Raw genomic sequence first — 57,443 nt, forward strand, 5'->3', positions numbered from 1 at the left:
GACGATAGCCCACTTTATGCAGGGCGGCGGTCGCTATAGTTCTGCACATGGACAGCGCAGCAACGCAGCGAAACGAACGAAGCGAAGCCAGCGCCGCCCGATAAACCTCAAACTTATTGAATCGTTTTTAATACCGGAGCCCATCATGTCGAACGCCAAACTGCAAGTCCTGACCCCGCGCAACAGCCAGCTGATCATCATCGACCACCAGCCCCAGATGGCCTTTGGCGTGCAGTCGATGGACCGCCAGACCATGAAGAACAACGTCGTGGGCCTGGCCAAGGCCGCGAAGATCTTCGACGTGCCGACCACCATCACCACCGTCGAGAGCGAATCGTTCTCCGGCTACACCTACCCCGAACTGCTCGACGTCTTCCCGGGCAAGGAAACGCTCGAACGCACCTCGATGAACTCGTGGGACGACCAGAAGGTGCGCGATTCGCTGGCCGCCAACGGCCGCAAGAAGATCGTCGTGGCGGGCCTGTGGACCGAAGTCTGCAACACCACCTTCGCCCTGAGCGCCATGCTCGAAGGGGATTACGAGATCTACATGGTGGCCGACGCCTCGGGCGGCACCACCAAGGAAGCGCACGACTACGCCATGCAGCGCATGATCCAGGCCGGCGTGGTACCGGTGACGTGGCAGCAGGTCCTGCTGGAATGGCAGCGTGACTGGAAGAACAAGGAAACGTACGACGCGGTGACGGGCCTGGCGAAGGAACACTCGGGCGCCTACGGCATGGGCATCGACTACGCCTACACGATGGTGCACAAGGCCGCCCAGCGCACGCAGAGCGCCCATCCGTCGATCGCCCCGGTGCATGCGCCGGTGATCGAGTACTGANATTACGAGATCTACATGGTGGCCGACGCCTCGGGCGGCACCACCAAGGAAGCGCACGACTACGCCATGCAGCGCATGATCCAGGCCGGCGTGGTACCGGTGACGTGGCAGCAGGTCCTGCTGGAATGGCAGCGTGACTGGAAGAACAAGGAAACGTACGACGCGGTGACGGGCCTGGCGAAGGAACACTCGGGCGCCTACGGCATGGGCATCGACTACGCCTACACGATGGTGCACAAGGCCGCCCAGCGCACGCAGAGCGCCCATCCGTCGATCGCCCCGGTGCATGCGCCGGTGATCGAGTACTGACATCCACGGTGGGTGGCGCGGCATCGGAGTCGGGCCACCCGGAACAAGCGCATAGGCAAAAGGCGCAACCACTATGACACGCCCTCAACAAATCGGTCGCAGGCTGGAAATGGCCGCCGTCGCCTTTGCGACGGGATTCTCGTCGCATGGGCACACCTCGTCGTCCCTTGGCATGTTGGCCGGGACGCTGGCGGTGTGTGCCCTGGTCGCCCGCAGCGCGCTCGGCAGGCGCGCCGCCCCTACTGGACTGGCCCGGGTAGCGCATTGATCGCATGGCCGGGAGGGGACTCCCGCTGTAGAGCTTGTGACAGACTTGAAGTGCATGTTGCGGCCATCTACGATGCCCGGCATGGACACTTTTCACTCCGCCACTTGGCGGCTCCTTGTCATCAGCCTGCCGACGTCGGCAGCCACGGCCCGCATGCGGTTCTGGCGCGCGATCAAGGCGCTGGGCGGCGCGGCGCTGCGCGATGGCGTCTATCTGGTACCCGACCGGGCTGAACTGCAGCCGCCGCTGCAGGCACTTGCCGACGATGCGGCGGATCAGGATGGCAAGGTCTGGCTGCTATCGGTCGTGGCCACGCAGGAACAGGAAGCCGACTATCGGCGGCTGTTCGATCGGTCGGCCGAATATGCCGACTGGACCACTGAACTGGCAGCCGCCCGCGAGGCCATCACGGGCCTGGGCGAAGCCGAGCTGTTGCGCGTCGCGCGCCGGTTGGGACGTGGCTATGACGCGATCCGGAAGATCGACTTCTTCCCCGGCGAGCCCGCGGCAATTGCCGAGGCAAAGTGGCGCGATTTCAATGCCGCCGTGGATGCCGCGCTGTCTCCGGGCGAGCCGCACGGCGTCTCCGGTGCCATCGCCAGGCGCGATCCCGCGCAATACCAGGGGCGCTGCTGGGCCACGCGCAAGCACCTCTGGGTAGACCGCGTCGCGTGCGCCTGGCTGATCCAGCGCTTTATCGACCCCCATGCCAGGTTCCTGTGGCTCGATGACGTGCGGCAGTGCCCGGCCGATGCGCTCGGATTCGATTTCGACGGCGCGACGTTCACGCATATCGGCGACCGCGTGTCGTTCGAGGTGCTGATGGCGAGCTTCGGGCTGGACGAGGACAAGGGGCTGGCCAAGCTGGCGCAACTGATCCATGTGCTCGATGTCGGTGGCGCGCCGGTCGCGGAGGCCAGCGGCTTCGAGGCCGTGCTGACCGGGGCACGCACCCGTATGCCGGACGACGACGCGTTGCTGCGCGATATGAGCCCGGTACTGGACTCCCTTTACACCCACTACGGCAGCGCCAGCCGCCGCAAACGGTAGCACCCTGGGGACACTGCACATGAATCCGCAAGACACGACCCCCACTGGGGACATCGGCCAGGACGGCCCCCGCTATGGCCTCTGGCAGCTGGTCTGCTACATGCTGCGCCTGGGCACGCTCGGCTTTGGCGGGCCGGTGGCGCTGGCCGGCTACATGCATCGCGATCTGGTCGAACGCAGGCAATGGATTACCGATGGGGACTACAAGGAGGGCATCGCGCTGGCGCAACTGGCGCCCGGGCCGATGGCCGCGCAGCTTGCCATCTATCTGGGCTATGTCCACTACCGCATCGTCGGCGCCACGCTGGTCGGCATGGCCTTTGTGCTGCCGTCGTTCCTGATGGTGCTGGCGCTGGGCTGGGCCTATACGAAGTTCGGCGGCCTGACGTGGATGCAGTCGGTGTTCTACGGCGTCGGCGCGGCGGTGATCGGCATCATCACGCTCAGCGCGTACAAGCTGACCAACAAGAGCGTGGGCCGGGACCCGCTGCTGTGGGGCATCTATCTGGTGCTGGGCGCGGTCACGGTGATCACCGAATCCGAAATCGCCTGGCTGTTCCTGGCCGCCGGGCTGCTGGTGTGGTTCTGGCGCGCGCCGCCGAAGTGGCTGCGCGAGCGGGGCGTCAATGCCGTTGCCGCCGCGCAGTTGCCGATGGCCGGCGGGTTCGCCAGCAGCCTGGACTGGCCGCTGCTGATACAGATCGGCGTGTTCTTCGCCAAGGCCGGGGCGTTCGTATTCGGCTCGGGGCTGGCCATCGTGCCGTTCCTGTACGGCGGCGTGGTGACCGAGCACCACTGGCTCAATGACAAGCAGTTCGTCGATGCCGTGGCCGTGGCCATGATCACGCCTGGCCCCGTGGTGATTACCGTGGGCTTCATCGGCTATCTGGTGGCTGGCCTGCCCGGCGCGGTGGTGGCCGCGCTGGCCACGTTCCTGCCTTGCTATCTGTTTACCGTCATCCCGGCGCCTTACTTCAAGAAGTACGGCAAGCGGCCGGCCATCATCGCCTTCGTGGACGGCGTGACGGCCGCGGCCGTCGGCGCCATCACGGGCGCCGTGATCGTGCTGGCCCGGCGTTCGCTGGTCGATGTCCCGACCGTGGCGCTTGCCGTGGTGACTGTGCTGTTGCTCTGGCGTTTCAAGAAACTGCCAGAGCCGGTGATCGTGCTCGGTGCGGCCGTCATCGGGCTGATCGTCTATCCGCTGCTGCGCGGCTGATGTCGGCCGGCGTCGGCGGGATGTTCAGGAGCCAATCATGAAATGGATCACGCGAGAACGCCCCAAGATCGACCGGATTGCCTGTCCCTGGCTGGTGGCCCGGTTTATCGATCCTTCGCCGGAGTTTCTATATGTACCCGCCGGCGACGTACTGGCCGAAGCGCAGCGCAGCGGGGCGATTCCCTACGACATACCCGGCGTCGAGCTGTCGCACGAAGGCGACCTGTGCAGTTTCGATGCCTTCCTGAAGAAGTACGGCCTGGCCGACCCTTCGCTCGACCAGCTTGCCGCCATCGTCCGGGGTGCCGACACGTCGCGGCTGGACCTCACCCGCGAGTCCGGCGGCCTCTATGCGATATCGCTGGGCCTGTCGCAGACCTTTGCCGACGACCATGACATGCTGCGGCAGGGCATGGTGATGTACGACGCCCTGTACGCCTGGTGCAAGCACTGCCAGGCCGAGACGCACAACTGGCCGCCGATCATGCCGGCCTGAACGATCCTCGCAAAAAGTGACTTTTAGGTATCAATCGCAACACGGATGACATCAGGCGCGGCGCCGATCACGGCCTGCCGCGCCGTGCGTCCCTGTAGAATGTCGGCCTGTTGGCTGGCCACCCGGCGCTGCCCATCGGTCAACCCGGTGGGCCAGGACGCCAGATGGCCGATGGCTCACGCGTTCAGCGACCTCTGCGGATCGCCTTGCCGGATCGCCTCGATTCCGCGCCCACTTCCCGATGTTCACACCATGCCGGCAGACCACCCGGCGCGGCGGGGCAATTGTGCGCGGCACCCGGGCATTGCCTGGCTGTGAGCGCCAGGTTGCGCCAACGGGCGCGAATGGTGCCGGTGGCGGCGATCCTGCCATCGGTGCGGCGGCACGCGTTGCCGCACCCTTAATCTCTCCTCGACATCATGAAAAAAATAGCAGCCGTTCTCCTGATCTCCGGTCTTTCGTTGCTGGCCGCCTGCGGCAAGAGCGACCCGACGCCGGCGGCAAAGCCTGCCAGCGCCGGCACCAGCATCGTCGTGGGCCTGGACGACAACTTTCCGCCGATGGGTTTCCGCGATGCCAACAACCAGCTGGTGGGCTTCGACATCGACATGGCGAAGGAAGCGGCGCAGCGGCTTGGCATGACGGTGGATTTCAAGCCGATCGACTGGAGCGCCAAGGAAGCCGAACTGAACGGCAAGCGCGTTGACGTGCTGTGGAACGGCCTGACGATCACCGAGGACCGCAAGAAGAACATCAGCTTCACCGCGCCGTACATGACGAACCACCAGATCGTCATCGTGACCGAAAAGTCGCCGATCCAGACCAAGGCCGACCTGGCCGGCCGCATCGTTGGCGCACAGGACGGCAGCAGCGCCGTGGACGCGATCAAGAAAGAGGCAGCCGTGGCGGCGAGCCTGAAGGAACTGAAGTCGTTTGGCGACAATGTGACGGCGCTGATGGACCTGTCGGCAGGCCGCCTCGACGCCGTGGTGGTCGACGAAGTGGTGGGCCGCTACCTGGCCAGCAAGCGCGCGGGCGAATACCGCATCCTGACCGAGAACTTCGGCACCGAAGACTACGGCGTGGGCGTGCGCAAGGACGACGGCGAACTGCTGGACAAGCTGAACAAGACGCTGGCCGCGATGAAGCAGGACGGCACGGCCGCACGCATCGCCACCCAGTGGTTCGGCGCGGACATCACGAAGTAAGGACAGCCACCTTGCAAGTGGCGCAGGGTTCGGGAAAGCAAGCAAATTGCACCGGCCCTGTTGCACCCGCATCGTAATGTTTCAGCATGGACTACGTTCTTTCTCTCCTGCCTCCGATGATGGAAGGGGCCAAGGTCACCTTGACCCTGTTTGCCATCACGCTCGGGCTGTCGGTGCCGCTGGGCCTGGCGCTGGCCCTGCTGCGGATTTCGGCGTGGGCGCCGGTCAGCGGCCTGGTGAATGGCTATATCTGGCTGATGCGCGGCACGCCGCTGATGCTGCAGATGCTTTTCATCTATTTCGCGCTGCCGTTCGTGCCGTATGTCGGCATCCGGCTGCCCGATTTCCCCGCTGCCGTGGTCGCGTTCGCGCTGAACTACGCGGCGTACTTCGCCGAGATCTTCCGGGCCGGCATCCAGTCGGTGGAGCGCGGCCAGTACGAGGCCAGCAAGACGCTGGGCCTGAGCTACTTCCAGACCATGCGCCGGATCGTGCTGCCCCAGATGATCGGCCGCGTGCTGCCCCCGGTGAGCAACGAGACCATCACGCTGGTCAAGGACACCTCGCTGATCTATGTGCTGGCGCTCAATGACATCCTGCGCACGGCGCGCAGCATCGTGCAGCGCGATTTCACGACAACCCCGTTCCTGGTGGCCGCACTGTTTTACCTGGTGATGACGCTGGTTCTGACGTGGCTCTTCCAACGCCTCGAAAAACGCTATGCAAGATACGATCAATGAGAACGCCGGCGTGCGCGAGCGCCCATTGATGGTGTCGGCCCGCGACATTCACAAGTCCTTCGGCGCGCTGGAGGTGCTCAAGGGCGTGTCCCTGTCGCTGCGCAAGGGCGACGTGACCGCCGTCATCGGCCCATCGGGCTCGGGCAAGAGCACGCTGCTGCGGTGCATGAACCATCTGGAACTGATCGACCGCGGCACGCTGGAAATCGAGGGCGAAGTGCTCGCGGCCACCGACGCCAGCGGTGTGCGCTACGCCAAGGGTGCCGATCTGCGTCGTATTTGCGCCAGGATGGGCATGGTGTTCCAGTCGTTCAACCTGTTCCCGCACCTGACCGTGCTGCAGAACCTGATCGAGGCCCCGATGACTGTCAAGGGCATGTCGCGCGACCGCATCGTGCCGCTGGCCGAGGATCTGCTGCGCAAGGTCGGCCTGTTCGACAAGCGCGACAGCTATCCGTCGCGTCTGTCGGGCGGCCAGAAGCAGCGCGTGGCGATTGCCCGCGCGCTGGCCATGGAGCCGGACATCATGCTGTTCGACGAGCCCACTTCGGCGCTCGACCCCGAACTGACCGGCGAAGTGCTGCGCACCATGCGCCAGCTGGCCGACGAGCACATGACGATGCTGGTGGTCACGCACGAAATGGGTTTCGCGCGCGAGGTGGCCAGCCATGTGGTCTTCATGGACGGCGGCAAGGTGGTCGAGGAGGGCCCGCCGGCGCAGCTGTTCGGGGCGCCCGTTCAGGCGCGGACGCGGGAATTCCTGACGCGCGTGTTCTGAGCGTGGGTCGCCCACCACGGACGGCACGCCGGGCGCGTGTCGTTTTGTCGCGTTTGTATCAAGACTGTTGCAGGTAGAATGCGCACCGCGGCACACGGTTCTCGTGTGCCGACCGTGACTGCAGGTGCCGGCGAGCCATTCGCCGGTTAAACGGGAAACAGGTGCGTCGCCGATCGTCCAGATTTCGACGAGAGCGGCCATGCCTGTGCTGCCCCCGCAACGGTAAGCAGGTGGGAACCGTCAGGCCGATCCATCCGGGTCGGCGGTCACTGCGCCAGCACATGGCGCGGGAAGGCGATGGCATCCCGGCGCGAGACGCGCCGCCCTGCAAGCCCGGATACCGGCCTGTTGTCATCATCGAAATCCATTGCCCGGGCGGGGTCGCCTGGCTTGACGATGACACACAATCTGTCCGCGCACTCCGCCGGCCGCTTGCGCTCGGCCCCGTTTCGCCCTGGCTCCGCGCGTGCGCGCCGGCCACATCTGCTGGCTGCCTCGCTTGGCACCGTCGCCAGTCTCCATTTCCCGGGTGCATGGGCGCAGGAGGCCGCTTCCGACCGGAAGGCAGGTACGCTGCCGGCTGTCACGGTCAGCGGGGCGGCTCAGCTTGACCCGCCGGGGCTGGCCCTGTCCACGCCCGAATACACAGGCAGCCGCCTGGGCCTGACCCCGCTGGAAACACCGGCAAGCGTCGAAGTGCTGGGCGGCGAGACGATCCGTGCGCGCGGCGACCAGTCCGTGCGCGAAGCGGTGACGCGGGCCACCGGCATCACCGGCAACCCGGCGCCCGGCAACGGTGGCACGTCGCTGACGGCCCGTGGCTTTGCCGGCCAGGGCTCGGTCATGCAGCTGCTCGACGGTACGCGCATGTACGTGGCCTCGGGCACGGTCACGTTCCCGTTCGATACCTGGTCGGTGGACCGCATCGAAGTGCTGCGCGGGCCGGCATCGGTCATGTATGGCGAAGGTGCTATCGGTGGCGTGGTCAGCGTGGTGCAGAAGAAGCCCATCCGCGGGCCCATCGAGAACGAACTCCAGATCACGGGCGGTACCGAGAAGACCGCGCGCGTGGCGTTCGACAGTGGCGGCAAGGTCAACGACAACCTGTCGTACCGCTTCGCCACCGCGTACAACCGTTCGGCCGGCTGGGTCGATCGCGGGGATTCGAACAACCTGATGGTGTCGGCGTCGGTGCGGCTGGACGTCAATCCGGACTTCAACCTGACGCTGTCCTATGACGACGGCACCCAGCATCCGCAGCAGTACTTCGGCGTGCCGCTGGTGAACGGCAGCCTGGACACGTCGCTGCGCAAGAAGAACTACAACGTGGGCGATGCCCAGATCAGCTACCGCGACCGCTGGACGCGCCTGAACGCCGAATGGACGCCCAACGACCGCGTCACCGTGCGTAACCAGTTCTATTACCTGACCAGCCATCGGCATTGGCGCGATAGCGAGACCTACGCGTTCCTGCCGGCAACCTCGCAGGTGCGCCGCACCGACTATCTGGAAATCCTGCACGACCAGGAGCAGGTGGGCAATCGCGCGGACCTGACGGTCAAGAGCTGGCTGTTCGGGCTGGAGAACGCCACGACGGTCGGCTTCGACATCAACAAGATCAACTTCACGCATTCGAACAATTCGCCGTATGGCGGATCGTCGACGGTCAATGCGTACGACTTCGATCCGGGGATGTTCTTCAGCCCGACGGGCATCGTCACCTCGCCCCGCCTGCGGACCCACACCACGCAGTACGCGCTGTTCGGCGAGCATCGTATTTCCTTTACGCCGCAGTGGTCGGTGATCGGCGGCGTGCGCTTCGACCACGCCCGGCTGTATCGCACCGATCTGGTCGCCAACACGGGCTGGGAGAAAACCTTCGCCAATACCACGTGGCGCGTGGGCACGGTGTACCAGTTCACGCCCGCGCTGTCGGTCTACGCGCAGTACGCCACGGCCACCGATCCGCTTGGTTCGCTGGTGACGACCAACGACGCGCAGCGCAATTTCGAGCTGGCTACCGGCAAACAGGTGGAAGTGGGGGTGAAGCAGGCGTTCTGGGGCCATCGCGGCGAATGGACGGTCGCGGCCTACGAGATCCGCAAGAACAACCTGCTGTCGCGCGACCCGGTCAATCCGACGATCACCCAGCAGGTGGGCGAACAGTCGTCGCGCGGGCTGGAGGCATCGGCCAGCGTGGAAGTGCTGCGCGGCCTGCGACTGGACATCAACGGCACGGTGCTGCGGGCACGCTATGACGACTTCACCGAGTCGGTAGGGGGCGTGGCGGTGTCGCGTGCCGGCAATGTGCCGACCAGCGTGCCGCAGCAGGCAGCCAACGCCTGGCTGAGCTGGAACGTCATGCCGCAGTGGACGTTCGCCACGGGCCTGCGCTACGTGGGCGGCCGTTACGCGGACACCGCCAACAACGTGCGCGTGCCGAGCTATACGACGGTCGATACCGCGCTGTCGTGGCGCGTGACCAGGCAGGCGGCGCTGACCCTGCGCGTCTACAACCTGTTCAACCGCGACTACGCCGAATCGTTCTCGAACGGCGGCCAGCAGTGGCTGCTGGGCCGTCCACGCTCGGCGGAACTGTCGGCAAACTTCTACTTCTGAGTGGCCTCGGGCGGTCGGTGGCCGCCCAGCCCGCCCCAACGGCGGGGAGGGCACGACTGTCACGGAAGTGTCATATCGCGCGCTTACATTTTCGTTCGACCATGCAAAGTGAGCGAATGAGCGTCGATGAGCCTGACCCTGCGGCAACGTGAAATCTTCGGCTGGCTGAATGATGCCGGCTACCTCAGTACCGAACAACTGGCCAGCCGCTTTGGCGTCAGCAGCCAGACCATCCGGCGCGACATCAACGAACTGAGCGTGCAGGGGCTGGCGCGACGCATGCACGGCGGGCTGAGCCTGCCGGCCAGCCAGCACAACATCAGCTACCTGCAACGCAGTACCGCGCATGTGGAGCGCAAGCGGCGCATTGCCGAGGCGGCCATTGGCATCGTCGAGGCCGATGCCACGGTGTTCCTGGGCTATGGCACCACGGTGGCCGACTTTGCCCGCGCGCTGCCGGACGACCTGCCGCTGCGCGTGATCACCAACAACCTCGGTGCCGTGCATGCGCTGGCTGACATGCCCCGCATCGAAACCTGGGTCACGGGCGGACGGCTGCGTGCCGGCGATTTCGATGTGATGGGCAGTGCCACCCTGGATTTCGTACGACGTTTTCGTGCGCATGTGGCGATCTGCGGCGCCGCCGGCATCGACGCGGACGGCACGTTCTACGAATTCCAGCCGGAGGAGGCCGAATTGAGCCAGGTGCTGCTGTCGCACAGCCATCTGCGCGTGCTGCTGGCCGACAGCAGCAAGTGCCTGCGCCACGCGCCGTGCCGCGTGGCCGGCCTCGACCAGATCGACCACCTGTTCACAGACGCCGAAGCCACCGACGCGCTGCCATCGTTGCCAGGCCTGTGCGAGCGCGCCGGCGTGGCGCTGCACCTGTGCTGAGCCACCGGCACCGCCGGCTCACCTGGCGTCTTCCTTGGTCGCCCTTCGTCCCGGATACCGGATCGCCTCGTTTGACGGGGTGATCGCCCGGCCCGCCCGCCGGGCAAGGCCGTCCGCGGGTGCCAATTGAACGGGTGTGGCATGCGCCACATTCATGCGCTTGCTTTGGCGCATGCGGGACCTATGCTGAATCACACCGCTCTCGGGCGTGTCACCAACACAAAAAGGGTCCCATGGCATCCACCGCGCCGACTCCAACGCCCGCCCACGCGCCGGCCCCCCACTGGCTGCGCTGGCTGCCCGGGCTGGCCATGCTGCGCACCTACGAGGCAGCCTGGCTGCCGCGTGACCTGGCGGCGGGGCTCGTGCTGACCACGATGCTGGTGCCGGTGGGTATCGCCTATGCCGAGGCGTCGGGCGTGCCGGGCGTGTACGGGCTCTACGCGACGATCATCCCGCTGCTGGCCTACGCGCTGTTCGGGCCAAGCCGCATCCTGGTGCTGGGGCCCGATTCCGCGCTGGCCGCGCCGATCCTGGCGGTGGTGGTTGGCATGTCCGGCGGCGACCCGATGCGCGCCGTGGCCACCGCCAGCCTGATGGCCATCGTGGCCGGCCTGTTCTGCATCGTGCTGGGCCTGCTGCGGCTGGGGTTCATTACCGAACTGCTGTCCAAGCCGATCCGCTACGGCTATATGAATGGCATCGCCCTGACGGTGCTGGTCAGCCAGTTGCCCAAGCTGTTCGCCATCAAGGTCGACGATGCCGGGCCGCTGCGCGAGCTGTGGTGGCTGGCGCAGGCCATCGCCGATGGCAAGGCCAACTGGTACAGCTTTGCCGTGGGCGCGGCCAGCCTCGTGTTGATCCTGTTCCTGAAGAGATTCGAGCGCGTGCCGGGCATCCTGATCGCCGTGGTGCTGGCCACGCTGGCGGTCAGTGTGTTCCGGCTCGATACCCAGGGCGTGAAGGTGCTGGGCGAGATCCCGCAGGGGCTGCCGACCTTCGCGCTGCCGTGGTTCAGCGGCGTGGATATCGTCCGCATCGCGCTGGGCGGCTGTGCCGTGGCGCTGATCGCCTTTGCCGATACTAGCGTGCTGTCGCGCACCTATGCCGCGCGCACCCATACGCGGGTGGACCCGAATCAGGAGATGGTGGGCCTGGGCGTGGCCAACCTGGCGGCCGGGCTGTTCCAGGGGTTTCCGATCAGCAGCAGCGCGTCGCGCACGCCGGTGGCCGAGGCAGCCGGCGCCCGCACGCAGCTGACTGGCGTGGTCGGCGCCATTGCCGTGGCGGCCCTGCTGCTGGTGGCGCCCAATCTGCTGCGCTACCTGCCCAACAGCGCGCTGGCCGCCGTGGTGATCGCGGCGGCTATCGGGCTGTTCGAGTTCAAGGATCTGCAGCGCATCTATCGCATCCAGCAGTGGGAGTTCTGGCTGTCGATGCTGTGCTTTGCCGCCGTGGCCGTATTCGGCACGATTCCCGGCATCTGCCTGGCCGTGGTCCTGGCCGTGATCGAATTCCTGTGGGACGGCTGGCGGCCGCATTTCGCGGTACTGGGCCGGGTGCCGGGCCTGCGCGGCTACCACGACCTGAAACGCTATCCCCATGCGGCACTGATCGACGGGCTGGTGCTGTTCCGCTGGGACGCACCGCTGTTCTTTGCCAATGCCGAACTGTTCCAGCAGCGCCTGACGGAGGCCGTGGAGGCGGCGCCGAAGCCGGTGCGCTGGGTGGTGGTGGCGGCCGAGCCGGTCACCAGCGTGGACGTCACGTCGGCCGACATGCTGCGCGAACTGAGCCAGAACCTGGCCCAGGACGGCGTGGCCCTGCATTTCGCGGAAATGAAGGACCCCGTCCGAGACAAGCTGCGGCGCTTCGAGCTGACCGAGACATTCCCCAATGCCTGCTTCCATCCCACCGTGGGCAGCGCCGTGGACGACTATCTGGCCAGCATCGGCGCCCGGAAACTGGACGAATGACGATGGGGCGAGGCACGGCCAGCGGCTGGCGGGTATGCCGCGTCAGCCCCCGCTGGCGCCCATCGCCCCGAACCGCCACGACAACCGCCGCGCCGCCTGCCTGACCAGTTGGGCCACCTCGCTGTCCAGCGCGCTGTCGAAGCTGCCGCTGCTGCCCATCACGGCGATGACCAGCGCCAGCGCGCCGGTGTGGTCGAACACCGGGGCGGCCAGGGTGTCGATGCCGGGCACGGGGCGGCTGACGGCGTTGTCGATGCCATCGTCGCGAATCTTGCGCCAGCGCGGGGTGGCGGCCTGCCGGATCGCCGCATCCACGGGCACACCCGCCATGCGGATCGCATCCTGCGCCAGCGCCTGTGTCAGTACGTCATCGGGCAGATGGGCGGCGAACGTGCGGCCGATGGCCGTGTTGACCATCGAGAGCACCGTGCCCACGCGCAGGCTGACGTGCTGCGGACGCAACGCTTCTTCCAGCCGGATCACCGTGGGCCCCAGCGGGCCGAACACCGCCATCGCCACCGACAGGCCGGTGGCATGCGCCAGCGCCACCACCTCGGGCTCGGCCTCGCGCGTGGGCGACAGGCGCTGCAGCGCCACCAGGCCCATTTCCAGCGCCAGCATGCCGGCCTCGAAGTCGCCGTCGGCATTGCGCGTCAGCAGGCCGATCTTCTGCAGGCTGACCAGATGCGGGAACGCCTTGGCCGGCGCCATGCCGGCGGCGCGCGCCAGTTCGCCCAGCGATAGCGGACGGCCGGCGTCGGCCAGCGCATTGAGCAACTGGCCCGTATTGTCGAGCGACTGGATGCCGCGCTGGGGTTTGCTGTCTTCCAGTTCGGTCATGTCGCCTCCATTGCCCGCGCGATGTCGTCGATGGCCCCGCGCAGTGTGCGCGCCACCGGGCCTTGCCAGTCGACGTCGATGGCGCCCGTGGAACCGATGGCGGTCAGTACCAGGCGCAGCGTGCCGTCGGCATCGACCAGCGGCATCGCCAGGCTGCTGACTGCCGGGCTGGGCGTATCGATACTGCGTTCCATGCCGCGCTGGCGCACGGCGGCCAGTTGATCCATGAAACCGGGCAGGGTGTCCGCGGAAGAAGCACCGGCCTCTTGCTGGCGCCAGATCGGCTGCCAGTGCGCTGGCGGCTGGAACGCGCAGTACGTGCGGCCGGTGGCCGTGGTGGCCAGGGCCATGACCGTACCCACGTGCAGGTTGACGTGCAGCGGCGACCCGGCGGACGCGTAGTGGACGATGGTCGGCCCCTGCGGCGTGGGCAGGCTGACGGCCACGTTCCAGCCGATGGCCGAGGCCAGCGCCTGCACGTGCGGCACGGCCGCGCGGTACGCCGGCGTGTGGTCCAGATGCAGCATGCCCAGGCGCAAGGCCAGCGGCCCCGGTTCGTAGCTGCCGTCGAGATGATCGCGCTTGATGAGCCCCAGGCGCGTCAGGCTGACCAGATAGGTATGCGCCTGCGCCGGCGCCAGTTGCGCGGCGGCGGCCAGTTCGGCCAGTGCCAGCGGCCGGCGTGCATCGGCCAGCGCCTGCAGCAGGCGGCCGCCCACCTCCACGCTCTGGATGCCGCGCTGGGTCTTGCCGGCGGATTCGCCCGGGGGTCTTGCCATGCCTGCGTGCTGCTGTCTGTCGGAAAGAGCCCAATGGTACGCGATGCATCGCCAGCGGGCGGCCTGTCAGGCGCTTGTCGCGGCGCCTCGGCATCGGGGTTTTCCCGCGTCGCCTACGCTGCGACAAGGCCTGGCGGGTAATTTAGCAAATAGCAATTGTATTTGCCATTGACTAAAAATAGCCATCTTCCTAAGATTCATTCACGCCGATCCCCCGCGTGATCGCCCGACCCATCCCCCTACACAAGACAACGAGGCAGACATGGCAAAAGCATTCGCATCCCAGGCCGACCTGGAAGCCAAGCAGATCACCTTCACCCAGCTTTCGGAAAACGCCTGGGCCTATACGGCCGAGGGCGACCCCAATTCGGGCGTGATCATTGGCGACGACGGCGTGATGATCGTGGACACCACCGCCACGCCGGCCATGGCGCAGGACCTGATTGCCCGCATCCGCGAGATCACCGACAAGCCGATCAAGTACGTGGTGCTGTCGCACTACCACGCGGTGCGTGTGCTGGGCGCTTCGGCCTACTTTGCCGAGGGCGCGCAGCAGGTCATCGCCAGCCGGGGCACCTACGAGATGATCGTGGAGCGCGGCGAGGCCGACATGAAATCCGAGATCGAACGGTTTCCGCGCCTGTTCGCCGGCGTGGAAACCGTGCCGGGCCTGACCTGGCCGACGCTGGTCTTCGAGCGCGAGATCACGCTGTTCATGGGCAAGCTCGAAGTGCGCATCGCCCACCTGGGCGCCGGCCACACCAAGGGCGACACCGTGGTGTGGCTGCCGCAGCAGAAGGTACTGTTCTCGGGCGACCTGGTGGAGTACGACGCCGCCTGCTACTGCGGCGACGCCCAGCTCGAACAATGGCCGGCCACGCTGGACGCGCTGGCCGCGCTGCAGCCCGAAAAGCTGGTGCCGGGCCGCGGCCCCGCGCTGACCACCCCGGCCGACGTGGCCAAGGGTCTGGCCTACACCAAGGATTTCGTCTCCACGCTGCTGCAGGCCGGCCGCGAAGCCGTGGCCGACAAGCTCGACCTGAAGGCCGCCATGGCGCATACGCGCAAGTTGATGGATCCGAAGTTCGGCCACGTGTTCATCTACGAGCACTGCCTGCCGTTCGACGTGTCGCGCGCGTTCGACGAGGCGTCCGGCATCACGCATCCGCGCATCTGGACGGCGCAGCGCGATCAGGAGATGTGGGCGGCGTTGCAGGCATAAGCAGGCATAAGCAGGCGCGAGCCGGAGCGATGGTTTTCTCCCCTCTCCCGCACGTCGGGAGAGGGGCGGGGGGGAGGGCAGGGCAGTTCCACTGGCCACGGGTAGCAGGCAGAACCGCCAGGCCCTCTCCCCCAACCCCTCTTCCACTGCGGGGGAGAGCGGAGCAAAAGAACGCAACCACATACAAGTGGACGGAGACACCATGAGCAGTACCGAAGTCGACATCGACTACCAGAAGCAGACGTACGCCTACATGCCCTGTGCCGAGCAGCAGCCGGGCCACCGGGCCGCGAGCCCGCATCCCGTGATCGTGGTGGGCGCGGGGCCGGTGGGGCTGGCCACCGCGATCGACCTGGCGCGCCACGACGTGCCGGTGGTGCTGGTCGATGACGACTGCACGCTGTCCACCGGCTCGCGGGCGATCTGCTTTGCCAAGCGCACGCTGGACATCTTCGACCGCCTGGGCTGCGGTGACCGCATGGTCGACAAGGGCGTGCGCTGGCATGTGGGCAAGGTGTTCCTGCAGGACCGCCAGATCTACGCGTTCGACCTGCTGCCCGAGGCCGGCCATCGGCGTCCGGCGTTCATCAACCTGCAGCAGTATTACGTCGAGGGCTATCTGCTCGATTGCGCGCGGGCGATGCCCAATATCGACATCCGCTGGAAGAGCCGCGCCGTGGCCGTGGAGCAGCACCCCGACCACGTGGCGCTGACCATCGAGACCCCCGCCGGCTGCTACACGCTGTGCGGCCGCTACGTGGTGGCGGCCGACGGCTCGCGCAGCCCGCTGCGCAGGATGCTGGGGCAGGAAAGCCATGGCCACACGTTCCGCGACCGCTTCCTGATTGCCGATGTGAAGATGGAGGCGCCGTTTCCGGCCGAACGCTGGTTCTGGTTCGACCCGCCGTTCCATCCGAACCAGTCGGTGTTGCTGCACCGCCAGCCCGACAACGTCTGGCGCATCGACTTCCAGCTGGGCTGGGATGCCGACCCCGTGGCCGAGAAGGCGCCCGAGCGCGTGATCCCCCGCGTGCAGGCGCTGCTGGGTCCCGACGCGAAGTTCGAACTGGAATGGGTCAGCGTGTACACGTTTGCCTGCGTGCGCATGGACAGCTTCCGCCATGGCCGCGTGCTGTTCGCCGGCGATGCCGCGCACGGGGTGTCCCCGTTCGGCGCGCGTGGCGCCAACAGCGGCGTGCAGGACGCCGAGAACCTGGCCTGGAAACTGGCCTATGTGCTGCAGGGCAAGGCGCCCGACAGCCTGCTGGACACCTACGCCAGCGAACGCGAATACGCGGCCGACGAGAACATCCGCAATTCCACGCGCGCCACCGATTTCATCACGCCGAAGAGCGCAGTCAGCCGGGTGTTCCGCGATGCCGTGCTGACGCTGGCGCGCGATCACGCGTTCGCGCGGCAACTGGTCAACAGCGGTCGCCTGTCGGTGCCGGCGGTGCTGCACGATTCGACGCTGAACACGGCCGATGCCGATGCATTCGGCGGCGCCATGGCGCCGGGGGCGGCATGCGTGGACGCACCCGTTGCCGATGCGGCCGCCAAGCCGTGGCTGCTGCAGCACCTGGGCAACGCGTTCGTGGTGCTGGTGTTCGGCCCGCCGGCCGGGCTCGATGCCGCGCAGGCCGAGGCGCTGCGCACGCTGCAGCAGGGCGGCATTCCGCTGCGCGTGGTGTTTGTCACCGACCCGGCCATTTCGGCATCGGCACAGGCCTGGCCCGGCGCCACGGTGCTGCGCGATGCAGAGGGCCTGGCCGCCAGCCGCTACGACGCGCGTGCCGGCACCTGCTACCTGATCCGACCGGACCAGCACGTATGTGCGCGCTGGCGCGGTGCCGATGTGGCGGCCATCGCCGCTGCACTGGCCCGTGCCACCGGCAACGCGCCGGTATCCCGGACCCTGACGCCATCCGCCCCGGTGCAGGCAGCGGCCCTGGCCTGAAGCCCTGAACCCAGCCATCCGAAGGAGACAGGCCCCATGCCGCTCAATACCGCCCCCAACCTTGCGCGCCCGGACGACTTCTACGAGGCGCTGATCGACATGCACCGCGGCCTCGACGACGCCGCCAGCCAGGCCGTCAACGCGCGGCTGATCCTGCTGCTGGCCAACCATATCGGCGACCACGACACACTGGTCGAGGCCATGCAGCTGGCCCGTGCGGCAGCCGAAGCGCCCACGCCGGCCTAGTCGCGCCTAACCACCACCGAATCCGCGATCGACCTCCGCAGGGGCGCAATCCGACGCCCCGGGGGCGACTCGCGCCTGCCACCCTGCTGAATCCGGAGACAACCATGCACACCCAGAGCCTGGGCGCCGCCCCCGCCTTGCCAGAAATCCCGACCGAACCCTTGCCACACAGCCTGCCGCTGCCGCAGGAAGACGCGCTGTACCGCAAGGTCTGGCTGCGCATCATCCCGTTCCTGTTCGTCTGCTACGTGGTGTCGTTCCTGGACCGCATCAACATCGGTTTCGCGCAGTTGCAGATGAAGCAGGACCTGGGCTTCAGCGACGCGATGTACGGCCTGGGCGCCGCCGTGTTCTACGTGGGCTACGTGCTCTGCGAGGTGCCGAGCAACATGCTGCTGGCGCGTTTCGGGGCGCGCCGGACGTTCACGCGCATCATGGTGCTGTGGGGCATGGCGTCAGTCGGCATGATGCTGGTGTCGCAGCCGTCTCACTTCTATTTGCTGCGCTTCCTGCTGGGCGTGTTCGAGGCGGGCTTCTTCCCAGGCATCGTGCTGTACCTGACCTACTGGTTCCCGGCGCGCCGCCGTGCCGCGGTGATGGCGATCTTCTTTGCCGGCGTGGCGGTGGCCGGGGTGCTGGGCGGGCTGGTATCGGGCTGGATCATGCGCGACATGGCCGGCGTGCTGGGCATGCACGGCTGGCAATGGATGTTCGCCATCGAAGGCGCACCGGCCGTGCTGCTGGGGCTGGTGGCGGCGTTCTGTCTGGTCGATGGCCCGCGCCAGGCGCGCTGGCTGACGCCTGCCGAGCAGGACTACCTGGTGGCCCAGCGCGCGGCCGGGACGCAAGGGCGGGGCGGCCACGCCCATTCGCTGCAGGCGCTGGGCAAGGCGCTGCGCAATCCGCGCCTGTACCTGTTCGCGTTCATCTACTTCGCGCTGACCTGCGGATCGCTGACGCTGTCGTTCTGGATGCCGCTGATGATCCGGGACTTCGGCATCCGCGACGTGATGGCGATCAGCCTGTACTCGGTGATCCCGAATGCGATCGGCGCGGTTGGGCTGATCCTGATCGCACGCCGCTCCGACCGGCTGGGCGAGCGCCATGGGCACTTCCTGTGCTGCACCGCCGGCGGCGCGCTGGCCCTGGCGGCGCTGACGCTGCACGTGCCGAGCCTGGGCGTGTCGCTGGCGATTCTCTCGGTGGCGGCCGTGCTGATTTTCGCCGCCTTGCCGATCTTCTGGTCGCTGCCGCCCAGCCACCTGCCGGCCCAGACCGCCGCCACCGGTATCGCGTTCATCTCCAGCATCGGCATCACCAGCGGCATCGTCAGCCCCTGGGTGATCGGCCAGATCAAGACCCACACGGGCAGCATGGACAACGCGCTGTACCTGCTGGCGGGCCTGCTGCTGGCAAGCGGACTGGCCATGTGGAAGGGCATCCCACGCACCCCGGCGGCGCACTGACCGCCTGGCCGCCTCGCCGCATTGCCACATTTCCCCAAAGCCGGGCGCCGCATGCCCGGCTTCGGGGAAAATCCATTTGTTTCATGGTTATCCATGATGGAACACTTGTTGCTCAATGACTAGCATTGCAACAGCTGACGCTTTCATTCAACAGGAGTGTTTCCATGACCCAGTCCTTCCCGATCCGTGCCGCGGTGCTGCTGGCCGCGTTCAGTGGCGCCGGTTCGGCGCTGGCCGCCGACGCAGCGGCGGTGGCCGCCAGCCCGACGCTCAGCAAGATCAAGTCGTCCAACACGATCGCGATCGGGCACCGGACGTCGTCGATTCCGTTTTCGTATTACGACGCCAACCAGAAAGTGATCGGGTTTGCCCAGGACATCTGCGACCGCGTTGTCGATGCCGTCAAGAAGGAAACGGGTTCGCCGAACCTGCAGGTGCGCATGGTCCCCGTGACATCGCAAAATCGCCAATCGCTGGTGCAGAACGGCACGGTGGACCTGGAGTGCGGCGTCACGACCAACCTGAAGTCGCGCCAGCAGCAGGTGGCGTTCTCGACCACTTACTTCGTGGCGGGCACCCGGCTGCTGGTCAAGAAGGGCAGCCCGGTCCACGACTTCGCGGACCTGGCAGGCAAGTCCGTGGTGACGAATGCGGGCACGACGTCGGAGCGCATCCTGCGCAAGCTGAACGACGAAAAGGGCGCCAACATGACGATCCAGAGCGCCAAGGACTACGGCGAATCGTTCCTGATCCTGCAGTCGGGCCGCGTGGCGGCATTCATGATGGACGACGTGCTGCTATCCGGCGCCCGCACGCTGGCGCCCCGGCCCGACGACTGGGCCGTGGTGGGCACGCCGCAGTCCTTCGAAGCCTATGGTTTCATGATGCGCCGCGACGACCCCGGCTTCAAACAGGTGGTGGACAACGCCATGACCGGCCTGATGCGCAGCGGCGAGATCAACACGCTCTACGCCAAGTGGTTCCAGAAGCCGGTGCCGCCGAAGAACATTTCGTTCGACCTGCCGCAGAGCGAGCAGATCAAGAAGGCGTATGCGAATCCGAATGACGAGGCGTTCGAGTAAGCGCCACTACCAAGACGATTCTTGCGTTGTGCGTGGCCTGGCCGTACCACTCGTACTGTCTGCGGCCACGCCCCTGGCCGGAACCGCTTCGCTTCGCCGTCATGGCGCCGCCCAAAGCGGCTATGGCAAATAAGCCCCCGTGCGATGAAGCTGCCCCTCGGTCTGCTCGAGCGCCCGGATCGCCCCCTTGCCCTTGCGGGCCAGCAGCTGCTCGACCAGCGCCTCCACCATCGTCACGCCGGATGTAATCGACGGGAAGAATGACGGGCTGTCGATGGCGAACAGCAGCGTGCAGTCGGCCTCCAGGGCAATCGGGGCCACGGTGCTGTCGGTCAGGGCGATGACCTTGCAGCCGGCCTCGCGCGCCGCCTGGGCCACGCGCAGGCTTTCGTGCGAGTAGGGCGCGAAGCCGGCGACCAGTACGGCGTCGCGGGCGTTGAGCGCGCGCAGTTCCATTTCCAGCGTGCCGGCGTCGCCGCGGATCAGTCGCACCGAGCTGCGGAACAGCCCGTAGATGTAGTGGAACGTGAACGCGATCGGAAAGCACGAGCGGAAGCCGGCCACGTGCACGATGGGCGCGGCGGCCAGCAGGTCGGCCGCGCGGGGCAGGGTGTCGGCATTGTTGGCCAGCAGCGCGTCGAGGTTGTGGTGCTGCACCTCGATCATCTCGGCCAGCATCTTGCCCGGGCCGCTGGCTTTGTCCGAATCCTTGACCACCTTGCGCGCGCGGCGCGCGTACGGCTGGCTGCCGCCCTCGCGTACGGCCGTCACGAACAGCTCCCGCAGACCCTGCCATCCGTCGAATCCCAACGACTGCGACAGGCGCACCAGTGTCGCCGGCTGCACGCCGGCATTGGCGGCCACCTTGCGCATCGACTGGATGGCGATGTCGCGCGGATGGTCCAGCAGATAGCGCGCGCCGCCCTGGAACTGGACGCTGAGATTCGGAAATTCCGTGCGCAGTTGTTCGAGCAGGGCGTCGAGCGATTCGGGAGGGCTGGGCTGGGCGTCGGACATCGATGTGATGAAAAAGCGGGATCTGCAACGATTGTTGCATAGGTCGCCGGCCGGTGTCGGCGGAATTGCAGGAATCGTATGTTTCGTATGGCTGCAAATATGAAACAGTTGTTGCGCAGCCGGTGTGTTGTTCCTATACTGGCTACCTGTTTCGCGCCCCATGCGCTTTCTTGCACGCCGACCATGACGCACGTCTTCCATCGCAATCCCAAGCAAACCTTGCCAGTCGCCGTTGGCGGCAAGGGTATCGAGCTGTTCGACAGCAACGGCCGCGCCTACCTGGATGCCTCGGGCGGTGCGGCGGTGTCGTGCCTGGGCCACGGCCATCCGCGCGTGATCGCGGCGATCAAGCAGCAGGTGGATACGCTGGCCTATGCCCACACGTCGTTCTTTACCACCGAGGTGTCGGAAACGCTGGCCCAGACGCTGGCCGATGCCGCACCGGGCGACCTGAACCACGTGTACTTCGTGTCCGGCGGCTCCGAGGCCGTGGAAGCCGCGCTGAAGCTGGCGCGGCAGTATTTCGTCGAGACGGGCCAGACGCAGCGCCGCCATTTCATCGCGCGCCGCCAGAGCTATCACGGCAACACGCTGGGTGCGCTGGCCATTGGCGGCAACGCCTGGCGCCGCGAGCCGTTCCTGCCGCTGCTGGTGCCCGCGCACCATGTGTCGCCGTGCTATGCCTATCGCGACCAGGCTGCCGGCGAGACCGACGTGCAATATGCACAGCGCCTGGCCGACGAACTGGAAGCCAAGATCCTGGAACTGGGGCCGGATTCGGTGGCCGGCTTCGTCGCCGAGACCGTGGTCGGGGCCACGGCCGGCGCGGTGCCGCCGGTGGCGGACTACCTCAAGCGCATCCGCGCTGTGTGCGACAAGTACGGCGTGCTGCTGATTCTGGACGAGGTGATGTCCGGCATGGGCCGCACCGGCTATCTGTTCGCCTGCGAGGAAGACGGCGTGGTGCCCGATATCGTGACCATCGCCAAGGGCCTGGGCGCGGGCTACCAGCCGATCGGCGCGATGATGTCCACCGCGCGCATCTACGATGCCATCGTCGGCGGCAGCGGCTTCTTCCAGCACGGACATACCTATATCGGCCACGCCACCGCGTGCGCGGCTGCGCTGGCCGTGCAGCGCACGATTGCCGAAGACAAGCTGCTCGACAACGTGCTGGCCCGTGGCGACCAGCTGCGTGCACGGCTGCGCGAGGCGCTGGGCCGCCATCCGAACCTGGGCGACGTGCGCGGCCGCGGCCTGTTCGTCGGCGTGGAGTTCGTGGCCGACCGCGCCACCAAGGCCACGCTCGATCCGGCGAAGAAGACCCACGCGGTGCTCAAGCGCACCTGCATGGAGAATGGCCTTTTGGTCTACCCGATGGGCGGCACGGTCGATGGCATCCATGGCGACCACGTGCTGTTCGCGCCGCCGTTCATCTGCACGCCGGCCGATATCGACAACATCGTCGACCGCTTCGTGCAGTCGGTGAACACCGTACTGCCGGCCTGAGGAACGACCCATGACGATCGATACCCTGCGCCGTCCCTTCGCGCTGGCCGTGGCACCCAACGGCGCGCGCAAGACCCACGCCGACCACGCCCGGCTGCCTATCGCCCCCGACGAACTGGCGCAGTGCGCGCGTGATTGCGTGGAGGCCGGTGCGGCGATGATCCACCTGCATGTACGCAAGGCCGACGCGACGCACAGCCTCGAAGTCGCCGATTACGAGCCGGCCATCGCGGCCGTGCGCAAGGCCGTCGGCCAGCAACTGGTGCTGCAGTTGACCACCGAAGCGGTGGGCATCTACCAGCCGGCCCAGCAGATCGCGATGGTGCAGGCGCTGCGGCCGGAGGCTGCGTCGGTGGCGGTGCGCGAACTGGTGCCCGACGATGCGGCGCTGCCGGCGGCCGAGTCGTTCTTCCAGTGGATGCATCGCGAGCACGTGGTGGCGCAGTACATCCTCTACGATGCCGACGATGTGCGCCGCTATGCCGCATTGCGGGCCAGCGGCGCCATTCCGGCCGGGCGGCACTGGGTGCTGTTCGTGCTGGGCCGCTACTCGGCCGGCCAGAAGTCGTCGCCCACGGACTTGCTGCCGTTCCTGGCCGCATGGCGCGACGTGGGGCTGGACCAGAGCGGCGTCGAATGGGCGGTTTGCGCGTTCGGCAAGCAGGAAGCCGACTGCGCGGCGGCGGCCGTGATACTGGGCGGGCATGCGCGCATTGGTTTCGAGAACAACATGACGTTGCCCGACGGCAGCACGGCGCCCGACAACGCCGGCCTGCTGCGTGCCGTGCGTACGCCGCTGAGCGGCCTGGGCTATGCGGCGATGACGGCCGACGACCTGCGCGCCCGCTTCGCGTAATCCCCAGTGCATTCCCGCCGGCAGCCCCGGCGGGATTCCGGTACGCTAGGCGCTTCATCCGCTTTTCGTTCCAGGAGTGCCGATGTCCGCCAGTCCGTCTCGCCTGCCTTCTTCCAACGAAGCCGTGCCGCTGGCGCGGGACATCGTCCACGGCCTGCGCGCCTCGCGCATCCGTGAGGTGGCCAACGCGGGCATCGGCCTGCCCGATGTCATGCCGTTCTGGTTCGGCGAGTCGGATCAGGTGACCCCGGCTTTCATCCGCGACGCCGCCGCGCAGGCGCTGGCCAGCGGCGCCACGTTCTACACGCACAACCTGGGCATCGCGCCGCTGCGGGTCGCGCTGTCCGACTACGTGACGCGGCTGCACGGCGCCACGCCGGTCGACAACATCGCCGTAACCAGCGCCGGCGTCAACGCGCTGATGCTGGCCGCCCAGCTTGTGGCCGGCCCGGGGGACCGCGTGGTCTGCGTCACGCCGCTCTGGCCCAACCTGGTGGAAATCCCGCGCATCCTCGGCGCCACCGTGGACACCGTATCGCTCGACTTCGGCGACAAAGGCTGGACACTCGATATCGACCGCCTGCTGCGCGCCCTGACGCCCGGTACGCGGGCGGTGATGATCAACTCGCCCAACAATCCCACGGGCTGGGTCATGCCGCGCGCCCAGCAGCAGGCCGTGCTGGACCACTGCCGCCGCCACGGCATCTGGATCATCGCCGACGAGGTGTACGAACGGCTCTACTACGGCAGCGAAGGGGGCAACGCGCCGTCGTTCCTCGATATCGCCAGCCGCGACGAACGCGTGATCGCGGTGAACTCGTTTTCGAAGGCATGGCTGATGACGGGCTGGCGGCTGGGCTGGATGGTGCTGCCCGCATCGCTGATGGACGACCTCGGCAAGCTGATCGAATACAACACGTCCTGCGCGCCCTCGTTCGTGCAGGAGGCGGGCATCGTGGCCGTGCAGCAGGGCGAGGCGTTCACCCAGGACCTGGTTCAACGGCTGCGCACGTCGCGCGATCATCTGGTCGGCGCGCTGTCTACCCTGCCAGGCGTGGAAGCCCACGCGCCCGACGGCGCCATGTACGTGTTCTTCCGGCTGGCCGGCGCCGCGGACAGCCTGGCGCTCTGCAAACGCCTGGTGCGCGAGGCGCACCTTGGGCTGGCACCCGGCAGCGCGTTCGGCGACGAGGGCGAGGGCTTTGTCAGATGGTGCTACGCGTGCGACGTGACGCGGCTGGATGAGGGGGTGAGGCGGTTGCGCGCGTATCTGCGGTCATAGCATTTGATGCGCTTGCCCTCTCCCCCGCCCCTCTCCCGCATGCGGGAGAGGGGAGAACACCCACCGCATGACAAGCACTGTCGGTTCGCTCCGCTGACCCGCGAGCCACCGCATGACAAGCACGGTCGGTTCGCTCCCCTCTCCCGCGAGCGGGAGAGGGGCTGGGGGAGAGGGCGGGCGTTTCCGGTACCGAGAGCCTCTATTTCAGGCTCCCCACCGTCGCCTCTTCCCCCCACCACCCACCCCCCAGCGCCTGCATCAGCGCCGCCGAATCGGCCAGTCTGGCCGCGCGGGCCTGCGACAAATCCAGCGCGGCCTGGCGGGCCTGGCGTTCGGCGTCGATCACCGTGAACTGGCTCACGCCGCCCAGCCGGTATTGCTCGCTGACGATGGCCAGCGTGTCGCGCGTTTGCCGGGCATTGTCGGCGCGGGCCTGCAGGGTGCCGGCGTCGGCGTCGAGAGCGCGCAGGGTGTCCGCGACGTTTTGCAGCCCCTGCAGCACGGCCTGCTGGTAGGCGCCCAGCGATTGTTCGTACGCCGCTTCCTTGGCGCGTTTCTGCGCGCGTAGTTCGCCGCCGTGGAACACCGGCTGCACCACGCCGGCTGCCAGGCTCCAGACGTTCATGCTGCTGAACAGGTCGCGCGCCCGCATCTGCTGGGTGCCGCCGCTGGCCGTCAGCGTGATCTGCGGATAGAGGTTGGCGGTGGCCACGCCGATGTCGGCCGATGCCTGGTGCAGCAGCGCCTCGGCCGCGCGGATGTCGGGGCGGCGCCGTGCCAGTTCGCCGGGCAGGCTGACCGGCAGCGTCTCGGGCAGGTGCAGATCGTCAAGCCGGAACTCGGGCAGATGCGCGCTGGCCGGCGTCTGTCCGGTGTAGACGGCAAGCTGATGGCGTGCGGCGTCGAGCTGTTGCGACAACCCCGGCAGCAGCGCCTGCGTCTGCGCCAGTTCGGATTGCTGCCGCTGTACGTCCACGCGCGCCACACCGCCTGCCTTCAGTCGCTGCTGCATGATGCCAAGCTGACGCTGCTGCGCTTCGGCGATGGCCACCGTATCGGCCAGTTGCGCGCGCAGCCCGGCTTCGCGGATCACCGTGGTGGCCACGTTCGCCGCCAGCGACAGGCGGGCCGCCTCCAGTTCGTAGCGTTGATAGTCGACCGCAGCACGCAGGCCTTCGAGTTCGCGCCGCTGCCCGCCAAACAGATCCAGCGCGTAGGACACCTGCACGCTGGCGTTGTAGAGCGTGAACGGGCCGGGGCTCGGAAACTGGGTGATGCCGACGGAGGTCAGGTCCACCTGCTGGCGGGTGGCGTTGAACTTGGCATCGACCTGCGGAAATTGCGTGGCCCCGGTGCGCGCGGCCAGGTTCTCCTGGGCTTCGCGCAGGCGGGCGCGCGCCTGCGTCAGCGTGGGGCTGCTGGCCAGCGCCATGCGTATCGTCTCGTCCAGCTGAGGATTGCCGAACAGCGTCCACCATTGCGCGGGCACATCGCCGGGCTGCAGCGTTTGCGTCGGGAAGCCCTGGGCCGGCATCTGCAGCGGCTGCGGGCCAGCGGTGTATCGCGCGTCGGCAGGCGCGTCGGGGCTGCGGAAGTCCGGGCCTACCGCGCAACCGGCGGCCAGCAGCGCGCAAAGCGAGGCGACCGGGGCGAGCAAGGTGGGAAACGTACGCATGGCAAGGCTCCGCTTGTCAGTCCAGCGTGCGCTTGTAGAAGCGCACGGCGATACCCATGACGATGACCGTGAACAGCGCCACGGGCCAGACGTTGGGCCAGAGTTCGGTCCAGCCGCTGCCCTTGAGCATGATGCTGCGGACCATCCGGTTGAAATAGGTCATCGGCAGTACGTTGCCGATCCACTGCGCCCATGTCGGCATGCCGGCGAACGGGAACATGAAGCCGGACAGCAGGATGTTCGGCAGGAAGTAGAAGAACGTGAGCTGCACCGCCTGCAGCTGGTTGCTGGCCAGCGACGACAGCGTGATGCCCACCGTCAGGTTGGCCGCGATGAACAGCAGCGTGGCCAGGTACACCGCCAGCACCGAGCCGAGGAACGGCACCGAGAACACGTAGTGCGCGGCCAGCACGATGATGGTGGCCTGGATCAGGCCGATGAAGATGTACGGGACAATCTTGCCCGAGATCACCTCGATGGGCTGCACCGGCGTGGCCAGCAGGTTTTCCATCGTGCCGCGCTCGCGTTCGCGCGTCATGGCCAGGCCCGTCATCATGACCATCGTCATCGTCAGGATGGTACCCATCAGCCCCGGGACGATGTTGTACTGGGTGATGCCTTCGGGGTTGTACAGGCGGTGCACGTTGACGTCGAAGGCCGGTTTGCCGCCGGCCAGCGGCGCCAGCGCGCCCTTGAGGTCGATGCGCGCGACGGTGTCCGGCAACTGCGCCAGCGCCGCGATGGCCTGGCCCGTGGCGGACGGGTCGGTGGCATCGGCTTCCACCAGGATCTGGGGGCGGTCGCCATGCAGCAGCCGCCGCGAGAAGTCGTGCGGGATATTGACCACGAACTGCACGTCGCCCCGCAGCAGCGCCTCGCGCCCCGCGGTCTCGTCGGGCATCGTGCGCACCACCCGGAAGTACGTGGTGTTTTCCATCGCCGCGATGAACGTGCGCGAGAAATCGCTGTGCTCGGCCACGATCACCGCCGTGGGCATGTGGCGCGGATCGCTGTTGATGGCGAAGCCGAACAGCAGCAGTTGCACGATCGGCAGGGCCACGATCATGCCGAACGTGATGCGGTCGCGGCGCAGCTGCAGGAATTCCTTCAGCACGATGCTCCACCATCGCTGTAGCGAGAACGCCGTGTGCGACGGCCGCGAAGGATTGCGGGCGGACGGGCGCGCGGCGCTCATGATGCCTCCCTGCGCCCGTGCGCGGCCTTCTTTTGCGGCGGGGCGGCCATGTTGTCCTGTGCGCCGCCCATCATGTGGATGAACACGTCTTCGAGGCTGGTCTCGGTCTGCACCAGACGGTGGTGGGCGCCCGCGTATTGCCTGAGCGTCCGTTCGAGCTGCACGGCGTCCTTGCCGGTCACATGCAGCGCGGTGCCGAATGCCACGGTCTGGTCCACGCCAGGCTTGCCCTGCAGCTGCGCGGAAAGCTCGGCCAGGTTGTCGCCCTCGACGCTCCACGTGCTCAGGTGCTGGCTGGCGACCACTTCATCCGACGTGCCCTGCGCCAGCAGCGTGCCGTAGGCGATATAGGCCAGCTTGTGGCAGCGTTCGGCCTCGTCCATGTAGTGCGTGCTGACCAGCACCGAGATGCCGCGTGCCGCCAACTGGTGCAGCTGTTCCCAGAAATCGCGGCGCGCCTTGGGATCGACGCCGGCAGTCGGTTCGTCGAGCAGCAGCAGTTGCGGCTCGTGCAGCAGGCACGCGGCCAGCGCGAGCCGCTGCTTCCAGCCGCCGGACAACGAGCCGGCCAGCTGCTCGGCGCGCGATTGCAGGCCCAGGTCTTCCAGCGCGCGCGCCACCACGTCCTTGCGGTTGGGCATGTCGTAGACGCGGGCGACGAAGTCGAGGTTCTCGCGGATCGACAGGTCTTCCCAGTACGAGAACCGCTGCGTCATGTAGCCCACGTTGCGCTTGATGTCGGCGGCCTGCTTGAGGATGTCGTAGCCCAGGCAGGTGCCGGAGCCGGAATCGGGCGTCAGCAGCCCGCACATCATGCGGATGGAGGTGGTCTTGCCGCTGCCGTTCGGGCCCAGGAAGCCGAAGATCTCGCCGCGCGCCACCTGCATGGTCAGGTTGTTGACCACGTGCTTGTCGCCGAAGTGCTTGTTCAGGTCGTGCACGTCGATGACCAGTTCCCCGTTGCGGTGGCCGTTGGCGGTGGTGCTGCCGTCGCCTTGGCCCGGTTCCGGCCGCCTGCCGGGCTGGGTGCTCATGATGGCGTCACCTCCACCGGCTGGCCTGGACGCAGCTTCGGCGCGTCGGCGGCGCTGGGTCTGGCCTCGATCAGGAACACGAGCTTGCGGCGGGTTTCGTTGCTGTAGATGACGGGCGGCGTGTATTCGGCCTGGTTCGACACATAGGTGACCTTGGCCGCCACCGGGGCCGCGCAGCCATCGCAATGGATCGTGATGGCCTGGCCGTTCTTCAGCGATCCCACCACGGCCTCGGGCACGTAGAAGCGCACCTTGACGTTGCCGGGCGGCAGCATGCGCACCACGGCGCTGCCCGCCGGCACCCATTCGCCGGGGCGGAACGGCACATCGTAGACCAGTCCGGACACCGTGGCATTGACCGATTTGCGCGACAGCTTCCACTCGGCCTGGGCCAGCGCGGCGCGCGCGGCGTCCACCTGGGCCGACTGGGCGGCCAGCTGGTCCTTGCGACCGGGCAGCCGGGCCACGTCGATATCGCGCTGCAGTTCGCGCACGCGGGCGGCATCGGCGTCGGCCGTGGCGCGGCTTTCGTCAAGCTGCGCCTTCGAGATGCCGCCGATGTCGAACTGCGCCTCGTCGCGCTTGCGCTGGGCGGCACTGCGGCCGGCCTGCGCCTGGGCCTGCACCAGTTGCGCCTGGCTGACCGCCACTTCCACGGGGCGCTTGCCAGTCTGGATGTCGGCCAGCTGGGCCTCGGCCACGCGCACCTGTTCGGCGGCCTGCTGGTGCGCGGCGCGTTCGTCATCGGATTCCAGTACGAATAGCGGCGCACCGTTGCTGACCTGCTGGCCGCGATCGACTGACAGCGTTTCTAGCCGGCCCGCGAATGGCGAGGCCACGGCGACGAATTCGCCTTCGACGTAGCCCTGCCAGGTAGTGGGCTTGTCGTTGCCGCAGGCAGCCAGCAGCGGCAAAGACATGGCGGCCAGCAGCAGGGGCCGGGTATGGTGCGGGACGGGAAGCATCATGCGGGCTCCGGGATACCAGGTTCAGGCAGGGGCTTGGGGCGGCACGGACAGCCCATGACCCAGCAGGGCAGTGACGTGGCGCACCAGCGTGTCGGTGTCGATGTCGGCGGCGCCGGGCAGCGCGCGCCAGATGTGCGTGGTGGCCAGCGGCAGCAGTGTCAGGCCGATCAGCGACACCATCACCAGCGCGGGCGCCAGGCCGGGGTTGAGTTGGCCCTGCGCATGGGCGGCCGCCAGCGGGCCGGCGATCAGATGCGCGCGCTGCAGGGCCACCCGCTGCAGCAGGCGCTCGCGCAGTTGGCCTTCACTGCCGACAATCTCGCGGATCCATAACCCCGGAAACCATGGCGTTGCCGATGCCGTGCGGATCAGCTGCTCCGCCAGCGCCTGGATGCGGGCGATGGGGTCGGGCGGGCCAGCCTGCAGCGCGCCGAACACGTGTTCGATCAGCGGTTGGAGCCGTTCCTCGAAGATGGCGTCAAGCAGCGTGTCGCGGTCGCCAAAGTAGTAATGCACCAGAGCCGGCGTCACGCCGGCTTCCGCGGCGATGGCCTTGGTCGAGGTGGCCGCCACGCCGTGGCGGGCGAACAGCGTGACGGCGGCATCGATCAGGCGGTCGCGCTGCCCGGCATCGGATGCCTGCGCGGCTGGGCGGCCGGGACGGCGCGGGGAATCGGTCGGTGGGCGGGAGGGCATCGTGCCAGTGCGAGACTTCGGAAGCGCCACAAAATGGCGGAGTTCCGAACCATATTAATTTTCGGATTAATTAATACAAGGGCGGTTACAACGTCGGCTTTGCGCCACCGCAAGGCTTGACAAAACAAGCGTCGCCAGAATGCTGCATCGCAGCAAAAAGAGGTAGACATGTCATGTCGGCTTGGCTATGCTCGCGCCTGTCCAGAAGGGTGCCCGTGGGTGGTGCATCCGCATCCCGGGTTTTCCTATGCAGTGCTTCCGTTTCCTGGCCGCCGTGCTGCGGCCACGCCCGCGCTTTGTCCGTCAGCTTGTCGCCTGGATGGTGGCGAGTACGGCGTTGCCGTGGGCGGCGCACGCGCAGGAAACGCCGCCCGCGGCCATCCCGGCGGCCAATGCGCCCGCCGCCAGCGTGCCGCTCGTCAACGATATGGAGAGCCCGTTCGCGTTCCACGGGCAGACCACCTATATCTGGCAGCGCAAGCCCGCGTTCAGCGCGCCCTATTCGGGCGAGAACAGCCTGACGCCAAACCGTGCCAAGAGCTATTCGTGGACGGCCACCCTCGACCTGGGCCTGCGGCTGTGGAAGGGGGCCGAATTCCACTTCAACCCCGAGGTGGCGCAGGGCGTGCCGTTTTCCGACCTGCACGGCATGGGCGGCCTGTCCAACGGCGAACTGGCCAAGACGGCCAGCACGAGCCCGAAGGTCTACCGGGCCCGCGCCTTTATCCGGCAGTACTGGGGCCTGGGTGGCGGCGATGAAACGCTGGACTCGGACTTCAACCAGTTCGCCCGCACGGTGGACAAGCAGCGCCTGGTGCTGACCGCCGGCAACTTTGGCGTGATCGACGTGTTCGACCAGAACCCGTATGGCTCCGACCCCCGCACGCAGTTCATGAACTGGTCGTTCATGACGCATGGCTCCTGGGACTATCCCGCCGACTCGCGCGGCTATAACTGGGGTGCGGCACTCGAATACATCGGCGATGGCTGGTCGGCCCGCGTGGGCCATTTCCTGCAGCCGGTCGAATCGAACGGGCGTGAGCTGGATACCCGGCTGTTCCAGCACTATGGCCAGATGCTGGAGCTGGAAAAGCGTTACACCATCGCGGAGCGGCCCGGCCAGGCGCGCCTGCTGCTATGGCGGAACAAGGCGCGCATGGGTGCGTTCAACGACGCGCTTGCGTTCGGCCAGGCCAACGGCGTGACGCCCGATGTGGCCGATGTGCGGCGCGAGCACAGCAAGTGGGGCGTCGGGCTGGCCTTCCTGCAGGAAGTGGCCGACGACGCCGGCGTGTTCCTGCGTGCCAACTGGTCCGACGACAAGACCGAGACCTATGCGTTTACCGAAATCGGCCGGCAGGTATCGGCCGGCGGCACGATGAAGGGCGCGCGCTGGGGGCGCCCCAAGGACGAGGTGGGCCTGGCCGTGGCCGTGAACATGCTGGGATCGGGGCACCGCAACTACCTGGCCGCCGGCGGCCTGGGTGCCTTCCTGGGCGATGGCGCGCTGCGCTACGGGCCCGAGCAGATCGTCGAGATCTACTACAGCGTGGCGGTATGGAAGACGCTGACGCTGAGCCCGGATTTCCAGTACGTGCGCAATCCGGGCTACAACCGCGACCGCGGGCCGGCCAAATTCATCGGCATCCGCGCGCACGCGGAGTTCTGACGAACCGGCCCGGCCGGCTTCGGGCGGGTTGCCTTACTGCCGCGCGTTGCGCCGGTTGTCCGGCCACGGCGTGTTGAAGTTGGTGCGGAACGGGTTGATGTCCAGGCCCCCACGGCGCGTATAGCGGGCGTAGACCGCCAGCTTCACCGGCTTGCACATGCGCATCACGTCGGTAAAGATCCGCTCCACGCACTGCTCGTGAAACTCGTTGTGATTGCGGAACGAGATCAGGTACTTGAGCAGCCCTTCCTGGTCGATCGGTGCGCCCACGTAGCGGATCTGCACGCTGGCCCAGTCGGGCTGACCAGTCACCAGGCAGTTCGACTTCAGCAGGTGAGACACCAGCGATTCCTCCACCGGCGATTCGTCCTGGTCGGCCTTGAGCAGCGTCGGATCGGGTTCGTAGACGTCGGTCTCGATGTCCAGGCGGTCCAGCAGCAGGCCGTCCAGTTCGCCCATCTTCTGCGTGCCCAGGTCCGATTCGGTCACCAGCCGCACCTGCACCGTGCCGCCCGTCGCGTCGGACAGGTCGTGGTGCAGCAACTGCTGCAGCGCCTCGGCCGACGCAAGCTTGCTCTGGTTGAACGAATTCAGGTACAGCTTGAACGATTTCGATTCGACGATGTTCGGCGTATCGGCGGGAATGATGAAGGTGGCCAGCGCCACCTGCGGCTTGCCCTTGAGGTTCAGCCACGACACCTCGTAGGCATTCCAGATATCGACGCCGAAGAAGGGCAGGGCCTTGCCTTCGGGCAGGCCGATCTCGGTGCGCTTGGGCTGGCGCGGAATCGGGAACAGCAGCGTCGGGTCGTATTCGGTCTTGTAGGCCGAGGGCTTGCCCAGCGGCGAGTGCTCAGGAAGCGTCATGATCGGTCTCAGGACAGGAACAGCTTGTAGACGGGGTTGTCGGTCTCGTCCCAGTGTACGTAACCGAGCGTGGAAAGGAACGTGCGGAACTCGCGTTTTTCGTTGCGGGGCACCTGGATGCCGACCAGGATGTTCGACGTGTCCGCCCCCTGGTTCCGGTAGTGGAACAGGCTGATGTTCCAGTTCGGGCTCATGCTCGACAGGAACCGCATCAGCGCGCCCGGGCGCTCGGGGAATTCGAAGCGGTACAGCAGTTCGTCGTGTGCCAGCGGCGAATGGCCGCCCACCATGTAGCGGATGTGCTGCTTGGCCAGCTCGTCGTTGGACAGGTCCAGCGTGTCGAAGCCATGGCGGCGGAAGTTGGCGGCGATCTTGTCGCTTTCCGCCCGGCTGGCGATCTGCACGCCCACGAAGATGTGCGCCACGCCGGTATCGGCGATCCGGTAGTTGAATTCCGTCACGCTGCGGGTGCCGACCTGTTCGCAGAAGCGTTTGAAGCTGCCGCGTTCCTCGGGGATGGTGACCGCGAAGATGGCCTCGCGGGCCTCGCCCACCTCGGCACGCTCGGCCACGAAGCGCAGGCGGTCGAAGTTCATGTTGGCGCCGCAGGCGATGGCCACCAGGTGCTGGCCCTTGAGCTTCTCGCGCTCGGCGTAGGCCTTCAGGCCGGCCACGGCCAGCGCGCCGGCCGGCTCCAGGATGCTGCGCGTGTCCTGGAACACATCCTTCAGGCCGGCGCAGATCGCATCGGTATCCACCAGGATGATGTCGTCCACCAGCTCGCGCGTGATGCGGAAGGTCTCCTTGCCGACCAGCTTCACGGCGGTACCGTCCGAGAACAGGCCCACGTCCTTCAGCTCCACGCGCTTGCCGGCGTCCACCGAACGCTTCATCGCGTCGGAATCGAGCGTCTGCACGCCGATCACCTTGATGTCCGGACGCACGGCCTTCACGTAGCTGGCAATGCCCGAAATCAACCCGCCGCCGCCGATGGCGACGAAGATCGCGTGGATCGGGCCCGGGTGCTGGCGCAGGATCTCTATGGCGATGGTGCCCTGGCCGGCGATGACCTCTGGATCGTCGAACGGGTGGATGAAGGTGAGCTTGTGCTTCTTTTCCAGTTCGGCCGCGTGCAGGTAGGCGTCGCTGTAGGAATCTCCATGCAGTACGACCTGCACCCATTCGCCGCCGCGCTCGCGCACGGCATCGATCTTCACCTGCGGCGTGGTGGTCGGCATGCAGATCATGGCCTTGCACTGCAGCCGGGCGGCGGACAGCGCCACGCCCTGGGCATGGTTGCCGGCCGACGCGGCGATCACGCCGCGCTTGAGATCCTCGGGGCGCAGCGACGCCATCTTGTTGTACGCCCCGCGCAACTTGAACGAGAACACCGGCTGGGTGTCCTCGCGCTTGAACCAGACCGCATTGTGCGTGCGCGCCGACAGCGCGGGGGCGTAGGTCAGTTCGGTTTCCTGGGCCACGTCGTAGACCTTGGCGGTCAGGATCTTCTTCAAATAGTCGGGCTTGGCGGGGGTGCGGGTCATGGTCTGCGGGCGCCACGCTGGCCGTGGCAAAAAAAGCCGGAAAAATCGGCGGAAACCGCCAATGATAATGGATGGCGCACATGCGGGCCCCGGCACCGCGTGGTGGCGCCTCAGGTGCCGCAAGGGCCACTGTTGTAGGACAGCGCCCGGTGGACGCTCGTCAAATCGGCGTGCTACGGTTTCACGCGATGCCCCCCCTACCTCTCATCGAACCCAACACCGCGCTGTTCCTGGACTTCGACGGGACGCTGGCCGACCTTGCGCCACGCCCCGACCTGGTGCAGGTGGAGCCCGAGCTGGTTGGCACGCTGCGTGCGCTGCACACCTGTCTGGACGGCGCGCTGGCCATCGTCTCGGGCCGTCCCGTGGACGAACTCGACTATTTCCTGCAACCGTTGCGCCTGCCGGCCGCCGGCGTGCATGGCGCGGAATTCCGCCATGGCGCCGAGAGCATCGTGCGCCCGCCCGCCCCAGGCATCGGCCCGCTGCTGCCGAAGCTCGAGGCGCTGGTGCTGAGGCACCCGGGCCTGCAACTGGAGCGCAAGTCGGTGGCCGTGGCCATCCACTACCGCCAGGTGCCCGAACTGGAACCACTGGTGCGCGCCGCCGTGGCCGATGTGCTGCGCGATGCGGTGGGGCTCGATGCGCTGCCCGGCAAGATGGTCATCGAGATCAAGCCGGCCGGCGTGGACAAGGGCGGGGCGATTGCCACGTTCATGCGCTCGGCGCCATTTGCCGGCCGCATGCCGCTATTTGCCGGTGACGACGTGACCGACGAGGCCGGTTTTACGGTGGTGCGCGAACTGGGCGGCGTGGGCTTGCTGGTGGGCCAGCGGGCCACCGCGGCGTCGGTCAGCGTGCCTGCGCCCGCCGTCCTGCGCGACTGGCTGCATCGTTCCGCGCACGCGCTGACCCATCTGATGGCGCGCCGCGAGGCACCCGCCGATCCCCTCTCAACCCCATCGCCTGCAAGGGAGGAACCGTTGTGAGTGACCCTGCCAACCTGAACCCCGCCATTGCTACCGAGGCGCCGGCGGTCAATACGGATTCGGACAGCTCCTGCCGCCAGGCCGATCCGTCGCTGTCGCTCGGCATGATCGGCAACTGCGCGTTCTCGGCGCTGGTCGATGGCCGCGGCCGCATCGTCTGGTGCTGCATGCCGCGCTTCGACGGCGATCCCGTCTTCAACGCGCTGCTCGATACCAGCGAGAACGCCGGCCACTTCAATATCGAGATCGAGGACTTCCAGGAGGCCACGCAGTGGTACGAGCCCAACACGGCCGTCCTGCGCACCCGGCTGATAGACCAGCATGGCAGCTGCCTGGAAATCACCGATTTCTGCCCGCGCTTCTTCCGGCTGGGCCGTTACTTCCGGCCGTTGACGCTGGTGCGGCGCATCCGCCCGATCCGGGGTGCGCCGCGCGTGCGCGTGACGGTGGCACCGCGTTTCAACTGGGGCCGCATCCAGCCGCAGGTCACGCGCGGCAGCAGCCACGCGCGTTTTGTTGGCGACGACATGACGCTGCGCCTGACCACCGACGCGCCGCTGGCCTATGTGCTGTCGAAAACGCCCTTCCTGGTCACGCGCGGCTACAACTTCATCCTCGGGCCCGATGAAACGCTCACGCACGGCGTGGACGACATCGCCCGCGACTTCGAGCAGGAAACCACCTCGTACTGGCGGCTGTGGAGCCGCCGGCTGGCCGTGCCGCGCGAATGGCAGGACGCGGTGATCCGCGCGGCCATCACGCTGAAGATGTCGCTCTACGAGGAAACCGGCGCGATCGTGGCGGCGATGACCACCAGCATCCCGGAGGCGCCCGGCAGCGGCCGCAACTGGGACTACCGCTTCTGCTGGCTGCGCGACGCGTTCTTCGTGGTGCGGGCGCTGAACAGCCTGTCCGAAGTCGGCACGATGGAAGATTACCTGCGCTGGCTGTCCAACGTGGTGATGCAGTCGCAGGACGGGCATATCCAGCCGCTCTACGGCATCGGGCTCGAACGCGAGCTGCCGGAAAGCATCCTCGATCACCTGGGCGGCTACCGCGGCATGGGGCCGGTGCGTGTGGGCAACCAGGCGCAGGAGCACTTCCAGCACGATGTCTATGGCAACGTGGTGCTGGCCGCCGCGCAGGCTTTTCACGACCACCGCCTGCTCTATCGCGGCGGGCCCGCCGAATTCCGGCGGCTGGAAGATGTGGGCGAGCAGGCCGTGCGCGTGTTCGGCACCCCCGACGCGGGCATGTGGGAACTGCGCACGCGCGCCCGCATCCACACGTCGTCGGCGCTGATGAGCTGGGTGGCGTGCGACCGCCTGGCCAAGATCGCCGTGAAGCTCGAGCAGCCCGCGCGGGCCGCCTACTGGCACGACCATGCCGGCCGCATGAAGCAGCGCATCCTGGACGAATCGTGGAACGAAAAGCGCCAGGCGTTCGCGGAGAGCTTCGGCGGCAAGGAGCTGGACGCGAGCGTGCTGCTGATGGCCGAAGTCAATTTCATCGATCCGAAGGACCCGCGCTTCGTGTCGACGGTCAAGGCGCTGGAGGAATCGCTGTGCGACGGGCCGTACATGCGGCGCTACGAGGCGCCTGACGATTTCGGCAAGCCCGAGACCGCTTTCAACATCTGCACCTTCTGGCGCATCGACGCGCTGGCGCGCATCGGGCGGCGCGAGGAGGCGCGCGAAATTTTCGAGGCCATGCTGGCCGCACGCAATCCGCTGGGATTGCTGTCGGAAGACACACACCCGGTCACCGGAGAGATGTGGGGCAACTTCCCGCAGACCTATTCGATGGTCGGCCTGATCAACGGTGCCATGCGGTTGTCGGCACCCTGGGACACCGTGATCTGAAGAAAGGATTGGCAACAACAAAAAACGATATATGGGCAGACTAGTAGCGGTATCGAACCGGGTCGCGGACCCCCGCAACCATGCGGCGGGCGGCCTGGCCGTGGCGCTTTCCGAGGCGCTCAACAAGACGGGCGGCCTCTGGTTCGGCTGGAGCGGCAAGGTGCTGGAAACCGCGCAGGGCGGCACGCCCGGCGAAGGCGAAGTGCACCAGGTGCAGGCGGGCAACGTGACGCTGGCCACCGTGGACCTGTGCCGCGAAGATCATGACGCGTACTACCTCGGCTACAGCAACGGCGTGCTCTGGCCGGTGCTGCACTACCGCGTGGACCTGGCGGACTTCGACGCCGGCGGCAATCTCAACGCCTACCGCCGCGTGAACCAGCTGTTCGCGCGCAAGCTGGCGCCCATGCTGAAGCCTGACGACGTGATCTGGATCCACGACTACCATCTGATCCCGCTGGCGGCCGAGCTGCGCGCCATCGGCTGCGGCCAGCGCATCGGGTTCTTCCTGCACGTGCCGCTGCCGCCGCCGCTGATCCTGGCGGCCATCCCGCAGCACGAATGGCTGATGCGCGCGCTGTTCGCCTACGATCTGCTCGGCTTCCAGAGCCAGGCGGACCTGGACCACTTCTCGCGCTACGTGCAGGGCGAGGCCGGCGCGGAGCCGATGGGCGAGTACCGCTTCCGCGCGTTCCACCGCACCGTGCGCGCCCAGGCGTTCCCGATTGGCATCGATGTCGACGAATTTGCCGAACTCGGTCGCGGCCATGAGGCCGTGGAAACCTACGAGATGATGCGCGGCCAGTATGCGCGGCGCCGGCTGCTGCTCGGTATCGACCGGCTCGACTATTCGAAGGGGCTGCCGCAGCGGCTCAAGGCGTTCCAGACGCTGCTGGCCGAGTATCCCGAGAACCGGTCAAGCGCCACGCTGATCCAGATTGCCGCGCCGTCGCGCGAATCGGTGGACGCCTATGCCGACCTGCGCCGCGAGATGGAAGGCATCACCGGCGCCATCAACAGCGAATACGGCGAGCTGGACTGGATGCCGGTGCGCTACATCCACCGGTCCACGTCGCGCCGGCGCTTGCCGGGCCTGTGCAGCGCCAGTTGCGTGGCGCTGGTCACCCCGTTGCGCGATGGCATGAACCTGGTGGCCAAGGAATACATCGCCGCGCAGGACCCCGACGATCCGGGCGTGCTGGTGCTGTCGCGCTTTGCCGGCGCCGCCGAGCAGCTGAAGGAGGCGCTGCTGGTGAACCCCTACGATACCCGCGCCACGGCCCAGGCGATCCAGCAGGCGCTGCACATGCCGCTGTCGGAGCGCCGTGCCCGGCACCAGAAGCTGCTCGAACGCATCCGCCAGCAGGACGTGCACTGGTGGAGCAGCGAGTATCTGCGGGCGCTGATGGAGACGGAGGGGGGCTGATGGCCCGGAACGTCGAGGGTTTTCTCCCCTCTCCCGCTGGCGGGAGAGGGGCGGGGGAGAGGGCTGGCTGTCCCGGATGCGACGGATCGGCAAGCAGAACCTCAAGGCCCTCTCCCCCAACCCCTCTCCCATTGCATGGGAGAGGGGAGCCAGAAAGCAGCGGGCGGTATGTCGTCCGCTAGACCAGATCCCCCGGCAGGTCGATATCCCGGAACGCGCCGTCATCCTCGGTCAAGATGCGCGTGACCGGATGCGACTTCAGCAGCGCGCGCGCGCCTTCGTCGCCATCGAGCTTCAGCAGTTCGTCTTTCCAGGCCGCGCCAAATCCTACCGGGTGGCCGCGCTGTCCGTCGCGCCACGGCGCGGCAATGGTGTCGCGCGATGTGATTGTCAGGGCCACCGCGCGCACCAGTTCCATCGACAGCCACGGCATGTCGGCCAAGGCCACCACCCAGCCGCGCGCATCGGCGCAGGCCGCCACGCCCGCGCGCAGTGCCGCGCCCATGCCGGCTTCGGCTTCCGGGGCCTCGATCACCTTGCAGCCGCCGCGGCGCAATTCCTCGGCCAGTTCCGGCATGCCGGGGCGCACCACGGCAATCGAGTTGGGCAGACCGGCTGCCAGCGTGCGCGCACTGCGCCACGCCACGGTACGGCCATCGGGCAGCTTTTCGAGCAGCTTGTTGCGCAGGCCGGCGGGATCGAAACGCCGGCCGAAGCCGGCGGCCAGCAGGATGCCGGTGGGCAGGTCGGTCTGCGTCAGCGGGGCACGGGCGGGTTTGCTCATGGCTGTGCGGCGGGAACGCCGCCGGGCAGGATCGGACACTCGGCCTCGCCGGCCGCGATTTCGCGGGCGGCCTTGGCGCCTTCCACCTGAAGGATGTCGGGCAGCGATACGTGGTTCTTGGCGGCCACCACCTCGGCCAGGATCGAGATCGCGATCTCGGGCGGCGTGCGGCTGCCGATATAGATGCCCACCGGCCCGTGCAGGCGGGCCAGCTGCTGATCGGTCAGGTCGAATTCCTTGAGCCGCTCGCGCCGCGCCTGGTTGTTGCGGCGCGAGCCCAGCGCGCCCACGTAGAACGCGGGAGTGCGCAGGGCCTCCATCAGCGCCAGGTCGTCCAGCTTCGGGTCGTGGGTGAGCGCGATCACCGCGCAGCGTTCGTCGAGCTGCATCGCCTCGACGGTGTCGTCGGGCATCGTGCGCACCATCGTGACGCCGGGGATGTCCCAGGTCTCGGTGTATTCCTCGCGCGGGTCGCAGACGGTGACCTGGAAGCCCAGGCCGACGGCGATCTGGCACAGGTACTTCGACAGCTGGCCTGCGCCGATCACCAGCATGCGATAGCGGGGCCCGTGGATGGTCATCAGCGTCTGGCCGTCGAACGCCAGGCCGTCGGTCGCCAAGGCGTGGCCCAGCGTGGCGCGGCCGGTGGCCATGTCCAGCGAGCGCGCCACCAGCCGGCCGCTTTCCACTGCCTGCAGCAGTTCGGCAAGGCCGCTGTGGGGTGCCAGCGGTTCGGCCACCAGTTCGATGGTGCCGCCGCAGGGCAGGCCGAAGCGATGGGCTTCCTCGGCGCTGATGCCGTACTTCATGGTTTCGGGACGCGTGGCCCGGATGCCTTCCTTGTGTACGCGATAAATGATGTCGTCCTCGATGCATCCGCCCGAGACCGAGCCGACCACCAGGCCGTCGTCGCGTACCGCCAGCATCGCGCCTTCAGGCCGGGGCGACGAGCCCCATGTCCTGACCACCGTCACCAGCAACACGCCGTGTCCTTCCTGCTGCCACTTCACGCTGCTTTTCAGGACTTCGAGATCCACGCTGTCCATGATCGTTTCCGCTGCTTCGTCTGTTCCTCGCCGCCGTCGCCGTTGCCGGCCCCGGCGGCCCCGTTGCTCTGGGTGTTGTCGTTGTTGTCACTGTCCGGCGCGTCATCGTCGCCGGAGCTGGCGCCCACGGCCTCGGTGAAGCGCGCGAAAAACGCATCGGCCATCTTGCGCGCGGCGGCATCCACCAGCCGCGAGCCGATCTGGGCGATCTTGCCACCCACCTGCGCCTGCACCGCGTACGTCAGCAGTGTCTCGTCGCCTTCGGGCGTCAGCGTGACCTTGGCGGACCCCTTGCCGAAGCCGGCCGCCCCGCCCTGTCCGTCGAACTGGATCGTGTAGCTGTCCGGCGCCTGGATGTCCTGCAGGGCCATGCGTCCCTTGAAGCGCGCCTTGACCGGCCCCACGGCGGCGGTCAGCGCAAGCTGGTAGGCGTTTTCGCCATCGGGCTCGATGCTCTCACATCCGGGAATACATTGCTTGAGCAGGGCGATATCGTTCAGCGCCTCCCATGCCACCTGTTGCGGCACGGGCAGGCGCTGGGTCTGGTTCATTTCCATGGCGGATTTCCTTGTCGGGGGGCGGTGGGTCTGTCCGGTGGCCTGCCGGTGTCCGCCAGCAGCGTTTCCAGTGCCAGCAGGCTGTCGAGGTTGTGCGCCGGGCGCAGTGCGTCCACATGCGGCAGGATGGCCTGGATGCCGCGCGCCTGCGGCGCGAATGCCGTGTAGCGCAGCAGCGGATTGAGCCACACGATGCGGTGCGCGAAGCGCCGCAGCCGGGCCATTTCCCGTTCCAGCAGGTCGATGTGTTCCAGGTCGATGCCGTCGCTGGCCAACAGCACGGTGGCGCGCCCGCTCAGCGTGCGGCGTGCCCACTGCCGGTTGAAGGCGGCCAGCGCGGCGCCGATGCGGGTGCCGCCGGCCCAGTCGCGCACCTGTTCGGTGATCAGCGTCACGGCGTCGTCGGGGTCGCGTTCGCGCAGCGCCCGGGTGACGTTGGTCAGCCGCGTGCCGAACAGGAACACGTGCATGCGTTCGCGGGACTGCATCAGCGCATGGCAGAAGTACAGCACCGCGCGCGAGTACTGGCTCATCGAGCCCGAGATGTCGAGCAGCAGCACCACGGGCGGTTTGCGCTCGGCATGCTTGCGGTATTTCCAGCGCAGCCATTCGCCATGCTGGCGCACGGCCAGCCGCGCGCTGGCGCGCAGGTCGGCATGGGTGCCGCAGGCGGCGGCCCGCAGCCGGCGCGTGCGTTGCAGCGCCAGATGGGCGCGGCGCGTGCGCACCAGATGCTGCAGCGCCCGCCATTCGTCGGCCGACAGCGTTTCGAAGTCGCGGCTGGCCAGCCGCTCGCGGTCCGAGAAGGTCAGCGGCGCCGTGAAGCGTTCCTCGCGCACCGGCGGGGCGGGCCTGGCGGCGGCCGGCTGGCGCGCAGCCAGCGCATCGGCCAGGCGATTGCTGCGTTTGGGCGGCGGCGCGCCGGCATCCACGCGCGGCAGCAGCATCGCGCGCAGCTTGCCTTCCCAGTCGGGATCGCGCCAGAACAGGTCGAAGGCGGCATCGAACAGCGGCCGCTGGTCGGGCCCGGACAGCATCAACGCGGCCAGCGCGGCACGGACTTCGCTGCGCGCGCCAATGTCGATGTGGCGCAAGGCTTCCAGCGCATCGACGGCATGGGCGGGCGACAGGCCAAAGCCGGCATCGCGCAGCAGCCGCGTGAAATGGGTGACGTTGCGTGCCAGCATCGGCAAGGCGACGGGGCGGGGCACCATGTCGGGCGGCATATCAGGCGGCCGGGGCGGCGCCGGCCAGCAGTTCCGCGATGGTCGGGCCATCGGCGCGCGCCAGGTCGTCCTGGTATTTGAGCAGCACGCCCAGCGTGTCGCGTACCGACTGCGGATCGAGTTCGGTTACGCCCAGCGCGGCCAGCGCGCGGCACCAGTCGATGGCTTCGGCAATGCCGGGTGCCTTGAACAGGTCGATGCCGCGCAGTCGGTGGATGAAGTCCACTGCCTGGTGCTGCAGCGCCGCGGCGGCTTCGGGCGCGCGGGCGGCCACGATCTGCAGTTCGCGGTCGCGGCCCGGGTAGCCCATCCACTGGTACAGGCAGCGGCGCTTGAGCGCGTCGTGTACCTCGCGGGTGCGGTTCGACGTGATGACGATCAGCGGCGGGCGCTCGGCGCGGATCACGCCGATTTCGGGGATCGATACCTGATACTCGGACAGCACTTCGAGCAGGAACGCCTCGAACGGCTCGTCGGCGCGGTCGATCTCGTCGATCAGCAGCACGCGCGGCACATCGGGCCGGGCAGGGTCCGGCAGCAGCGATTCGAGCAGCGGCCGCTTGAGCAGGTAGTCGTCATGGTAGAGCGATTGCTGCTCGGGCCGCTCGCCGCGCGCTTCGGCCAGGCGCAGCGCCATGATCTGGCGCGGGTAGTCCCACTCGTAGAGCGCGCTGGCGGCATCGAGCCCCTCATAACACTGCAGCCGCAGCAGCCGCGTGCCGAGCACGCCGGCCATGGCCTGCGCCAGCGCCGTCTTGCCCACGCCGGGCTCGCCTTCCAGGAACAGCGGGCGCTGCATGCGCAGGGCCAGGTACAGCACGGTGGCGGCCTCGCGATCGGCGAAGTACTGCTGGGCTTCGAGCTGGGTGAGGGTCTGGTCGATGGAGGTCGGGAGCATTGTCACGGCAGCAAGCAGGTTAGCGAAGCCAATTCAACGAAGCCAATTCAACGAAGCCAATTCAACGAAGCCGACGGTTGTTTAACGGCCACCGCCGCGAGCCACGCCCAGGTGGACGCAGACACTAGTGTCCTGGCTCCCTCTCCCCTCATGGGGAGAGGGCAGGGGAGAGGGGTGGTACAGCAAGCGGCCACATCCAGCGAAGCCGTCGGTGTGATCCAGCATGGTGGTGCCTGACATGCCGTGCCCTCTCCCCCGGCCCCTCTCCCGCCTTGCGGGAGAGGGGAGCAAACCGAACGGGCGGGCGAAGCCGTCGGTGTGATTCAGCATGGTGGTGCCTGACATGCCGTGCCCTCTCCCCCGGCCCCTCTCCCGCCTTGCGGGAGAGGGGAGCAAGCCGAAGGGGCGGGTGAGCCGCAGGCGACACTATCCCTTCAGCGCCTGCTCCACCGCCCGGGCCGTCAGCACCGGAATCAGGTGCGCGCGGTACTCGGGCGACGCATGCAGGTCGCCGTTGAGGCCGGACGGATCGACCTTCACCGCGCGTGCCGCGGCCACGGTGAAGATGGCCGTCAGCGCCTGCTCCAGCGCCGGGGCGCGGAACACGCTGTCGGCCGCGCCGGTCACGGCCACGCGTACGGACTGGCCGGTGCGCGACACCATCACGCCCACCAGCGCAAAGCGCGACGCCGGGTTGCGGAACTTGATGTAGGCAGCGCGATCGGGCACGGGGAACCGTACGGCCGTGATCAGCTCGTCAGGCGCCAGCGCGGTCTCGTAGAGGCCCTTGAAGAAGTCGTCGGCGGCAATGCTGCGGCGGTCGGTGACGACGGTGGCGTTCAGGCCGAGCACTGCCGCCGGATAGTCCGCGGCGGGATCGTCGTTTGCCAGCGATCCGCCGATCGTGCCCATCGCGCGCACCTGGCGGTCGCCGATGCCGAACGCCAGCGCGGCCAGCGCCGGAATGCGGCGCATGACGTCGGCGTTGGCGGCCACGTCGGCGTGGCGCGCGGCCGCGCCGATCACCAGTTCGTTGCCCTGCACCGTGATGTCTGCGATGCCTGGAATACGTGTAACGTCGACCAGTGTCGACGGGGCCGCCAGGCGCAGCTTCATGGCCGCCAGCAGGCTTTGCCCGCCGGCCAGGAACTTGGCCTCGCCATCGGCCTTGAGCTTGGCCACGGCGGTGCCGGCGTCCGTGGCGCGTTCATACTGGAATGCGTACATGGTCGTCTCCTCCGTTATGCGGCGCTGCCCTGGGCAGCCTGGATGGCCTGCCACACGCGGTGCGGCGTGGCGGGCATCTGCACGTCGCGCACGCCCAGCGGCGACAGCGCATCGACCAGCGCGTTGATGAACGCCGGCGGCGACCCGATGGCACCGGCCTCTCCGCAGCCCTTCACGCCCAGCGGGTTGTGCGTGCAGGGCGTGCCGCTGGCGGTTTCCACCGTGAAGTCCGGCAGGTCGGCGGCGCGCGGCATGGCGTAGTCCATATAGGAGCCGGTCAGCAACTGGCCGCTGTCGGGGTCGTAGATGCACTGCTCCAGCATGGCCTGGCCCAGCCCCTGGCCGATGCCGCCGTGTACCTGGCCCTCGACGATCATCGGGTTGATGACGTTGCCGAAGTCGTCCACCGCCGTGAACTTGACGACGTGCGACTCGCCCGTGTCGGGGTCGACCTCGACCTCGCAGATATAGGCGCCGGACGGATACGTGAAGTTGGTCGGGTCGTAGAACGCGTTTTCGTTCAGGCCCGGTTCGAGCTTGTCCAGCGGGTAGTTGTGCGGCACGTAGGCGGTCAGCGCCACCTCGCCGAAGGTCTTGGTGCGATCGGTGCCGGCCACGCGGAACACGCCGTCCTGGAACTCGATGTCGGCGTCGGAGGCCTCCAGCAGGTGCGCGGCAATCTTCTTGGCCTTGGCCTCGATCTTGTCCAGCGCCTTCATGATGGCCGATCCGCCCACGGCCAGCGAGCGCGAGCCGTAGGTGCCCATGCCGAACGGCACGCGGCCGGTGTCGCCATGCACGATCTCCACGGCATCCATTGCAATGCCGAGCCGGTCCGCCACGATCTGCGCGAACGTGGTCTCGTGGCCCTGCCCGTGGCTGTGCGACCCGGTGAAGACGGTCACCGTGCCGGTCGGGTGGACGCGGATCTCGCCGACTTCGAACAGGCCCGCACGCGCGCCAAGCGCCCCGGCGATGTTCGACGGGGCCAGCCCGCAGGCCTCGATGTAGCAGGAATAGCCGAGCCCGCGCAGCTTGCCGCGCTGCTTTGCGGCGTCGCGGCGCGCCGGGAAGCCCGCCACATCGGCCAGTTCCTGGGCCCGCGCCAGGCAGGGTTCGTAGTCGCCGGTGTCGTAGGTCAGGCCCACGGGCGTGGCGTACGGGAAGGTGCGGATGAAGTTCTTGCGGCGCAGCGTGGCGGGGTCGGTGCCCGTCTCGCGCGCGGCGGCTTCGACCAGGCGCTCCACCACGTAGGTGGCTTCGGGCCGGCCCGCGCCGCGATAGGCATCGACGGGCGACGTGTTGGTGAACACCGCCTGCACCTCGGCGTAGATGGCCGGGGTGGCGTACTGGCCGGCCAGCAGCGTGGCGTAGAGGATCGTCGGCACGCTGCTGGCGAACGTGGACAGGTATGCGCCCATGTTGGCCACCGTGTGCACGCGCATGGCCAGGAACTTGCCATCGGCATCGAGTGCCAGTTCGGCGCGGGTCACGTGGTCCCGGCCGTGTGCGTCGGTCAGGAACGATTCCGACCGCTCGGCCGTCCACTTGACCGGCCGGCCGACCTTCTTCGACGCCCAGGTCAGCGCCACGTCTTCCGGATACAGGAAGATCTTCGAGCCAAAGCCGCCGCCCACGTCGGGCGCGATGATGCGCAGGCGCGATTCGGGCAGCCCCAGCACGAAGGCGCCCATCAGCAGCCGTTCCACGTGCGGGTTCTGGTTGGACACGTAGACCGTGTAGCTGTCGTCCTGGCGGGTGTAGCTGGCGTTGACCGCGCGTGGCTCGATGGCGTTCGGGATCAGCCGGTTGTTGACGATCTCCAGCGTGGTCACGTGGGCAGCCCTGGCGAATGCGGCGTCGGTGGCGGCGCGGTCGCCGTGGCCCCAGGTGTAGCAGGTGTTGGCCGGCACGTCGTCGTGGACCAGCGTGGTTGCCGCGGCGGCGTCGGCCGGGTTGACCACGGCGGGCAACTCGTCGTAATCGACCACGACCTGCTCGGCCGCATCGCGCGCCTGCTGCAGCGACTCGGCGATGACCAGCGCCACCTGGTCGCCCACGTGGCGGACCTTGCCGTGCGCCAGGGCGGGGTGGGGCGGCTCTTTCATCGGCGAGCCGTCGATGCTGTGGATCAGCCAGCCGCAGGGCAGGCCGCCCACCTTGTCGCCGGCCATGTCGTCGCCGGTCAGCACGGCGATCACGCCGGACGACGCCAGGGCTTGCGCCGTGTCGATCGACTGGATGCGCGCATGCGCGTGCGGCGAGCGTACGAAGTAGCCGTAGCTCTGGTGCGGCAGCGTGACGTCGTCGGTGTACTGGCCATTGCCGGTCAGGAAGCGGTAGTCCTCCTTGCGGCGCACGGGCGTGCCGATGAACGGGTGCTTTTCGGGTGCGTTCATGACGGGCCTCCCTTATTCGGCGCTGACCGTGGCGCGGTCGCCCTGCATGGCGGCCTGCCCCTGCTGCACCGCACGCACGATGTTGTGGTAGCCGGTGCAGCGGCACAGATTGCCTTCGAGCTGCTCGCGGATGGCCTGGGCATCGGCATGCGGCTGCTGCTGCAGCAGCGACGTGGCCGCCATCACCATGCCGGGCGTGCAGAAGCCGCATTGCAGGCCATGGCATTCGCGGAACGCCTGCTGCATCGGATGCATCTCGCCGTTGGCCGCCAGACCTTCGATGGTGGTCACGCTGGCCCCGTCCGCCTGGACTGCCAGCATGTTGCAGGACTTCACGGCACGGCCGTCCAGGTGGACGGTGCAGGCGCCGCACTGGGCGGTGTCGCAGCCCACGTGGGTGCCGGTCAGGCGAAGCTGCTCGCGCAGGAACTGGACCAGAAGGGTATTGGGTTCGACCTGCGAGTCAACGGGCTTGCCGTTGACCGTCAGGCGGATCGGAATCGCCATGCTTGTCTCCATGTGGGGTGGTGCGCGCATGGCCAGCTCCGCCGATCCCCGAATGAAAGACTGCGCGGGACGGGCCACGACGCGGTACTGCCGCTTGGTTGAGACGGCTATTTCGTGATATTGGTGCTGCCGGGTTCGCCCGGTCTTGCGGCGGAATGAACGATCCGCCGCCACAGGCTCTAAAAGTAAATCACAAAACCTTCGGTGCTGCCATGCGGGTTCCCCTGCCCTGAGCGGCCTGTCCAACGTCCCCACGCATGGAAGCCTTCATCGACTGGCTGTTCGAGACCGTAGCCCTGCCCAAGGTCGGGCTGCCGGCCATTTTCGTGGTCAGCCTGGTGTCGGCCACGCTGCTGCCGCTGGGGTCGGAGCCCGCCGTCTTCGGCTACGTGAAGCTCGATCCGGACATGTTCTGGCCGGCGATTCTGGTGGCAACGGCCGGCAACACACTGGGCGGCGCCATCGACTGGTGGCTCGGGTACGCCGCCAAGCTGGCGGTGGTGCGCTACCGCCAGCGGCGCCAGCACCACGAGCATGAGCGCGAACATGCCGAGCACCGCAAACACCCTCGCAAGCGGCACAAGCCCCGGCTGGACGCCAGATATTTCCGATGGATGCGCCGTTACGGGCCGCCGACGATGCTGTTATCGTGGCTGCCTGGTATTGGTGATCCACTGTGCACTTTGGCCGGCTGGCTGCGGTTGCCGTTCTGGCGCAGCCTGTTCTATATGGCGATCGGCAAGTTCCTGCGCTACCTGGCCATGACGGCAAGCCTGCTCTGGATTCCCAACTCTTTCTGGCATGGCGTGGGCGCGGCGATCCGGCAGTGGTTCTAGGCGCGGCCGGGCAGGCGCCGGAAATGCCGGAAATGCGCGAAATTGCATGCAATCGATGCCGATCCCGGACACTTTCAGGGGTTATTCCCCCAAAACGGGCTTGCTGCGGTGCGGCGAAACTGGGCGTTGCAGTACAATCGCCCTTTAATGACGAAAATCGCGCACCGTCCCCGTGCGCAGCTTCGAAGCGGTCCCGCCCATGAACGCCCCACTCGTGCTCGATGCCAAGCTCGCCACGCAGGACGCCCCGCCGCGCCTGCGTGAGATCCCCTATAACTACACGTCGTTTTCGGATCGCGAGATTGTCATCCGTCTGCTGGGCGAAGAAGCCTGGCGCATCCTCGACGAACTGCGCGGCGAACGCCGTACCGGCCGGTCGGCCCGCATGCTCTACGAGGTGCTGGGCGATATCTGGGTGGTCCGCCGCAATCCCTACCTGCAGGACGACCTGCTGGAAAATCCCAAGCGCCGCCAGATGCTGGTCAGCGCGCTGCACCACCGCCTGAACGAAATCGAGAAGCGCCGCGCCGCCGACCGTGCCGAGCACGCCGAGCCCGCCGCGGAAGACCGTTCGCACCGCGTGGAGCAGCTGGTCGCGTTCGCCAAGCAGGCGATCGAGTCGTTCCAGCAGGAATTCGCCGACGCCTACGCGCTGCGCAAGCGCACCCAGCGCGTGCTGGGCAAGGTGACCCAGAAGGACAACATCAAGTTCGATGGCCTGTCGCGCGTGTCGCACGTGACCGACGCCACCGACTGGCGCGTGGAATACCCGTTCGTGGTGCTGACCCCGGACACCGAGGAAGAAATCGCCGGCCTGGTGAAGGGCTGCTTCGAGCTGGGCCTGACCATCATTCCGCGCGGGGGCGGCACCGGCTACACCGGCGGCGCCGTGCCGCTGACGCCGTTCTCGGCCGTCATCAACACCGAAAAGCTGGAACAGCTGGACGCGGTGGAGATGTCCGACCTGCCCAACGTGCCGCACAAGGTGGCGACGATCTTCTCGGGCGCCGGCGTGGTGACGCGCCGCGTGGCCGATGCCGCCGACCGCGCTGGACTGGTGTTCGCGGTGGACCCGACGTCGATCGATGCATCGTGCATCGGCGGCAACGTGGCGATGAACGCGGGCGGCAAGAAGGCCGTGCTGTGGGGCACGGCGCTGGACAACCTGGCGTGGTGGCGCATGGTCGATCCCGAGGGCAACTGGCTCGAGATCACCCGCATGGACCACAACCTGGGCAAGATCCACGACGTGCCGGTGGCCACGTTCGAGCTGAAGTGGTCGGACGGCAACCGCCGCCCCGGCGAGAAGGTGCTGCGCACCGAGACGCTGGCCATCGAAGGCCGCAAGTTCCGCAAGGAAGGCCTGGGCAAGGACGTCACCGACAAGTTCCTGGCCGGCCTGCCCGGCGTGCAGAAGGAAGGCTGCGACGGCATCATCACCAGCGCGCGCTGGATTTTGCACCGCATGCCGAAGCACATCCGCACGGTCTGCCTGGAGTTCTTCGGCCAGCCGCGCGACGCCATTCCCAGCATCGTCGAGATCAAGGATTTCCTCGATGCCGAATCCCGACGCGAGGGCGGTGCCATCCTGGCGGGCCTGGAGCATCTGGACGAACGCTATCTGCGCGCGGTCGGCTACGCCACCAAGAGCAAGCGCAATGCCTTCCCGAAGATGGTGCTGATCGGCGATATCGTCGGTGACGACGAAGACGCCGTGGCGCGCGCCACCTCGGAAGTGATCCGCATGGCCAACGGCAAGAGCGGCGAAGGCTTTATCGCCGTGAGCCCCGAGGCCCGCAAGAAGTTCTGGCTCGACCGCTCGCGCACCGCCGCCATCGCGCGCCACACCAACGCCTTCAAGATCAACGAGGACGTGGTGATTCCGTTGCCCCGCATGGGCGAGTACACGGACGGCATCGAGCGCATCAACATCGAACTGTCGACCAAGAACAAGCTCAAGCTGCTGGACGAGCTGGAAGCATTCTTCGCGCGCGGCAACCTGCCGCTGGGCCGCAGCGACGACGCCAACGAGATTCCGAGCGCCGAACTGCTGGAAGATCGCGTGCAGCATGCGCTGACGCTGCTGCGCGAGATCCGCGCGCGCTGGCGCTATCTGCAGGATCACCTCGATACGCCGCTGCAGACCGCCCGCGCGTCGCTGATCGGCCACGGCCTGGGCCTCCTGGGCCCGGCCTTCGAGCAGCGCCTGCAGACGCAGCCGGACGCCACGGTGTTCCACCTGATGCAGGACCGCACGATCCGCGTGAGCTGGAAGCACGAGATCCGCGCCGAACTGCGCAAGATCTTCAACGGCGGCGAATTCAAGCCGATCCTGGACGAGGCGCAGAAGATCCACAAGCAGGTGCTGCGCGGCCGCGTGTTCGTGGCGCTGCACATGCACGCCGGCGACGGCAACGTGCACACCAACATCCCCGTCAACTCGGACGACTACGACATGCTGCAGGACGCGCACCGCGCGGTGGCCCGCATCATGGACCTGGCGCGTTCGCTGGACGGCGTGATCTCGGGCGAGCACGGCATCGGCATCACCAAGCTCGAATTCCTGACCGAGGAAGAGATCGGGGAATTCCGCGCATACAAGCAGCGCGTGGACCCGCAGGGCCGCTTCAACAAGGGCAAGCTGCTGCCGGGCGCCGACCTGCGCAATGCGTACACGCCGTCGTTCGGCCTGATGGGACATGAGTCCATCATCATGCAGCAGAGCGACATCGGCGCCATTGCCGACAGCGTCAAGGACTGCCTGCGCTGTGGCAAGTGCAAGCCGGTGTGCGCCACGCACGTGCCGCGCGCCAACCTGCTGTACAGCCCGCGCAACAAGATCCTGGCCACGTCGCTGCTGGTGGAGGCGTTCCTGTACGAGGAACAGACGCGCCGCGGCGTGTCGATCAAGCACTGGGACGAGTTCTCGGACGTGGCCGACCACTGCACCGTCTGCCACAAGTGCGTGACGCCTTGCCCGGTCAAGATCGACTTCGGCGACGTGTCGATGAACATGCGCAACCTGCTGCGCAAGATGGGCCAGAAGAAGTTCAACCCGGGCACCGCCGCGTCGATGTTCTTCCTGAACGCGACCAATCCGCAGACCATCAACATGACCCGCGCGGCCATGATCGGCTGGGGCTACAAGGCGCAGCGCCTGGGCAACGAGGTGCTCAAGAAGTTCGCGAAGAAGCAGACCCAGCATCCGCCCGCCACGGTTGGCAAGCCGCCGGTGCAGGAGCAGGTGATCCACTTCATCAACAAGAAGATGCCGGGCAACCTGCCCAAGAAGACGGCGCGCGCGCTGCTCGATATCGAAGACAACGAGATCGTGCCGATCATCCGCAACCCGAAGACGACCACGGCCGAGACCGAGGCCGTGTTCTACTTCCCGGGCTGCGGGTCGGAGCGCCTGTTCTCGCAGGTGGGGCTGGCCACGCAGGCCATGCTGTGGCACGTGGGCGTGCAGACCGTGCTGCCGCCGGGCTACCTGTGCTGCGGCTATCCGCAGCGTGGCGCCGGCCAGTATGACCGCGCCGAAAAGATGGTCAGCGACAACCGCGTGCTGTTCCACCGCGTGGCCAATACGCTGAACTACCTCGACATCAAGACCGTGGTGGTCAGCTGCGGCACGTGCTACGACCAGCTGGCCGGGTATGAGTTCGACAAGATCTTCCCGGGCTGCCGCATCATCGACATCCACGAGTATCTGCTGGAGAAGGGGGTCAAGCTGGAAGGCGTGACCGGTACGCGCTACATGTACCACGACCCCTGCCACACCCCGATCAAGACGATGGACCCGACCAGGCTGGTGAACGACCTCATGGGCGGCAACCAGGGCGGCGGCAAGATCGAGAAGAACGAGCGTTGCTGCGGGGAATCGGGCACGCTGGCCGTGACGCGTCCGGATGTGTCGACGCAGATCCGGTTCCGCAAGGAAGAGGAGATGCGCAAGGGTGCGGACAAGCTGCGCACCGACGACTTCAACGGCGATGTCAAGATCCTGACCAGCTGCCCGTCGTGTCTGCAAGGCCTGTCGCGGTACAACGAGGATGCGTCGGTCACGGCCGATTACATCGTCGTGGAAATGGCCAAGCACCTGCTGGGCGACAACTGGTTGCCCGAGTATGTCGCCAGGGCGAACGCGGGTGGTATCGAGCGGGTGCTGGTTTAAACCACGAGCCGTGGATATGCGCTCCCCTCTCCCATGAGCGAGAGGGGAGCAAGCCATCGCCAAATTCAAACGTGACCCAATGACCCGATTCCCCAACTGTCCCCTCTGCGAAGCCGATGGCGGCGAGCTGGTCTGGATGGGCGACCGCGCGCGCGTGATCCTGGTCGAGCATGACCGCTTTCCCGGCTTCTGCCGCGTGGTCTGGAACGACCATGTGGCCGAGCTGACCGACCTGGACGATGCCGACCAGGCGTGGCTGATGCGGCTGGTGGCACGCGTCGAGCGCGTGGTGCGCGAAGTCATGACGCCGGACAAGGTCAACCTGGCCGCGTTCGGCAACATGGTGCCGCACCTGCACTGGCACATCATTCCGCGCTACCGCTGGGACACCCATTTCCCCGAGTCTGTGTGGGCCACGCCCCAGCGGGCCGCCGATGCCGCGCGCATTGCCGAACTGGGCAGCCGGCTCCCGGCGCTGCGCACGGCACTTTCGATGCTGTCCGATCCGGACTGAAGCCGGTGCAGCCTGCGTTGGGCAACCGACAACCAGCCCGCTGCCGGCGACTTGCGGCCGCTATTGACCGGTTCCGCTGCAATGCTTCCCATCCCCTTGTAAAGTGCCGTAGCAGTCTGGTACGGAACCCGCCCGCCGGGCGGTGCGTCTGACTCCGGTCGAACAACAACATGCCCGCCGGCCTTGCGCGGCGGGCCAACCGCTGGCGCCATGTCATCCACACCGTCGTCCGTTATCGTGCCCGGTCCTGCCGTACCCGCCGAGGCCCTCAAGAACCAGAGCCGGCTGCGCCTGGCCGCCACCTGGGCGCTGATCAAGCCGTACTGGAGCTCGGAAGACCGCAAGGCCGGCCTGGGGCTGCTGACGCTGGTCGTGGCGCTGAACCTGGGCATCGTCTATATCAACGTGCTGCTCAACGAGTGGAACCGCGTGTTCTACAACGCCATCGAGCAGCGCGACTTCGTCTCGTTCAAGGCATTGCTGCTGCGTTTTTCGTGGATCGCGGCCTGCTTCATCGTGCTGGCGATCTCGCGCCAGTACTACCAGATGATGCTGCAGATGCGCTGGCGCACGTGGATGACGGGCACCTTCATGCAGCGTTGGCTCGGGCACCAGGCCTACTACCGCATCGAGCAGACCCATGCCACAGACAACCCCGACCAGCGGCTGGCCGATGACCTGCGCCAGTTCACCGACGGCGCGCTGACGCTGTCGATGGGGCTGCTCAATTCGGCGGTGACGCTGGTGTCGTTCATCGGCATCCTCTGGGTGGTGTCGGGCCCGATCACGCTGGCGCTGGGCGGCACGGACCTGACGATCCCCGGCTACATGGTCTGGTTTGCCATCGGCTACGCGGTGGTGGGCTCGCTGATTGCCCACTTCGTGGGGCGACCGCTGATCGGCTTGTCGTTCCAGCAGGAACAGTACGAGGCAAACTTCCGTTTCATGCTGGTGCGTTTGCGCGAAAACAGCGAGCCCGTGGCGCTGTATCGCGGCGAGCCGACCGAGCAGGCGGGCCTGCGCGCCCGTTTCGAGCGGATCCGGGCAAACTGGAACCAGCTCATGCGCTACACCCGGCGCCTGACGTTCGTGAACTCGGGTTACGGCCAGTTTGCGATCATCTTCCCGCTGCTGGTGGCCGCGCCGCGCTATTTCTCGGGCAAGCTCACGCTGGGCGGCCTCATGCAGATCAACTCCGCGTTCGGCCAGGTACAGGGCGCGCTGTCCTGGTTCGTCGACAGCTATTCGACGCTGGTGGGCTGGAAGGCCGCCGCCAACCGTCTGATCGATTTCCAGGACGCCATGCGGGTGGCCGAGCGCCAGGAACTGACGCACGAAGGCCCGGGCGATATCGAGGTGGTGCAGTCCTCCAGCCCGGCCGAGGGCGATATCTCGATCAGCGGCCTGGCCCTGGCGCTGCCGGTGCGCGGCGGGTTCGGCGTGGACGACGAAGGTGTCGATCCCGACAGCCACCCGGGGCAGCGCCCGCTGGTGGCGCCGTTCTCGCTGTCGATCGCGCCGGGCGAACGCTGGCTGGTGCACGGGCCGTCGGGCTGCGGCAAGAGCGTGCTGTTCCGCGCGCTGGCCGGCATCTGGCCCTATGGCAGCGGCCGTATCACGGTGCCGCACCGGCGCATGCTGTTCCTGCCACAGCGCAGCTACCTGCCGATCGGCACGCTGGCCGACGCGCTGTCGTACCCCGACGCCGGCAACAGCCATTCGCGCGAGACGCTGGTGGCCGTGCTGCGCAAGGCGCGGCTGGGCATGCTGACGAAGCATCTGGACGTATTCGACAACTGGTCGCTGCGCCTGTCGCCCGGCGAGCAGCAGCGCCTGGCCTTTGCCCGGGCCCTGCTGCAGAAGCCGGATTACCTGTTCCTGGACGAGGCCACCAGCGCGCTGGACGAGGAAACCGAAAGCGCGATGTACCAGCTGATGGTGGACGAACTGCCCGGGGCAGCCATCGTCAGCATCGCGCACCGCAGCACCGTGGCGGCCTTCCATGGCCGGCGCCTGCGCTACGTGCCGGTGAACCGGGGCAACGACGAAAGCGGCGGCGGCCCGCGGGATGGGCAAGCCGAGGGGGGTGGAGTAAGCTATCGGGTCGTACAAGACGCATGACGGCGCCGCTGTAACGGCCCTTTGGGGGCCGCCCAGGCGGGCGCCCCGACCATCGATCATGGCAGGCCTCGACAAAGATACTCCTCACCCCACCGCGCTGACCGTCCATACGCAGTCGCGCGTGCTGGAAATCGGCTTCGACAATGGCCGCACCTGGCGGCTGCCATTCGAGTTGCTGCGCGTATACTCGCCGTCCGCCGAAGTCCAGGGCCACGGCCCGGGCCAGGAAACGCTGCAGACCGGCAAGCGCCATGTGGGCGTCGCGGCGGTGGAGCCGGTGGGCAACTATGCGATCCAGATCCGCTTCGACGATGGCCACGACACCGGCATCTACACGTGGGAACTGCTGTACCGCCTGGGCGACCAGCAGGACACGCTGTGGGATGGCTATCTGAAGCGGCTGGAGGCGGCCGGGCTGGACCGCGATGCGCCGATGCCGGCGGCCGGCGGCCACGCATGCGGCCATCATCACTGAATCTAGTACCTGGAGTCTGAGAATGAGCGAAACCCACTTCGGGTTCGACAAGGTCGACGAATCGGAAAAGGCCGGCAAGGTTGCCGGCGTGTTCCACTCGGTGGCCAGCAAATACGACGTGATGAACGACCTGATGTCCGGTGGCATGCACCGCGTCTGGAAGATGTTCACGATCGCCCAGGCCAATGTGCGGCCGGGCCACAAGGTACTGGACATCGCCGGCGGCACGGGCGACCTGGCCAAGGCCTTCGCGAAGCAGGCCGGCCCGAAGGGCGAGGTCTGGCTGACCGATATCAACGAATCGATGCTGCGCGTCGGCCGCGACCGCCTGCTGGACAAAGGCATCGTCACGCCGGTGGCGCTGTGCGACGCCGAAAAGATCCCGTTCCCAGACAACTATTTCGACCTGGTCACGGTCGCCTTCGGCCTGCGCAACATGACGCACAAGGACCGCGCCCTGGCCGAGATGCGCCGTGTGGTCAAGCCGGGCGGCAAGGTGATGGTGCTGGAGTTTTCCAAGGTCTGGAAGCCGCTCGAGAAGTTCTACGACGTCTATTCTTTCAAGGTGCTCCCCTGGCTGGGCGAGCGCGTGGCTGGGGATGCCCCGAGCTATCGCTATCTCGCGGAATCCATCAGAATGCATCCGGACCAGGGTTCACTTGTACGCTTGATGGAACAAGTTGGGCTGGAACAAGTCGAATACTTCAACCTGACGGCCGGAGTCGTGGCGCTCCACGTCGGGAGAAAGTACTAATTCGCCATGTTCGGCCGCTAATGGCCGAAAATGACAGGGGAAAAGTTCAAATGTCTTCTTTTCGTGGAAAATTCCTGGCCGCCGCGCTGATCATGACGGTAGCCATGGGGGCCGCACTCGACGCCAATGCGAAACGCCTCGGCGGGTCGCGCAGCGTCGGCAAGCAATCGTCGAACGTGACGCAGCAGCGTCAGGCCACGCCGCCGCAGCAGAATGCGCCGGCCCAGCAGCAGCCCGCGCAGCAGCAGGCTGCGCCGGCGGCCGCGGGTGCCGCGGGTGGCGCAGCGGCTGCGGCGCCCAAGCGTAACTGGGGCGGTATGCTCGGCGGCCTGGCGGCTGGCCTGGGCCTGGGCTACCTGCTGTCGCACTTCGGTCTCGGTGGCGCGGCAGCCAGCTTCCTGGCCAACGTGATCATCTTTGCCGTGATCGCGATGATCGCCCTGTGGCTGTTCCGCAAGTTCCGTGGCGGCTCGGCCCGTACGCAGACGCCGGCCTACGCCGGCATGGGCAGCAACGGCAACAACTCGCCGTTTGGCGGTGCGGCACGCAATGCCGAGCCGACGCTGCGTCAGGCCGAACCGGTGCAGCCGGCCGGCTACAACGGCGCCGCAGCCAACCCGGTCATGGGCGGCGCGGCCGCCGCTGCTGCAGTGCAGCAGCCATGGGGCGTGCCGGCCGACTTCGACACCGAAGCCTTCCTGCGCAACGCCAAGGTACATTACGTGCGCCTCCAGGCCGCCTGGGATGCCGGCAACCTGGACGACATCCGCGAATTCACCACGCCGGAAATGTTTGCCGAGATCAAGATGGACCTGTCCGAGCGCGGCGAGTCCGTCAACAAGACCGACGTTGTCACGCTGGATGCCCAGTTGCTGGGCATCGAGACCACGCCGGCCCAGCATATTGCCAGCGTGCGTTTCTCGGGCATGATCCGCGAGACGGCCGGCGAAGCGGCGCAACCGTTCGGTGAGGTCTGGAACCTGGCCAAGTCGGCGTCCGGCGGCGGCTGGCTGCTGGCTGGCATCCAGCAGGAAGCCTGAGCGGCGCGACCGCCGCCGCATGGATGACATGAAGCGGCGGCCGAGTAGCTTAGAATGGAGGCCCACGTACGCGTGGGCCTTTTTTATTGGGCAGACTGCCCGGAACCGGACGCCATGAACGCATTGCCGACACCCCTGGCCGCGCCGATCGTCGCCGCACTGAATCACCTGATCGAACAGGAGCCCTGGGCCTGCGGCCTGCTGGCGCCATTTGCCGGCCGTGTCATCCGGTTCGACGCCGCGGCATTCGCGCTGTCCCTGCGGATCACGGACCGGGGCGGCATCGAGCAGGCGACCGAAGCC

48 protein-coding genes, 1 pseudogene and 1 riboswitch (1 of these 50 running past the window's edge) are annotated in these 57,443 nt (G+C 67.2%); of the genes and pseudogenes, 31 read left to right on the forward strand and 18 right to left on the reverse strand.

Translation table 11 applies throughout. The features are described 5' to 3' along the window. Positions 1-145: 145 nt before the first annotated feature. From D9X30_RS10220 to D9X30_RS10270, 11 genes and pseudogenes are all read left to right on the forward strand, one after another. Positions 146-844, forward strand: a complete 699-nt coding sequence (locus D9X30_RS10220; protein WP_153950441.1) for a hydrolase — start codon at positions 146-148, stop codon at positions 842-844. Between the two features lie 3 nt (positions 845-847). After that, positions 848-1,153, forward strand: a pseudogene (locus tag D9X30_RS10225) (hydrolase); the annotation flags it as partial. 349 nt (positions 1,154-1,502) lie between these two features. Then, the gene (locus tag D9X30_RS10230) at positions 1,503-2,471 is read left to right on the forward strand and encodes a chromate resistance protein ChrB domain-containing protein (RefSeq protein ID WP_153946487.1); all 969 of its coding nucleotides are present in this window, start codon (positions 1,503-1,505) and stop codon (positions 2,469-2,471) included. Between the two features lie 19 nt (positions 2,472-2,490). Then, positions 2,491-3,690, forward strand: coding sequence for a chromate transporter (locus D9X30_RS10235; protein WP_153946488.1), 1,200 nt, complete (start codon positions 2,491-2,493; stop codon positions 3,688-3,690). A gap of 37 nt (positions 3,691-3,727) precedes the next feature. Next, on the forward strand, positions 3,728-4,186 hold the full coding sequence (locus D9X30_RS10240) for a chromate resistance protein ChrB domain-containing protein (RefSeq protein ID WP_153946489.1): 459 nt from the start codon (positions 3,728-3,730) through the stop codon (positions 4,184-4,186). 419 nt (positions 4,187-4,605) lie between these two features. Continuing rightward, complete coding sequence (locus tag D9X30_RS10245) at positions 4,606-5,394, forward strand: amino acid ABC transporter substrate-binding protein (RefSeq protein WP_153946490.1); 789 nt, start codon at positions 4,606-4,608, stop codon at positions 5,392-5,394. Between the two features lie 86 nt (positions 5,395-5,480). Then, positions 5,481-6,134, forward strand: coding sequence for an amino acid ABC transporter permease (locus tag D9X30_RS10250; RefSeq protein ID WP_153946491.1), 654 nt, complete (start codon positions 5,481-5,483; stop codon positions 6,132-6,134). A gap of 28 nt (positions 6,135-6,162) precedes the next feature. Next, a complete protein-coding gene (locus tag D9X30_RS10255; RefSeq protein WP_153946796.1) occupies positions 6,163-6,912 on the forward strand; it encodes an amino acid ABC transporter ATP-binding protein in 750 nt (249 codons plus the stop codon). Positions 6,913-7,017: 105 nt separating this feature from the next. Further along, a riboswitch (cobalamin riboswitch) is annotated at positions 7,018-7,275 on the forward strand. A gap of 33 nt (positions 7,276-7,308) precedes the next feature. Beyond that, on the forward strand, positions 7,309-9,531 hold the full coding sequence (locus tag D9X30_RS10260; protein WP_153946492.1) for a TonB-dependent receptor: 2,223 nt from the start codon (positions 7,309-7,311) through the stop codon (positions 9,529-9,531). Between the two features lie 126 nt (positions 9,532-9,657). Continuing rightward, positions 9,658-10,425 carry a DeoR/GlpR family DNA-binding transcription regulator gene (locus D9X30_RS10265; protein WP_153946493.1) on the forward strand — a complete coding sequence of 256 codons (768 nt, stop codon included), beginning with the start codon at positions 9,658-9,660 and terminating at the stop codon, positions 10,423-10,425. A gap of 233 nt (positions 10,426-10,658) precedes the next feature. Next, positions 10,659-12,401, forward strand: a complete 1,743-nt coding sequence (locus D9X30_RS10270; protein WP_153946494.1) for a SulP family inorganic anion transporter — start codon at positions 10,659-10,661, stop codon at positions 12,399-12,401. A gap of 42 nt (positions 12,402-12,443) precedes the next feature. Here the strand turns inward: D9X30_RS10270 and D9X30_RS10275 are convergent, their stop codons facing one another. Beyond that, positions 12,444-13,241, reverse strand: coding sequence for an IclR family transcriptional regulator (locus D9X30_RS10275; RefSeq protein ID WP_153946495.1), 798 nt, complete (start codon positions 13,239-13,241; stop codon positions 12,444-12,446). Further along, positions 13,238-14,020 (reverse strand): IclR family transcriptional regulator, encoded by a 783-nt coding sequence (locus D9X30_RS10280; protein ID WP_153946496.1) that lies wholly within the window; start codon positions 14,018-14,020, stop codon positions 13,238-13,240. The genes D9X30_RS10275 and D9X30_RS10280 overlap by 4 nt, the downstream gene beginning before the upstream one ends. Before the next feature lie 262 nt (positions 14,021-14,282). Between D9X30_RS10280 and D9X30_RS10285 the strand changes: the two genes are divergently transcribed. The 5 genes from D9X30_RS10285 (at position 14,283) to D9X30_RS10305 (ending at position 19,993) form a co-directional block, all read left to right on the forward strand. Further along, on the forward strand, positions 14,283-15,242 hold the full coding sequence (locus D9X30_RS10285; RefSeq protein ID WP_153946497.1) for an MBL fold metallo-hydrolase: 960 nt from the start codon (positions 14,283-14,285) through the stop codon (positions 15,240-15,242). A gap of 202 nt (positions 15,243-15,444) precedes the next feature. Then, on the forward strand, positions 15,445-17,199 hold the full coding sequence (locus D9X30_RS10290; protein WP_153946498.1) for an FAD-dependent oxidoreductase: 1,755 nt from the start codon (positions 15,445-15,447) through the stop codon (positions 17,197-17,199). A 36-nt stretch (positions 17,200-17,235) separates the two neighbouring features. Next, positions 17,236-17,445, forward strand: a complete 210-nt coding sequence (locus D9X30_RS10295; protein ID WP_153946499.1) for a DUF2783 domain-containing protein — start codon at positions 17,236-17,238, stop codon at positions 17,443-17,445. A gap of 104 nt (positions 17,446-17,549) precedes the next feature. Then, positions 17,550-18,911 (forward strand): MFS transporter, encoded by a 1,362-nt coding sequence (locus D9X30_RS10300; protein WP_153946500.1) that lies wholly within the window; start codon positions 17,550-17,552, stop codon positions 18,909-18,911. Between the two features lie 164 nt (positions 18,912-19,075). After that, positions 19,076-19,993: a glutamate/aspartate ABC transporter substrate-binding protein gene (locus tag D9X30_RS10305; protein WP_153946501.1), complete on the forward strand. Its 918-nt coding sequence runs from the start codon at positions 19,076-19,078 to the stop codon at positions 19,991-19,993. A 120-nt stretch (positions 19,994-20,113) separates the two neighbouring features. On the opposite strand, the gene D9X30_RS10310 is transcribed toward D9X30_RS10305, so the two are convergent. Next, on the reverse strand, positions 20,114-21,010 hold the full coding sequence (locus D9X30_RS10310; RefSeq protein WP_153946502.1) for a MurR/RpiR family transcriptional regulator: 897 nt from the start codon (positions 21,008-21,010) through the stop codon (positions 20,114-20,116). Positions 21,011-21,193: 183 nt separating this feature from the next. Between D9X30_RS10310 and D9X30_RS10315 the strand changes: the two genes are divergently transcribed. The 3 genes from D9X30_RS10315 (at position 21,194) to D9X30_RS10325 (ending at position 24,657) form a co-directional block, all read left to right on the forward strand. Further along, complete coding sequence (locus tag D9X30_RS10315) at positions 21,194-22,519, forward strand: aspartate aminotransferase family protein (protein WP_153946503.1); 1,326 nt, start codon at positions 21,194-21,196, stop codon at positions 22,517-22,519. A 10-nt stretch (positions 22,520-22,529) separates the two neighbouring features. After that, positions 22,530-23,375: a beta-keto acid cleavage family enzyme gene (locus tag D9X30_RS10320; protein ID WP_228770817.1), complete on the forward strand. Its 846-nt coding sequence runs from the start codon at positions 22,530-22,532 to the stop codon at positions 23,373-23,375. 82 nt (positions 23,376-23,457) lie between these two features. Beyond that, positions 23,458-24,657, forward strand: a complete 1,200-nt coding sequence (locus D9X30_RS10325) for a pyridoxal phosphate-dependent aminotransferase (RefSeq protein WP_153946504.1) — start codon at positions 23,458-23,460, stop codon at positions 24,655-24,657. A gap of 199 nt (positions 24,658-24,856) precedes the next feature. On the opposite strand, the gene D9X30_RS10330 is transcribed toward D9X30_RS10325, so the two are convergent. The 5 genes from D9X30_RS10330 to D9X30_RS10350 are packed head-to-tail and all read right to left on the reverse strand — an operon-like array spanning position 24,857 to position 30,225. Then, positions 24,857-26,332: an efflux transporter outer membrane subunit gene (locus D9X30_RS10330; protein ID WP_153946505.1), complete on the reverse strand. Its 1,476-nt coding sequence runs from the start codon at positions 26,330-26,332 to the stop codon at positions 24,857-24,859. 16 nt (positions 26,333-26,348) lie between these two features. Next, the gene (locus D9X30_RS10335) at positions 26,349-27,527 is read right to left on the reverse strand and encodes an ABC transporter permease (protein WP_194946474.1); all 1,179 of its coding nucleotides are present in this window, start codon (positions 27,525-27,527) and stop codon (positions 26,349-26,351) included. Continuing rightward, positions 27,524-28,561, reverse strand: coding sequence for an ABC transporter ATP-binding protein (locus D9X30_RS10340; protein ID WP_153946506.1), 1,038 nt, complete (start codon positions 28,559-28,561; stop codon positions 27,524-27,526). Before D9X30_RS10340 ends, D9X30_RS10335 begins: the two co-directional genes overlap by 4 nt. Further along, positions 28,558-29,529 (reverse strand): HlyD family secretion protein, encoded by a 972-nt coding sequence (locus D9X30_RS10345; protein ID WP_153946507.1) that lies wholly within the window; start codon positions 29,527-29,529, stop codon positions 28,558-28,560. Before D9X30_RS10345 ends, D9X30_RS10340 begins: the two co-directional genes overlap by 4 nt. Before the next feature lie 21 nt (positions 29,530-29,550). After that, positions 29,551-30,225, reverse strand: a complete 675-nt coding sequence (locus tag D9X30_RS10350; RefSeq protein ID WP_153946508.1) for a TetR/AcrR family transcriptional regulator — start codon at positions 30,223-30,225, stop codon at positions 29,551-29,553. Positions 30,226-30,472: 247 nt separating this feature from the next. Here D9X30_RS10350 and D9X30_RS10355 point away from each other — a divergent pair, with 247 nt between their 5' ends. Continuing rightward, positions 30,473-31,894, forward strand: coding sequence for a carbohydrate porin (locus tag D9X30_RS10355; protein ID WP_228770818.1), 1,422 nt, complete (start codon positions 30,473-30,475; stop codon positions 31,892-31,894). Positions 31,895-31,927: 33 nt separating this feature from the next. On the opposite strand, the gene queF is transcribed toward D9X30_RS10355, so the two are convergent. Both queF and ilvA read right to left on the reverse strand, forming a co-directional pair. Continuing rightward, entirely contained in the window at positions 31,928-32,761 is an 834-nt protein-coding gene (gene queF, locus D9X30_RS10360; RefSeq protein ID WP_153946509.1) for an NADPH-dependent 7-cyano-7-deazaguanine reductase QueF, read from the reverse strand. Between the two features lie 8 nt (positions 32,762-32,769). Beyond that, on the reverse strand, positions 32,770-34,305 hold the full coding sequence (gene ilvA / locus D9X30_RS10365) for a threonine ammonia-lyase, biosynthetic (protein WP_153946510.1): 1,536 nt from the start codon (positions 34,303-34,305) through the stop codon (positions 32,770-32,772). Positions 34,306-34,493: 188 nt separating this feature from the next. Here ilvA and otsB point away from each other — a divergent pair, with 188 nt between their 5' ends. From otsB to D9X30_RS10380, 3 genes are read left to right on the forward strand one after another with little or no spacing between them, the layout of a single operon-like run. Continuing rightward, entirely contained in the window at positions 34,494-35,294 is an 801-nt protein-coding gene (gene otsB / locus D9X30_RS10370; RefSeq protein WP_153946511.1) for a trehalose-phosphatase, read from the forward strand. Continuing rightward, positions 35,291-37,156 (forward strand): glycoside hydrolase family 15 protein, encoded by a 1,866-nt coding sequence (locus D9X30_RS10375; protein WP_502799625.1) that lies wholly within the window; start codon positions 35,291-35,293, stop codon positions 37,154-37,156. The genes otsB and D9X30_RS10375 overlap by 4 nt, the downstream gene beginning before the upstream one ends. A gap of 31 nt (positions 37,157-37,187) precedes the next feature. Beyond that, positions 37,188-38,582: an alpha,alpha-trehalose-phosphate synthase (UDP-forming) gene (locus tag D9X30_RS10380; protein ID WP_153946512.1), complete on the forward strand. Its 1,395-nt coding sequence runs from the start codon at positions 37,188-37,190 to the stop codon at positions 38,580-38,582. 178 nt (positions 38,583-38,760) lie between these two features. On the opposite strand, the gene D9X30_RS10385 is transcribed toward D9X30_RS10380, so the two are convergent. From D9X30_RS10385 to D9X30_RS10420, 8 genes are all read right to left on the reverse strand, one after another. Continuing rightward, a complete protein-coding gene (locus tag D9X30_RS10385) occupies positions 38,761-39,366 on the reverse strand; it encodes a nucleotidyltransferase family protein (protein WP_153946513.1) in 606 nt (201 codons plus the stop codon). Continuing rightward, a complete protein-coding gene (locus D9X30_RS10390) occupies positions 39,363-40,412 on the reverse strand; it encodes an XdhC family protein (RefSeq protein WP_153946514.1) in 1,050 nt (349 codons plus the stop codon). Before D9X30_RS10390 ends, D9X30_RS10385 begins: the two co-directional genes overlap by 4 nt. Continuing rightward, positions 40,385-40,969 (reverse strand): SRPBCC family protein, encoded by a 585-nt coding sequence (locus D9X30_RS10395; protein ID WP_153946515.1) that lies wholly within the window; start codon positions 40,967-40,969, stop codon positions 40,385-40,387. The genes D9X30_RS10390 and D9X30_RS10395 overlap by 28 nt, the downstream gene beginning before the upstream one ends. Further along, positions 40,960-42,183, reverse strand: a complete 1,224-nt coding sequence (locus tag D9X30_RS10400) for a vWA domain-containing protein (RefSeq protein WP_228770819.1) — start codon at positions 42,181-42,183, stop codon at positions 40,960-40,962. The genes D9X30_RS10395 and D9X30_RS10400 overlap by 10 nt, the downstream gene beginning before the upstream one ends. A 13-nt stretch (positions 42,184-42,196) precedes the next feature. Continuing rightward, on the reverse strand, positions 42,197-43,093 hold the full coding sequence (locus D9X30_RS10405; RefSeq protein WP_153946517.1) for an AAA family ATPase: 897 nt from the start codon (positions 43,091-43,093) through the stop codon (positions 42,197-42,199). 426 nt (positions 43,094-43,519) lie between these two features. Next, the gene (locus D9X30_RS10410; RefSeq protein WP_153946518.1) at positions 43,520-44,320 is read right to left on the reverse strand and encodes an FAD binding domain-containing protein; all 801 of its coding nucleotides are present in this window, start codon (positions 44,318-44,320) and stop codon (positions 43,520-43,522) included. Positions 44,321-44,334: 14 nt separating this feature from the next. Next, positions 44,335-46,719: a xanthine dehydrogenase family protein molybdopterin-binding subunit gene (locus tag D9X30_RS10415; RefSeq protein WP_153946519.1), complete on the reverse strand. Its 2,385-nt coding sequence runs from the start codon at positions 46,717-46,719 to the stop codon at positions 44,335-44,337. 12 nt (positions 46,720-46,731) lie between these two features. Continuing rightward, positions 46,732-47,226, reverse strand: coding sequence for a (2Fe-2S)-binding protein (locus D9X30_RS10420; protein WP_153946520.1), 495 nt, complete (start codon positions 47,224-47,226; stop codon positions 46,732-46,734). 257 nt (positions 47,227-47,483) lie between these two features. Here D9X30_RS10420 and D9X30_RS10425 point away from each other — a divergent pair, with 257 nt between their 5' ends. The 8 genes from D9X30_RS10425 to D9X30_RS10460 all read left to right on the forward strand — a co-directional run. Continuing rightward, positions 47,484-48,062: a YqaA family protein gene (locus tag D9X30_RS10425; RefSeq protein WP_153946521.1), complete on the forward strand. Its 579-nt coding sequence runs from the start codon at positions 47,484-47,486 to the stop codon at positions 48,060-48,062. A gap of 199 nt (positions 48,063-48,261) precedes the next feature. Then, the gene (locus D9X30_RS10430; RefSeq protein ID WP_153946522.1) at positions 48,262-52,236 is read left to right on the forward strand and encodes a DUF3683 domain-containing protein; all 3,975 of its coding nucleotides are present in this window, start codon (positions 48,262-48,264) and stop codon (positions 52,234-52,236) included. A gap of 79 nt (positions 52,237-52,315) precedes the next feature. Further along, positions 52,316-52,750: an HIT family protein gene (locus tag D9X30_RS10435; RefSeq protein ID WP_153946523.1), complete on the forward strand. Its 435-nt coding sequence runs from the start codon at positions 52,316-52,318 to the stop codon at positions 52,748-52,750. A gap of 210 nt (positions 52,751-52,960) precedes the next feature. Continuing rightward, positions 52,961-54,871: an ABC transporter ATP-binding protein/permease gene (locus D9X30_RS10440; RefSeq protein ID WP_153946524.1), complete on the forward strand. Its 1,911-nt coding sequence runs from the start codon at positions 52,961-52,963 to the stop codon at positions 54,869-54,871. Between the two features lie 58 nt (positions 54,872-54,929). Continuing rightward, on the forward strand, positions 54,930-55,346 hold the full coding sequence (locus D9X30_RS10445) for a gamma-butyrobetaine hydroxylase family protein (protein WP_153946525.1): 417 nt from the start codon (positions 54,930-54,932) through the stop codon (positions 55,344-55,346). A 22-nt stretch (positions 55,347-55,368) separates the two neighbouring features. Continuing rightward, entirely contained in the window at positions 55,369-56,100 is a 732-nt protein-coding gene (gene ubiE / locus D9X30_RS10450; protein ID WP_153946526.1) for a bifunctional demethylmenaquinone methyltransferase/2-methoxy-6-polyprenyl-1,4-benzoquinol methylase UbiE, read from the forward strand. Between the two features lie 50 nt (positions 56,101-56,150). Beyond that, positions 56,151-57,140, forward strand: a complete 990-nt coding sequence (locus tag D9X30_RS10455; RefSeq protein WP_153946527.1) for a Tim44 domain-containing protein — start codon at positions 56,151-56,153, stop codon at positions 57,138-57,140. A gap of 114 nt (positions 57,141-57,254) precedes the next feature. Beyond that, on the forward strand, positions 57,255-57,443 hold the start of the coding sequence (locus D9X30_RS10460; protein WP_153946528.1) for a ubiquinone biosynthesis accessory factor UbiJ. Its footprint extends 489 nt past the window's final position; 189 of the gene's 678 nt are visible here — the first part of the coding sequence; it begins with the start codon at positions 57,255-57,257; the stop codon falls past the right edge of the window.

The organism is Cupriavidus sp. U2 (assembly GCF_009663685.2).
Lineage (GTDB): Bacteria > Pseudomonadota > Gammaproteobacteria > Burkholderiales > Burkholderiaceae > Cupriavidus > Cupriavidus necator_C.

Bases quoted from the DNA above. Each gene is read 5' to 3' on its own strand.
- D9X30_RS10330 (WP_153946505.1), bottom strand. From the start codon at position 26,332: ATGCGTACGTTTCCCACCTTGCTCGCCCCGGTCGCCTCGCTTTGCGCG.
- D9X30_RS10415 (WP_153946519.1), bottom strand. From the start codon at position 46,719: ATGAACGCACCCGAAAAGCACCCGTTCATCGGCACGCCCGTGCGCCGC.
- D9X30_RS10455 (WP_153946527.1), top strand. From the start codon at position 56,151: ATGTCTTCTTTTCGTGGAAAATTCCTGGCCGCCGCGCTGATCATGACG.
- queF (WP_153946509.1), bottom strand. From the start codon at position 32,761: ATGACGCTTCCTGAGCACTCGCCGCTGGGCAAGCCCTCGGCCTACAAG.
- D9X30_RS10445 (WP_153946525.1), top strand. From the start codon at position 54,930: ATGGCAGGCCTCGACAAAGATACTCCTCACCCCACCGCGCTGACCGTC.
- D9X30_RS10235 (WP_153946488.1), top strand. From the start codon at position 2,491: ATGAATCCGCAAGACACGACCCCCACTGGGGACATCGGCCAGGACGGC.
- D9X30_RS10390 (WP_153946514.1), bottom strand. From the start codon at position 40,412: ATGGACAGCGTGGATCTCGAAGTCCTGAAAAGCAGCGTGAAGTGGCAG.
- D9X30_RS10345 (WP_153946507.1), bottom strand. From the start codon at position 29,529: ATGATGCTTCCCGTCCCGCACCATACCCGGCCCCTGCTGCTGGCCGCC.
- D9X30_RS10425 (WP_153946521.1), top strand. From the start codon at position 47,484: ATGGAAGCCTTCATCGACTGGCTGTTCGAGACCGTAGCCCTGCCCAAG.
- D9X30_RS10250 (WP_153946491.1), top strand. From the start codon at position 5,481: ATGGACTACGTTCTTTCTCTCCTGCCTCCGATGATGGAAGGGGCCAAG.
- D9X30_RS10255 (WP_153946796.1), top strand. From the start codon at position 6,163: ATGGTGTCGGCCCGCGACATTCACAAGTCCTTCGGCGCGCTGGAGGTG.
- D9X30_RS10420 (WP_153946520.1), bottom strand. From the start codon at position 47,226: ATGGCGATTCCGATCCGCCTGACGGTCAACGGCAAGCCCGTTGACTCG.
- otsB (WP_153946511.1), top strand. From the start codon at position 34,494: ATGCCCCCCCTACCTCTCATCGAACCCAACACCGCGCTGTTCCTGGAC.
- D9X30_RS10325 (WP_153946504.1), top strand. From the start codon at position 23,458: ATGTCCGCCAGTCCGTCTCGCCTGCCTTCTTCCAACGAAGCCGTGCCG.
- D9X30_RS10220 (WP_153950441.1), top strand. From the start codon at position 146: ATGTCGAACGCCAAACTGCAAGTCCTGACCCCGCGCAACAGCCAGCTG.
- D9X30_RS10270 (WP_153946494.1), top strand. From the start codon at position 10,659: ATGGCATCCACCGCGCCGACTCCAACGCCCGCCCACGCGCCGGCCCCC.
- D9X30_RS10350 (WP_153946508.1), bottom strand. From the start codon at position 30,225: ATGCCCTCCCGCCCACCGACCGATTCCCCGCGCCGTCCCGGCCGCCCA.
- D9X30_RS10310 (WP_153946502.1), bottom strand. From the start codon at position 21,010: ATGTCCGACGCCCAGCCCAGCCCTCCCGAATCGCTCGACGCCCTGCTC.
- D9X30_RS10290 (WP_153946498.1), top strand. From the start codon at position 15,445: ATGAGCAGTACCGAAGTCGACATCGACTACCAGAAGCAGACGTACGCC.
- D9X30_RS10295 (WP_153946499.1), top strand. From the start codon at position 17,236: ATGCCGCTCAATACCGCCCCCAACCTTGCGCGCCCGGACGACTTCTAC.
- D9X30_RS10320 (WP_228770817.1), top strand. From the start codon at position 22,530: ATGACGATCGATACCCTGCGCCGTCCCTTCGCGCTGGCCGTGGCACCC.
- D9X30_RS10275 (WP_153946495.1), bottom strand. From the start codon at position 13,241: ATGACCGAACTGGAAGACAGCAAACCCCAGCGCGGCATCCAGTCGCTC.
- D9X30_RS10240 (WP_153946489.1), top strand. From the start codon at position 3,728: ATGAAATGGATCACGCGAGAACGCCCCAAGATCGACCGGATTGCCTGT.
- D9X30_RS10400 (WP_228770819.1), bottom strand. From the start codon at position 42,183: ATGGTGCCCCGCCCCGTCGCCTTGCCGATGCTGGCACGCAACGTCACC.
- D9X30_RS10340 (WP_153946506.1), bottom strand. From the start codon at position 28,561: ATGAGCACCCAGCCCGGCAGGCGGCCGGAACCGGGCCAAGGCGACGGC.
- D9X30_RS10355 (WP_228770818.1), top strand. From the start codon at position 30,473: ATGCAGTGCTTCCGTTTCCTGGCCGCCGTGCTGCGGCCACGCCCGCGC.
- D9X30_RS10300 (WP_153946500.1), top strand. From the start codon at position 17,550: ATGCACACCCAGAGCCTGGGCGCCGCCCCCGCCTTGCCAGAAATCCCG.
- D9X30_RS10435 (WP_153946523.1), top strand. From the start codon at position 52,316: ATGACCCGATTCCCCAACTGTCCCCTCTGCGAAGCCGATGGCGGCGAG.
- D9X30_RS10335 (WP_194946474.1), bottom strand. From the start codon at position 27,527: ATGAGCGCCGCGCGCCCGTCCGCCCGCAATCCTTCGCGGCCGTCGCAC.
- D9X30_RS10385 (WP_153946513.1), bottom strand. From the start codon at position 39,366: ATGAGCAAACCCGCCCGTGCCCCGCTGACGCAGACCGACCTGCCCACC.
- D9X30_RS10265 (WP_153946493.1), top strand. From the start codon at position 9,658: ATGAGCCTGACCCTGCGGCAACGTGAAATCTTCGGCTGGCTGAATGAT.
- D9X30_RS10280 (WP_153946496.1), bottom strand. From the start codon at position 14,020: ATGGCAAGACCCCCGGGCGAATCCGCCGGCAAGACCCAGCGCGGCATC.
- ilvA (WP_153946510.1), bottom strand. From the start codon at position 34,305: ATGACCCGCACCCCCGCCAAGCCCGACTATTTGAAGAAGATCCTGACC.
- D9X30_RS10410 (WP_153946518.1), bottom strand. From the start codon at position 44,320: ATGTACGCATTCCAGTATGAACGCGCCACGGACGCCGGCACCGCCGTG.
- D9X30_RS10260 (WP_153946492.1), top strand. From the start codon at position 7,309: ATGACACACAATCTGTCCGCGCACTCCGCCGGCCGCTTGCGCTCGGCC.
- D9X30_RS10440 (WP_153946524.1), top strand. From the start codon at position 52,961: ATGTCATCCACACCGTCGTCCGTTATCGTGCCCGGTCCTGCCGTACCC.
- D9X30_RS10315 (WP_153946503.1), top strand. From the start codon at position 21,194: ATGACGCACGTCTTCCATCGCAATCCCAAGCAAACCTTGCCAGTCGCC.
- D9X30_RS10430 (WP_153946522.1), top strand. From the start codon at position 48,262: ATGAACGCCCCACTCGTGCTCGATGCCAAGCTCGCCACGCAGGACGCC.
- D9X30_RS10230 (WP_153946487.1), top strand. From the start codon at position 1,503: ATGGACACTTTTCACTCCGCCACTTGGCGGCTCCTTGTCATCAGCCTG.
- D9X30_RS10395 (WP_153946515.1), bottom strand. From the start codon at position 40,969: ATGGAAATGAACCAGACCCAGCGCCTGCCCGTGCCGCAACAGGTGGCA.
- D9X30_RS10305 (WP_153946501.1), top strand. From the start codon at position 19,076: ATGACCCAGTCCTTCCCGATCCGTGCCGCGGTGCTGCTGGCCGCGTTC.
- D9X30_RS10380 (WP_153946512.1), top strand. From the start codon at position 37,188: ATGGGCAGACTAGTAGCGGTATCGAACCGGGTCGCGGACCCCCGCAAC.
- ubiE (WP_153946526.1), top strand. From the start codon at position 55,369: ATGAGCGAAACCCACTTCGGGTTCGACAAGGTCGACGAATCGGAAAAG.
- D9X30_RS10405 (WP_153946517.1), bottom strand. From the start codon at position 43,093: ATGCTCCCGACCTCCATCGACCAGACCCTCACCCAGCTCGAAGCCCAG.
- D9X30_RS10285 (WP_153946497.1), top strand. From the start codon at position 14,283: ATGGCAAAAGCATTCGCATCCCAGGCCGACCTGGAAGCCAAGCAGATC.
- D9X30_RS10245 (WP_153946490.1), top strand. From the start codon at position 4,606: ATGAAAAAAATAGCAGCCGTTCTCCTGATCTCCGGTCTTTCGTTGCTG.